This window comes from Salininema proteolyticum (genome assembly GCF_042685645.1).
Taxonomy (GTDB): Bacteria; Actinomycetota; Actinomycetes; order Mycobacteriales; family Micromonosporaceae; genus Salininema; species Salininema proteolyticum.
The window spans coordinates 1,926,485-1,980,607 of record NZ_JBHUNX010000001.1 but is presented as its reverse complement, the minus strand read 5'-3'; the positions used below and the strand labels follow the sequence as shown (position 1 = coordinate 1,980,607).

Below are 54,123 nucleotides of genomic sequence, written 5' to 3'. Positions count from 1 at the left end.
GAGACGCGCAGCGAGGCGATCGGCCGTCCGCCGAGGACGGAGGCGGCGTTGACCGCCTCCCCGGCGGCCGTCCCGGAGAAGCCCCACACGGTGCCGGTGCCGAGGTTGCCCGGGCCCTGGGCGACGATCGCGATGTCGGCCCCGGCGACGGCCTTGGCGGCGATGAGGGCGTTGTGGACGTTGGTCGCCTCCCAGTCCCCGCCGAAGCACTGCCCGGCCGTCACCGTGCCGCACAGGCGGTCGGAGAGCCGGTCCAGGGACTTGGAGAACCAGGCGGGGAGGCTGCCGCCGTCGGTCATGACGTAGGCGACCTTCGCGTCGGGCCGGGTCGCACGGATCCCGGCCAGGATCGGAGCGAGGGCCGAGTGGAGGTCGGCGACGACCACGGGCATGCCCGAGAGCGTGTGCGTGCCTTCGACGACGTCGCGCGAGGGGGAGTCGTCCTCGTCGACGGCCAGCCGCATGACCTGCATGGGCGTGTAGCGGGCCTTGACGATGTGGCCGGCCTGGTCGACGTCCTCGGGGAGCCGGTCGGGGACGGCCACGACCAGGGCGTAGCCGCCGGTGCCGAGGCCCTTGGCGATCGCGTTGCAGTTGAGGAGGACCCTGTCGCCCTCGCGCGGGGCCCCGACGAGCTCGTCGTAGGCCAGCGCCTTCGCCCGATGGGGCGGTTCGCCGTGGCGCGGCTCGATGTCCACGTCCAGCTCGGTGCACCCGCGCCAACCCCCGCGGACGCCGGTGACCGTTCCGTACCGCCATCTGATCGACCCGGTCGCCGAACGGGTGCCCTGCTCGTCGGAAGGTGCCATGTCTTGCTCCTTTAGCTAGGATCGGCCGCGCCGCGACAGCCGGGCGGCGGGCGGGGAGGCCGCCCGTCTCGGCCCGTGGAGGCCCCGATGCGAAGCGGTCGGTGAAGCGGGATCCGGCGGCGTCCGCGCCGACCGGCGCGACCGGTCGGGGTCCCCCGGTCTCGGCCGGGGAGTGGAAGCCGACACGGTTGAACACCTTACCGCAGAAGACGGATCGGAACCGGGGCGGTCGCCTGGGCGGCGGCGTTCGCGGGCGGCTACCCTGGACCAGTGGCGACGGACCGTACAGAACGTTTGATCAACCTGGTCTTCTGCCTGTTGTCGACCAGGAGATTCCAGACCGCCTCGGCAATAGCGAGGATCGTGCCCGGATACGAGCACAACCCCGACGACAAGAAGGAGCGCGAGGCGTTCCAGCGCAAGTTCGAGCGGGACAAGTCGGAGCTTCGGCGGCTCGGATTCCCCGTGCAGACCGGCGCGGACGCCTTCCGCGAGGAGGCCGAGCCCGGCTACCGCATAGCGAAGGACGAGTTCGAGCTCCCCGAGCTCGAGTTCACCCCCGCCGAGTCGGCGGCGGTGGCCACGGCCGTCCGGCTGTGGCACAACCCCGAACTGCGCCAGGCGGGGCACGGCGCGCTGCTCAAGCTCAAGGCGGCGGGCATCCACGTCGGCATGGACTCCATCGACCCCGTCCGGCCGCAGCTTCCCGGCGAGGACAACCTCGTGACGCTCCTGGAGGCGGCCACCGCCCGGCGCGAGGTCGCCTTCGACTACCGCCGCAAAGGCGACGCCGAGCCCGCCCGGCGCCGGTTCCAGCCGTGGGGCTGCGCGGCCTGGAAGGGCCGCTGGTACGTCGCCGGCTGGGACCTCGACCGCGAGGCCGAGCGCTGCTTCAAGGTGGGGCGCATAGTCGGCCGGGTCCGCGCGACCGGGGCCGAGGGAGCCTTCGAGTCCCCCGAGGACGTCGACGTGCTGTCGTTCATCGCCGAGACGGCGGGGGAGCCGACGCCCAAGCAGACGGCCAAGGTGCTCGTCACGCCCGGCACCGCCTGGGCGGTCAGGCGCCGCGCCACGCTCATCGGGCCCCGGACGCCCGAGGGCGACTGGGTCCGTTTCCCCTATACGGACGTGAGGGCCGCCGCGGCCCTGCTGGCCTCCTTCGGACCGGACGTCCACGTGGTGGAGCCCGAGGAGCTGGTCAAGGAGACCGTCTACCGACTCGAGGAACTTGCGGAGGACGACCGGTGAGCACATCGACCGACCGCCTGGCGCGGCTTTTCAACCTGCTGCCCTACCTCTCGGCGCGCCCGGACGGAGTGGAGTTGGAGGCGGCCGCCGCGGACTTCGGCATCACCGTGGAGCAGCTGCGCAGCGACCTGATGCTCCTGTTCCTGTGCGGCCTGCCCGGGTACAGCCCCGGCGACCTCGTCGACATCTCCATCGAGGCCGACCGGGCCCAGGTGCGCTTCGACGCGGGGCTCTCGCGGCCGGTGCGCCTGTCCATGCGCGAGGCGCTCGCCCTGTCGGTGGCGTTGCAGGCGTTGGCCTCGACGCCGGGCGTGGAGCACGCCGAGGCGGTGCGCTCGGCCCTGGACAAGATCGCGGCCGCGGCCGGGGGAGTGCGGCCCAAGGCCGACATCCGGGAGGCCGCCGTCGAGAGCGGCCTGGACGTCTACCGCGACCTGATCGCACAGCGGCGGGCGGCTCGCATCGTGTACTACACCGCCACGCGGGACACGACGACCGAGCGGATCGTCGAGCCGACGGCCGTGCAGCTGTCGGAGGGGCACGCCTACCTGGTGGCCTGGTGCCGTTCGGCCGAGGGGATGCGCCATTTCCGCCTCGACCGGATCGACGCGCTCACGCCGCTGGAGGAGACCTTCGCGCCCCGCGAGGCCCCCGAGACGGCCCCGGGTGAATTCCTGGAGAACTTCGAGGAGGTCGAGCTGCTGGTCGACGAGGACGCGCTGAGCCTGGCGGAGAACTATCCGTGCCGGGAGCTGGGCACCGTGGAGGGCCGGCGGCACATCGCGCTGCGCGTCTACGACCAGGCCTGGGCGGCGCGCCTGGTGGCGGGCTACGGCGGGCACGTGTCGGTCGTCCGGCCCGAGTCGCTCCGTAACCTGGTTCGCTCGCGCGCGGCGGAAGCGCTGGAACGTTACGGGCAGAGGTTAGGATGAACGCATGATCTGGGTTGTATCGGGCATTCTCATCGCGATCGGTCTCATCGTCGTCCTGGCGGCGGTGGTGAAGCTCATGCCCAAACTGCGCGACAACGCACACCGGCGCAAGCGCCTGGAGCGGCGCATGGCCGAGGCACAGGAGCTGCAGGGGCGCGCCATGGCCACCGCCGAGAGGGGACAGTCCCTGGCAGCGTCGGCTACAAAGGCGCTGCCGAAGGGCGAACAGCCCCGGTGAGCGGGGCACAGTTCGATAAATATTCTTTATCGAAACGGTGGTATCGTTGACGTTCGGTCCCGCCCCATGCATTCTTGCAGGGACCGGGCATTAGACTGGATCATGAACCCGAAGTTTTTTCTGGAAGGAATTCGGAATGGGAGCCCTCAAACCTTGGCACATTATCGTGCTGGTCGTAGTACTTCTGCTCCTGCTGGGCTCGAAGAAGCTCCCTCAGATGGCGCGCGGACTCGGCCAGTCCATGCGAATCCTCAAGTCCGAGACTGAGGAGATGAAGAAGAAGGCCGACAAGCCCGAAGAGAAGGGCGACGACCGCGCCGAGCCGAAGCACAGCCGTGAGCCCATCGAGGGCACCATCGAAGGGGAGTCCGTCGCCGACGAGGTCCAAGACCGCAAAAAGACCTCCTAGGCGGGCCCGCCGCAGATGGTGAAACTCTGGCCCCGCAAGGGGAGGAAGTCCCGGTTCCAAAGAGCGTCCGACGGCGACATGTCGCTCATGGAGCACATCCAGGACTTCCGCTCCCGGCTGCTCATGGCCGTGCTGGTGATCCTGGTGGGCACCGCCGTGGGCATGTACTTCGCACAGGACGTCATCGCGTTCCTCGCCAAGCCCTACTGCGAGCTCAAGGGCGGCGACCTGTCCGGAAACGACGAGGTCCTCTGCGACTTCAACGTCGGCTCCCCGATCGACAACATCACGATCTACCTGAAGATCTCGCTGTACCTCGGGCTGATCGGGACCGCCCCGTTCTGGCTCTACCAGCTGTGGGCGTTCATCGCGCCCGGCCTGCACCGCCGGGAGCGCAAGTACGCCTACATGTTCATCTCCATCGCCACCCCGCTGTTCGCGGCCGGAGTGGTGCTGGCCTACTTCGTGGTCCGGCACGGCCTCGAGTTCATCATGATCCTCAACGGGACCTTCGACATCACCGTCGACCTGCAGAAGTACATAGGCTTCTACATCGCGGTGATGCTGGTGTTCGGCATCGGCTTCGAGTTCCCGCTGGTGATGCTGATGCTCAACGTCATCGGAGTCATCTCCGCCAAGCGCATGCTCGGCTGGTGGCGCATCGTCGTGTTCGTGAGCTTCCTGTTCACCGCCGTCTTCACGCCCACCCCGGACCCGTTCGGCATGACGGCCCTGGCCATATGCATGCTGATCCTCTACCTCACCGCCTGCGGCGTGGCGGCGATCAACGACAAGCGCCGGGCGGCGAAGGAGGCCAAGTGGGACGACGACGAGGCCTCCGACATCGGCGAGGCGGAGTCGATCGAACCGGCCTCGGACCTCGAGCCCGTCTCTGAGCCCGCGTCCTCCTCGGTCGCGGTCGACGAGCCGGACGAACCCGAGCCGCCGCGGCGACGCGGAAGGTCCGACTTCGACGACATCACGTAGTCGGTGAAGAACATGGCGCAGAGGGAGGCTTCGGCCTCCCTCTCGTCGTTTGAGGGCGGCGGACGGCCGGCCGCCGGAAGCGTCCGACCGAGTCCCGTACCGATGCGGCACGGCCGCGGGGCCGGGCCGCTAGCCGTCGGCGCGCACGAGCTTGAGCACCGCGCCGAGCCCGACGATCCCGCCCGGATCGGCCTCGCCGAGCAGGTAGGCCCGCGCCCCGATGCGCACCGCCCCGGCGTCGGCGACCGAGTCGCCCACCATGAGCACCCGCTTGGGGTCCACGCCCAGCTGGTGGCAGGCGGCGTAGAAGATCTTCTCGTCGGGCTTGCAGTAGCCGACCTCATAGGACAGCACCCACTCGTCGACGAACCGGTCCAGCCCCAGGCGCGTGGCGATCGGACGCACGTCGAAGCCGACGTTGGAGACCAGCGCGATGGGGAACCCCTGCGCCTTGAGAGTCATGAGCGTCGAGGCGGCGTCGGCGAAGGCGACCCACCCCTCCGGCGAGGCGAGCCTGTCGTATAGCGCCTGTGCCAGGTCCTCGCTCACGCCGTGCGCCTGCCCGGCCAGTTCCGTGTAGGCCATGCGGTGCGAGTCGGCGTCCAAGTCCCTGTCGCTCCACGCCCCGGCGAAATGGGGTCTCACCCGCGGGGGCGAGCCGGATCCCACCCAGCCCTGCGCGCCGATCGCGTCGGCCAGGACCATCGCCCTGAGCGGCTCGATCGCCTCGCCGCAGGACTCCGAGGCCAGCGACACCGCGCGGACCAGCGGCTCGACGGTCGCTAGCGTTCCCTGGAAGTCGAAGAAGACGGCGTCGAAGGCCGCGCCGTCCTTCTGCTGCCGAAAGTGTGGCCAATCCCTATGCACACCATAAAACTTACCGCCCCCTGTAGCGGCAGTCACAAGGGGGTTAGCTGGTGGTCACGCGGCGATCACAGCCCGGCGGGCATGGCTTACCCTTGAACCCATGTCCTCAGACGAGCTCTCTCCCGCCGAACGCTACGCGAAGCACACCGATGGCAGGAGGCACCCCAGGCTGGCCGCGTTCGCCGAGGCGGCGCCCTTCCCCCTGGACGACTTCCAGCTCGACGCCTGCCGCACCCTCGAGGAGGGCCACGGCGTCCTGGTCTGCGCCCCGACCGGCGCCGGCAAGACCATCGTCGGAGAATTCTCCGTCGACCTCGCCCTCGAACAGGGTCGCAAGTGCTTCTACACCACCCCGATCAAGGCGCTGTCCAACCAGAAGTTCAACGACCTCGCCGCCGTCCACGGCTCGGAGAACGTCGGGCTGCTGACCGGCGACACCGTCATCAACGGCGAGGCCCCGGTGGTCGTCATGACCACCGAGGTGCTGCGCAACATGATCTACGCCGGATCGCCCACGCTCAACAACCTCGGCTACGTGGTCATGGACGAAGTCCACTACCTCGCCGACCGGTTCCGCGGCGCGGTCTGGGAGGAGATCATCATCGAGCTGCCGCCCGCGGTGACGGTCGTCAGCCTCTCGGCCACCGTCTCCAACGCCGAGGAGTTCGGCGCCTGGCTCGACTCGGTGCGCCCCACGACGAAGACCATCGTCTCCGAGACCCGACCCGTCCCCCTGTGGCAGCACATGATGGTCGGCAACACCCTCCTCGACCTGTTCGACGCCGAGGACTCCAAGAACCTCAACCCCGCCCTCACCAAGAAGATCGCCCAGCAGAAGGAACGCGAGCAGCGCTACCACCGCAGGCGCCGCCACGTCGACCGCGGCCGCGTGGTGGAGCGACTCGACCGCGCCGCCCTGCTGCCGGCCATCTACTTCATCTTCTCGCGCGCCGGCTGCGACGCCGCCGTCGACGAGTGCGTCCGCTCCGGGATCTCGCTGACCACCCCCCAGGAGTCCGACGCCATCCGCGAGTTCGCCGAGGGCGCCACCTCGCACATCGACCCCGCCGACCTCCACGCCGTGGGCTTCAACCGCTGGATCGACGGCCTCGCGGCCGGGTTCGCCGCCCACCACGCGGGGCTCCTGCCGGTCTTCAAGGAGGTCGTGGAGCAGCTGTTCGAACGCGGCCTGGTGAAGGTCGTCTTCGCCACCGAGACCCTCGCGCTCGGCATCAACATGCCCGCCCGCACCGTCGTGCTGGAGCGGCTGGTCAAGTACGACGGCACCGACCACGTCATGCTCACCCCCGGCCAGTACACACAGCTGACCGGCCGCGCGGGGCGCCGCGGCATCGACATCGAGGGCCACGCGGTCACCCTCTGGAGCCCGGACTTCTCTCCCAAGATCGTCGCCGGACTGGCCACCAAGCGGACCTACCCGCTCGACTCCTCCTTCGCGCCCTCCTACAACATGGCCGTCAACCTCATCTCCACGGCCGGACTGCGACGCGCCGACGAGGTCCTGGCCTCCTCCTTCGCTCAATACCAGTCCGACCAGCACGCCGTGCACATCGCCGAGCAGGCCCGCGCCCTGGCCCGCAAATCGGAACTGGCCTCCCAGGAGGCCTCCTGCGACCGCGGGGACTACCTGGCCTACTACGGACTCACCAAGGAGCTCTCCCGCCTGGAGAAGAGCAACCAGAAGCGCCGCAAGGGCCAGCTGCGCGACGCGATGAAGGCCGACATGTCCGACCTCAAGCGCGGCGACATCGTCTGGCTGGGCGCCGGACGCCGCTCCGGCTGGGCGGTCTACCTCGAGCACACGCGCCCGCGCAAGAACCGCGGCGCCGAGGCCATCTTCCTGACCACCGACTCCCGCGCCGGCGCCGTCCCCATGAAGCGGCTCACCGACGTCCTCGTCGACGGCAAGCTCAAAATGAAGCGCAACTTCCGCCGCCACGACGCCGACCAGCGCCGCGACCTCGCCTCGGCCCTGCGCGAGGCCACCCGCGACCGGCCGCGCCCCACCCGCCGCGGCGGCAGGGCCAACGACCCCAAGATCGACAGCCTGCGCGAGGAGATCCGCTCCCACCCCTGCCACTCCTGCCCGGAGTCCGGCCGCCACGCCGCGCACGCCGCACGCTGGTGGAAGCTCCACTCCGAACAGCAGACCATGCGCAAGAAGGCCCGCAAGAGGGAGAACTCCCTGGCCCGCCAGTTCTCCGATGTCCGGGGCGTCCTCGTCGGACTCGACTACCTCGAACCCGCCGAGGACGGAGAGGTCACCGTCACCGACCGCGGACGGCTGCTGCGCAACCTCTTCAACGAGGCCGACCTCCTCGTCGCCCAGTGCCTCCACGACGGAGTCTGGGAGGGCCTCGACCCCTCCTCGCTGGCCGCCCTGGCCTCCACCGTCATGTACGAGGCGCGGTTCGAAGAGGAGGACTACTACATCGCCACGCCCGGCTCGATCAACGAGGCGCTCGCCGCCACGATGCGCCGCTACGAGGCCATCAACCGCCTGGAGCGGGCTCGCCACATGGAGCTGACCGCGCGCCCTCAGAAGGGCATCGCCTGGCCCATCTACCGGTGGGCGCGCGGCGAGGACCTCGCCGACGCCCTGCGCTCCTTCGAGGGGCCCAAGGCCATGCCCGGCGGCGACTTCGTCCGGTGGACCCGCCGCACCCTCGACCTGCTCCACCAGGTCGGCGACGCCGCCCGCACCATCGACCGTCCCGGGGCCCAGGACCTCGCCAAATGCGCGTTCGACGCCGCCGACGCCATGAAGCGCGGCGTCGTGGCCGATATGTGACGACCCCGCCCCCGCGAGGACATTTCGGCCATTCGGCCGCGCCCTCGGCGGGGGTGGTCTATATCTATTGAGGGGTTCGCCCACGTCGAGGGCTTCCTCCGCCGGTCGGAACGACACGAGGAGGGGGCTGCAGCCGAAATGGGACCTGTGCTGGATAGGCGGACTCTACTGCAGGCCGCCGCGACCACGGCGGCCTTCGCATTTCTCGGGGAGGGGCCCGCTCGTGCGTCCGCGCCCGGACGGCTCGGGCCGGTGCGCGCCTGCGCCCTGCGGCACGGTGAGCCGGTCGCGGCGGACGCGACAGGCCTGTGGCGCCTCCTCCCGCGCCCGGAGCGCCTCGGGCCCTCCTTCGGGCCGGACGTCCATCTCTACGGCCTCGCCGCGGCGGGGGAGGACCTCTACGTCGGAGCCGGGCGCGTCCGCGAGACCCCCGCGGAGGCCGAGGCTCCCGGGGTACCGCCGCACCTGGCCGACCTCGCCGGACCGGACGACACCGAATCGCCCCGCCGCGAGCACCGTCCCGTCCTCTACCGCGTCGGGCCCGACGGCGGCGTCCGGGAGGTCGACGTCCCCTGGCCGGCCGGCCTCGCCCACGGATTCGTCCACGGCGTCGCCGCCCTCGACGACCGGATCACTCTGGCCGTCTCCGGGACCGCCCAACCCGACACTCCCATGGTCACGCGCACCTACCTGGTCTCGTCGGGCGACGGCGGCCGGACCTGGAGCGAGCGCCTGGTGCGCCGCTACGGCGCCGAGGCCCTCTCCCCGCACCTGGCCCACAACGAGAGCGGCGACCTCGCCCTGGTTACCGTGGACGGCGACGGCACCCGCCGGGCGTTCCGGGGCGCGATCGCGAACGGGCCGGCCCGCCCGTCGCCGGTGGAGGGGCGTGGCGCGCCGGAGTGCGTGGTGCTGACCGCGAGCGGCGGACTCCGCTTCGTCTCCGAGGAGTGGCGCCGGGAGCGGTTCGGCGCCGAACCCTCCACCGTGGTCGCCGTGTCCGGCTCCTCGGGCCGCGTTCTGACGGGATCGGGCGGGAAGTGGCGGCTGGAGGAGTTCCGATGACGCACGGGAGGGTCGAGGACGCCTGGGGCTCGGGGGAGTGCGCCGGAGAGGAGATCGAACGCGATCACGTCTCCGACTCGGTGCCGTTGCGCCACAGGCTCGCCTGGGACGGGATGCTCGGAGAGCACGGCGGCCGCCATTCCGAGCGGTTCCACCCCGAGGCGTGGCGCCAGCTCTCGCGCACGGCCCGCGACCTCGACCGGCTCGGCCGCGAGTTCCACCCCAGCGGGGAGGAGCGGCCCTTGGAATGGATCGGCGACATCGGCGTCAAGCATTGCAAGCCCGGCTGGCACCGCTTCGGCCTGGCCTTCGACCTCTCCCGCGTGTCGTGGAAGGGGACCTACTGCGACATGAACGCCCACTGGCGCGACGGGGCCGACCGGTCCGACCGCCTGCGCTATCTTGCCGTGCTGTGCCTGTGCCGCTGCCACTTCGGCGTCGTCCTGCACGGGCGCAACGACCCCGACGGCAGCCACGCCAACCACGTCCACCTCGACCGTTCGCGCCATGCCAACCGACTGAGCGAGGGCCACCTCTCCGACCAGACCCTCGTCCACATGGCCGCCAACGAGTACCTGGGGGCCGACCTGATCGTCGGCGGAGGCTGGGGAGAGGGGACGGAGCGCTCCTACCGGACCATGCTCGACCGCCTCGGCCTGGCCGACCGGGGACTGGAGCCGCGCGAGGGCGGCGACCGGTTCCGCGTCATGCTCAGGCTCCTGGCCCGCACCGCATTTCAGGGGGCCGAGCTGGGCGACCACCGGGTCTGATCCTCAGCCGGCGCTCTCGTCCAGAACGCGGAGCAGGGCCCCGAGGGCCTCGACGACCTTCTCTCGGTCCGCTCCGAGCCCCCTCAGCGCTTCGGCCTCCGCCTCCACCTGCCGGGGGAAGATGTCGTCGACGACCTCCCGGCCTTCGGGGGTGAGCGCCACGATGGCGGCCTGTCCTGTGCGCCGGCCGCGATCGCGCTCGCCTTTTCCCTCAAGGCCTCGACCGCCCGTTGAGATTCCCGGCGGGGACCGCGTTCGAAGCGCCGGTCCCCGCCGCTATGGTGTCTCCATGACAGTTCGCGACGCCGTTGTGGGCGATGCCCCCGCCCTGGTCGGCCTCTTCGACCAGCTCGGCCACCCCGCCACGCTCGATGCGCTGGAGAAGCGCCTGAGGCGCAACGCGATCCCCGAGTACCGCGCCTGGGTCTTCGAGGGGCCCGGGGAGGTCGGCGTCGTCGGGTTCGCCGGAGGCCACCTCATCCTGCCGTTCGAGGACGACCGTCCGGCTGCACAGCTGGTGGCGCTTGTGGTCGATGAGCGCCACCGGGGCCTGGGCGCGGGCTCGTCCCTGGTGGCGGCCTTCGAACGCTGGGCCGAGGCGGAAGGCGCCGGACGGCTCTCCCTCACCTCCCGCCTGAGCCGGGAGCGGGCGCACCTGTTCTATGAGGCACGCGGCTACGAGCGGACGGGATTCCGCTTCGGCAAGCGCCTCTGAGGTCCGCCGTCAACTCTGGAGGGCCTCTTTGAGCCGTCCGACGGCACCCTGCTGCCCCCACACCGCGGCCAGGCGGTCGACCTCGGCCTCGTCCTTGGGGACGGCCGGGACGGCCGCGTGGAGATCCGGCACGTCGACGTCCCGGACGCAGCGGGTGACCTCCGCGGCTCTGGGGAGGTAGTCGGCCGCGGCCAGGACGTTGGCGTTCTGGCGGCCCTTCAGCTCGTCCTTCCCGGCGGCCTCGACGATCGCCTCCAGGGAGGGGTACCGCTCGACCAGTGCCGCGGCGGTCTTGTCGCCGATGCCCTTCACCCCGGGCAGCCCGTCGGAGGAGTCGCCGCGCAGGACGGCGAAGTCGGCGTAGCGGGAGGGGCGGACGCCGAACTTCTCCTCGACGTCGGCGGCGCGGAACCTCTTGGCCTGGGAGATTCCGCGCAGGAGGTAGACGACGGAGGTCTTCCGCCCGTCGTCGACGAGTTGGAAGAGGTCCCTGTCGCCGGTGACGACGGCCGTCTCCTCCTCGGAGCGGGCGGCGAGGGTGGCGATGACGTCGTCGGCCTCGTAGCGGGGGTGGGTCGCGGTGGGCATCCCCCAGGCGGCGAGGATCTGTTCGACGGCCTCGACCTGGTCGTCCAGTCCTTCGGGGGTGTCCTCGGCGCCGCCTTCGGCGGTGCGGTCGGTCTTGTAGGAGTCGACCAGTTCCACGCGCCATTCGGGCCGCCAGTTGCCTTCCAGGCAGCAGACGAGTCGCTCGGGGGAGTACTCGCGCACCAGGGTGGCCAGTGCGTCGAGGAAGCCGCGCACGGCTCCGGCCCGGCGCCCGTCGGGGGCCTTGATGGAGGAGGGCAGGGCGTAATAGGCGCGGTACCAGAGTCCGGCGGAGTCGATGAGCATGAGCATGGACCGATTCTCTCACCGTGCCCCGACACGTGGAGGGATGCGACGCACGGACAGGGTTACTAGATATATATCGAACACGAGGTAGTCATTTTCCTCCTGTTCCCGCCATTTCCCGCCGTTCGGCACCATTCGTCCGCGATGCGGGCCACATTCTAAAGCGGGAGTTTGCATAAAAGGCCCGCCGTTTGCATAATTAAAACCTGTTACGAATAGTTATTAGGAGTGTTCCGATGAGCTTCAAGCGCCTCACCGCCGGTGCGGGAGTGGCCGCCGCGGCCCTGACCGGGCTGACCGCCTGCGGGTCCGACGGGGACGACAACGCCCTGACCGTCTGCACGAACGTGCCCTTCGCCCCCTTCGAGGAGCGCTCCGGTGACGACATCGTGGGCTTCGACGCCGACATGATGCAACTCTTGGCCGACCGAACGGACCGGGAGCTGTCCTGGGTGGAGGTCGACTTCGCCGCCATCGAGTCCGGTTCGGCGTTCCTGGCCGGCACCTGCGACATCGCCGCGGCCGGCATCACCATCACCGACGAGCGCCAGGAGGCGCTGGGGATGTCCGACCCGTACTTCCGCGCCGACCAGGCTCTGGCCACGACGACGGACTCCGACGTCGCGAGCGTCGACGACCTCGAGGGCAAGAGGGTCGGCGTCCAGACGGCGACCACCGGCGAGAGCTACGCCGAGGACCTCGAGGAGGAGAAGGGCCTGGAGGTCGTCAAGTTCGACGACATGGGCTCGGTCGCCAACGCCATGAAGGCCGGCTCGGTCGACGCCTCGATCGCCGACCTGTCGAACTGGAACTCCTTCGCCGAGGGCGAGAGCGACTTCACCGTCGCCGAGGAGCTGCCGACCGAAGAGTACTACGGCTACGCCGTCAAGAAGGACGACGACGAGCTCCTGGGCGAGGTCAATGACATGATCGCCGCGGCCCTGGAGTCCGGCGAGTACGAGAAGATCTACCGGGAGTGGATCGGCGTGGAGTACTCCGGGCAGCTGGAGAGCGCCGAGTAGATGGCCGTCGCGACTCCCGCCTCCTCCATGAGCCCGCGGACCAGGAGGAAACTGGTCCGCGCGATCCAGTACGGCGTCTTCCTCGCCGTGCTGGCCGCCGTCGCCTTGGCGGCCGACTGGGGCCAGATAGCCGACTCGTTCTTCCGCCTGGACATAGCCGGGGACATGTTCCCGCGGGTGTGGGAGGCGTTCGGCAACACCATCGCCTACACCGTCCTGGCCTTCGCCTTCGGCGTGGTCGTGGGCGTTCCGATGGCGTTGATGCGCATCAGCGAGGTCGCGCCCTACCGCTGGTTCGCCACCGCCTACATCGAGCTGTTCCGTGGGCTTCCGGCGCTGCTGGTGCTGTTCATCGTGGCCTTCGGCCTGCCGCAGGCCTTCTCCGGGATGGTGCTGCCCGGCGGCGTCTACGGGCAGGTCGCCCTGGGCCTGGGCCTGACGTCGTCGGCCTATATCGCCGAGACCGTCCGGGCCGGCATCCAGGCCGTTCCCAAGGGGCAGATCGAGGCGGCCCGCTCGCTGGGCATGAGCCACATGCGCACCATGGTGTCGATCGTGCTGCCGCAGGCGGTGCGGATCGTCATCCCGCCGCTGACCAACGAGCTGGTCATGCTGACCAAGGACTCCTCGCTGGTTTTCGTCGTGGGCGTCACCGCCTCGAGCATGGAGCTGGCGACCTTCGCCCGCTCGGAGCTCAACGCCACGGCCAACGCCACGCCGCTGCTGGTGGGCGGACTGCTGTACCTGCTGATCACCGTGCCGCTGTCGATGCTGGCCCGGCGTCTGGAGAACAAGGGGGAGTCGCGGTGAGCGAGCCGATCGTGAAGATCGCGGGCCTGCACAAGGCCTTCGGGGACCTGGAGGTCCTCAAGGGAGTGGACGTCTCGATCCGGGAGGGCGAGGTCGTGTGCCTCATCGGCCCGTCCGGATCGGGCAAGTCGACGCTCCTGCGGTGCGTCAACATGCTGGAGGAGCCCACGCAGGGCACCGTCGAGGCCGCCGGGCACTCGATGACGGACCCGGACGTCGACATCGACGCCGCCCGCCGCGACATCGGCATGGTCTTCCAGCAGTTCAACCTGTTCAGCCACTTGTCGATCCTCGACAACATCGTCCTTCCCCAGCGCCGGGTGCTGGGGCGCGGCAAGGCCGAGGCCGTCGCCAACGCGCGCCGCCAGTTGGAGGCCGTCGGAGTGGAGGGCAAGGAGAAGGCCAAGCCCGCCCAGCTGTCGGGCGGCCAGCAGCAGCGCGTCGCGATCGCGCGGGCGCTGGCCATGGGCCCCCGGCTCATGCTCTTCGACGAGCCGACCTCGGCCCTCGACCCCGAGCTGGTCGGGGAGGTCCTTCACGTGATGCGGCGCCTGGCCGACGAGGGGATGACGATGATCGTCGTGACCCACGAGATGGACTTCGCCAAGGAAGTCGCCGACCGCGTCCTGTTCCTCAGCGACGGGGTCATCTGCGAGCAGGGGCCGCCGGCGGACGTCTTGACCGACCCCAAGACCGAAAGGGCCAAGGGCTTCCTCCACCGGGTCCTCCACCCGGCGGACTGACCGGGGCCGGTCGCGAGCCCGGTGCCGTGCGGCGGACGGACGAGGGTCTGGACGGCAGGAGACCGCACGGCACCCTCCTCCCGGCGGGCCCGGGTGCCCGGTTCTGTGGAATGGGAGTCTCTTTCAGGTGGACTACTCGTCCCCCCGGGGACCATTGCGACAATGGGATTATGACGAAACCCACGATTGTGTGGCGAGCCGGGCATGTGCACTGTCCCACGGCCCCGGACGCCACGGCCATTGCCACCGAAGGGGACACCATCACCTGGATCGGGGAGGCGGGCCTGGCTCCGAAGGCCGACCGGACCGTCGACTTCGGAGACGCCCTGATCACACCCGCGTTCGTCGACTCGCACGCCCACATCGGAGGAACCGGCGCCACCCTGCTGGGCTTCCGTCCCGGCGAGGCCCGCAGCGGCGCCGACCTGCTCGACCGACTGGCATCGCACGCCGGGGAACTCCCGACCGACGCCATCGTCCTGGCCCACGGCTGGGACGAGACGACCTGGCCCGAGCCCGTTCTCCCGACGCCGGACGAGCTCGAGCGCGCGGGAGGGGGACGCCGCGTCTACCTCTCGCGCACCTGCGGCCACACCGGCATCGCCTCGGCGGGATTCCTCGCCGACCACCCCGAACTGGCCGCCTACGACGGCTACGACGCCTCCGGCACCTTGAGCCGCGACGCCCACCGGCAGGCCCGGGCCCGCGCGATGGCCGTCGTTCCGGCCTCCCAGCGGCTCCAGACCTCCGAGGCCGCGCTGCGCCACGCCGCGTCGCTCGGCATCGCCGCCCTGGTGGAGAACTTCATCCCCATCGACTCCGACCCCGCCGCCGAAGAGGAGTTCCGCGGCCTGCTCGACCTGGGGTCGAAGCCCCACCTCCCCGACGTCTACGGCTGGTGGGGCGAGCCCCAGGCCGCCGAGCGCGCCCGCGACCTGGGCGCCTACGGCTGCGGAGGCGACCTCTCGGTCGACGGCTCCATCGGCGCTCGCACCGCCGCCCTCAACGAGGACTACAGCGACGACCCGGGCAACCGGGGCGTGCTCTACTACAGCGCCGAGGAGATCCGCGACCACCTCCTCAACTGCCACCACTACGCGATGCCGGCGGCGTTCCACGCCATCGGGGACGCGGCGATCGACACCGTCGTCGAGGGCTTCTCCCTCGCGGCCGAGACGCTGCCGCTGACCGAGATCCGCTCGGCGCGCCACCGCATCGAGCACGTCGAGATGCTCTCGACCGAGTCCGCTGCCGCCATGGTCCACTTCGGCCTGCACGCCTCCGTACAGCCGGCGTTCGACGCCGCGTGGGGCGGCGAGGAGGCCATGTACGCCACCCGGATCGGTGAAAAGCGGTCCCTGGAGGCCAATCCCTGGTCCCAGATGCACGGCATCGGCATCCCCCTGGCCCTCGGGTCGGACTCGCCGGTGACGGCCCTCGACCCCTGGGGAGGGGTCAAGGCCGCGGCCAACCACCACAACCCGGCCCACTCGCTGAACCCCGAGGCGGCCTTCAGCGCCGCCACCAAGGGCGGCTGGCGGGCCCTGGGCGTACCCGACGCCGGCAAGCTCACGCCCGGTATGAAGGCCTACTTCGCCGCGTGGGACTTGAAAGACGCCACGCCCGAGCAGTGGAGTGACGCACTCGCACCGGCTCCCGAGTGCCTGGCCACCGTCGCGGCCGGAGAAACACTCACAACCGAGCGTCTCACCTCCGAAAACACAACTATGTTATACGTCACACAACTTTTTGGCGGACAAGAGTCCCGACCCGCTTTAAATTGGCTTAGTCTTTTGCCTTACGGTGGGAGGCGTCCTCGTTGTCGAACACCGGACCAGACACCCGGAGACAACGAACGTCGGGGGCGACTCGACTTGCTTTGCTTCCACGCGAACTGGACAAGACGGCGGCGCCGGCCGCACCGCCGTCAGCGGCCAGGTCCAGCGAGCGTGGTTCGGCGGAGCGGGCGAGCGGTCGCCGAAGGTGATAGGCCGCGGAAGGACGGGGCCCCTAGACAACAGTGCGATGCCGGTCATCCAGACGGCAGCGCACTGGTCCGAAGGTCACGGCCCGAAGCCGCCGCTCACCAACACTGGGACTGGGAGAAACCCGTGTGCAAAGGGACGTAGCACGATTCAGACACGCTGCGTCCCTTTCTCCCTGTCCGGACTCGAACGCGAACGGTCCACGCGTGAGAGGCGCCCTTTCCCGCCCCATATCAGCGCATTCTCAAAACCGCGCCGCGCCCGCGCGACCACGCGACGGGTAAAGTAGACCCACGCACGTACCGGCTGCCCAGAAAGACCGCTCATGGCCACGATCCCGGCAGAGAAGCCCGACACCGACGCCACCGAGACCGACACCCCCGCGCCGTCCCGGTGGTTCCGCGAGGGCCCCCTCAGCAAGACCCTCTCCCTCCCCGCGGCCCTCGCGGTCGCCGCACTGGCCGGGCTCATCGCCGTCGCGGCCTTCCCGCCCTACGACCAGTGGTACCTCGCCCCCGTCTCGGTCGCCCTCCTCGCCCTCGCCGTCCACCGCCGCCGCCTCCGCGGCGGCTTCGGCGTCGGCACGGTCTACGGCGCCGCCTTCTTCCTCCCGCTCCTCGCCTGGTCCTCCACCCAGGTCGGCCAGTGGCCCTGGGTCTTCCTCACCCTCCTCCAAGCCGTCTTCATAGGCCTCCTCGGCGCCGCGCTCGCCGCCGGCAGCCGCCTCTTCGACCGCCACCGCGCCCTGTGGCCCCTCGCCATCGCCCTCGCCTGGGTCGGCCAGGAGGCCCTGCGCGACCGCCAGCCCTTCGGCGGCTTCCCCTGGGGACGCCTCGCCTTCAGCCAGGCCGACAGCCCCCTGGTGTCCTTCGCCTGGCTCGGCGGCGCCCCGCTGGTCACCTTCGCCGCCGGCCTCGCCGGAGGCCTCCTCGCGCTCGCCGCCTGGCGGCTGGCGGCCCGCGAAGCCCGCCCCGCCGCCCTCCTCGCCGTCGGTGCCGCCGCCGTCTTCGCGGCCGGCTACGCCGTCCCCACCGGCACCACCGCGCCCTCGGGGGAGGAGACCACCGTCGCCGTCGTCCAGGGCAACGTCCCCCGCATGGGCCTGGACTTCAACGCCCAGCGCCGCGCCGTCCTCGACAACCACGTCCAGGGCACCCTCGACCTCGCCGACCAGGTCGCCGCCGGCGACGCCCCGCAGCCCGACTTCGTCGTCTGGGCCGAGAACTCCAGCGACATCGACCCGTTCGCCAACCCCGACGCCGCCGAGCAGATCCAGCTGGCCGCCGAAGCGGTCGGCGTGCCGATCTACTTCGGCGCCATCGTCACCCAGGAGGACGGAACCCTCTCCAACACCAGCGTCGTCTGGGACCCCGAAGCGGGCGCCGTCGACTTCTACACCAAGCACCACCCCGTGCCCTTCGCCGAGTACGTCCCCTACAAGCCCTTCTTCCGCACCGTCGCCGGCTGGATCGACCCCCGCATGGCCGAGGGCATCGACAACGTCAACGGCTTCGAGGCCGGCACCGGCCCCGCCGTGGTCGACATCGAGGGCACCACCGTCGCCGGGAACATCTGCTTCGAGGTCTCCTACGACGAACTGGTCCGCAACTCCGTCACCGACGGGGCCGAACTGCTCGCCGTGCAGACGAACAACGCCACCTTCGACAACGCCGAGGCCACTCAGCAGCTCGCCCAGATCCGCCTCCGCGCCGTCGAGCACTCCCGCGACTCCCTCATGGCCTCCACCGTGGGCGTCTCCGCCTTCGTCGACTCCGAGGGCCGGGTCTACGACGCCACGGAGTTCAACACCGCCGACGTCATCGTCCGCACCCTCACCAAATCCACCGAGACCACCCCCGCCACCCGCACGGGGGCCCTGCCCGAAATCCTGCTCGTCCTGGTCGGCACCGCCCTGCTGGGATGGGCCGCCGTCCACAACGTCCGCGCCCGCCGCGCCGCCGCGGACGGCCGATAGGGCCCGCACATGAGCAGAGTCGTCGTCATCCCGACCTACAACGAGGCCGACTGCCTCCCGGAGATCCTGCGGCGCACCCGCGCCGCCTCCCCGGGCACCGACATCCTCGTCGTCGACGACGGCTCCCCGGACGGCACCGGCGACCTCGCCGACGCCGCCGCCCGGGCCGACGACGCCGTCCGCGTCCTCCACCGCAAGGAGAAGACCGGACTGGCCGGCGCCTACCTCGACGGATTCGCCTGGGCCCTGGACGCCGGCTACGACGCCGTCGCCCAGATGGACGCCGACGGCTCCCACAACCCCGCCGACCTGGACCGGCTCTTCGCCGCGCTCGCTGGCGCCGACCTCGCCATAGGCTCGCGCTACGTCCCCGGCGGGGGAGTGGTCAACTGGCCCCCTGCACCGCCTCGGGCTCTCCCGGGCCGCCAGCCTCTACACCAGGGCGCTCCTGGGCGTCTCCACCGCCGACGTCACCGCCGGTTTTCGCGCCTGGCGTACAGAAGCGCTCCGAGAGCTGTCACTGGGTACAGTTGAATCGGTCGGGTACTGCTTCCAGATCGACCTGACCTGGCGGGCCCTGCGCAACGGAATGCGCGTGGTGGAACTGCCCATCGTCTTCACCGAACGACGCGTGGGCCGGTCCAAGATGACCGCCCCCATCGCTCTCGAAGCGGTCCGCAACGTCACCCGCTGGGGGGTCGACCGCCGCCTCGGGGGACTGAGACGCGGCAAGGCCGCCCGACCGGCACCGCAGCGCCATCGAGAGGTGTGAGGACATGGACAACACCGCACAGCCCGAACCGGGAGCGGCCCCCGGCCGCCCGCCCCGCGCCCCCTTCGCCGTCCGGTTGACGCTCGCCCTGTGGGGCGCGGCCGAACTGGCGCTCTTCTTCTTCGTCGTCTACCTGCTCGGATTCGGCTGGGCCGTCCTGCTCCTGCTGGGGACCTCCTTCGCCGGGGCCATGGCGCTGGGCTCCTTCGGACGCCGCTCCATGGAGTCGATGCGCAAGCAGTTCGCCGCCGCCCAGGCCGGAGCCGACCCGCGCACGGTCAAACCCGACGAGAACCTCCCCGACGGCACCGCCGTGGCCGGAGCGGTCCTGCTGCTCATACCCGGGTTCGTCACCGACCTGTTCGGCCTCGCCCTCATCGTCCCCGGCACCCGCCACCTGCTGCGGCCGCTGGTCAACCGCTTCGCCAAGACCTCCAACCTCGGCAAGAAGTACAACGCCCGCGGCGAGGTGGTCATCGACGGGGAAGTGGTCTCCGAGACCGAGTCGCCCGTCCGCGACGACACCGGCACCGTCATCGAGGGCGAGATCGAGGGACCGCCCCGCGACGAGCGCTGAGGAACGCCGCAGAGCACGACGAGGGGCCCCGGAGTATGACTCCGGGGCCCCTCGGCCGATTCTCTGGACTACTCGCCGCGGCGGGCGCGCATCTGCTCCAGGCGCTCGTCGAGGATGTCCTCCAGCTCCTCGAGCGACCGGCGCTCCAGGAGCATGTCCCAGTGGGTGCGCGGCGGCTTCGACTTCTTCACCTCGGGCTCGTCGCCGTCGACCAGACGCGCGGTGCTGCCGTCGAGGCGGCACTCCCACGTCGCCGGGATCTCGGCGTCGGCGGCAAAGGGCACCTCAAAGCGGTGACCCTTCGGGCAGACGTAGTCACGGCTCTGACGCGGAGCAAGTTCGGTGTTGCGGTCGGACTCGTAGCTGACCGCGCCGAGACGGGAGCCTCTCAGCATTCTTTCGCTCATGTTCCCCTGCACTTTCCCTTCAGACTCGCTTCACCTGGGGCGGTGCGACCGCCCGGGCGACTCACAGTACAACAAGACCGGGCCCGCAGATGATTCCCTGCGGCGGCGCGCCGACCCGTGGCGTCGGCCACCAACAGGGTACGCGCCGGAACCGTTCCGGCCGCTCAAGTGTGGCCTTGCGCCTCTCCGATTACCAAGTCTATCCCCCAAGTGTGTGTAAGGCCTCCCACCCGCGCCCGTCGCCCCGCCCACACCCCGAACCTGTCTAAAGGCCCCCTTTTCCATGCGCCCGTCGCCCCGCCCACACCCCGAACCTGTCTAAAAGGCTGTTTTCCGTGCACCTGCCGCACCGTCTACACCCCGAACCAGCCCGAGAGCCGTACCTCCGCCGTACACCCGGGACACCCTACTCCGAGCAGGGGACGGTTTCGCCCCGTAAGTCCGAACCAGTATCGTGTATGAAGCAAAGGAGTGGAAACATGCAGCATGTGATAGGTATCGACTTCGGCACCTCCAACAGCGTCGCCGTCCTGCGCGCCCCCGACGGCCGGACGCGCTCGCTGCTGATCGACGGACACCCCATCCTCCCCAGCGCCATCTTCCTCAACTCCGACGGCACCGTGCTCGTCGGACGCTCGGCCGAACGCGCCGCCAACTCCGACCCCGCGCGCTTCGAGCCCAACCCGAAGCGCCGCATCGACGACGGATCGATCTTCCTGGGCACCAACGAGATTTCCGTGACCCAGTCCATCGCCACCGTACTGGGGGAGTTCCGCGCCGAGGCCACCCGCCAAATGGGCCCCACCCCCCTCGAGGTCCGCCTCACCCACCCCGCCCGCTGGGGCAAGAGGCGCCGCGCCATCCTCACCGAGGCCGCCGCGCAGGCCGGGTTCCACAACCCCCAGCTGATCCCCGAGCCGGTCGCCGCCGCCAGCTACTTCACCACCGCTCTGGGCACCGAGATCACCCCCGGCCGCTCGCTGGCCATCTACGACCTCGGCGGCGGCACCTTCGACGCCACCGTCGTGCGCCGCACGCACGCCGGGTTCGAGGTGCTCGCGGAGGAGGGCGTCAGCGATGTCGGCGGACTCGACTTCGACCACGCGATCGTGGAGCACCTCGGCGCCCTCTACGGCTCTCAGCAGAGCGAGGAGTGGGAGCGGCTGATGAACCCGCAGACCCCCGCCTACCGCCGCTACCGGCGCCTGCTCTACGAGGACGTGCGGGCGGCCAAGGAGAACCTGTCGCGTTCGAACAACGCCGAGATCCACCTGCCCGCCCTGGAGATAGACGCCCACATCACGCGCGCCGAGTTCGAGAAGGCCGCCCGCCCGAAGCTGGCCGAGACGGTCGACTGCCTGGGCCGCGCGCTCGCGGCGGCGAACCTGCGCCCCCAGGACCTGGTCAACATCTTCCTGGTGGGCGGCTCGTCGCGCATTCCGATGATCTCGCAGCTGATCCACGAGAAGCTGGGCGTTCCGGCGAAGGCCTTCGAGCAGCCGGAGACGGTCGTGGCCGAGGGCGCGGTGCGCGCGTCGTCCGGTCCGCCGCCTCAGGGCGCCCCTGCGGCCCGTCCGGTGTCCGGTGGTCCCGCGGTGCCGGCCAGCCCGGTCTCGGGCGGCCACGGCGCTCCCGCGCCCGCCACGGTGATGCCTCAGGCCCGTCCCGCTCCCGTTCCGCAGCAGCAGCCGATGGAGGTCGGCCGTCCGGTGCCGGGTCCGGGCCACGTCCCTGCCAAGCGCCCGCTGCACCAGGACCCCGCGGTGCTCGTGACCGCCGCGATCGTGGCGATCCTGATCGTGGTCTTCACCGTCATCGTCATCATCATGAGCCAGTAAGGCCCGCTCTAGCGCTAGCCGCCCGGCAATACGGCGGGCGGTGAGGCGGCCCGGGGCGACCCTCGCCCCGGCGGCCGGAGACTCGGGCACGGCGGCACCCGTGCCGTTCCGCGTCCGGGCGGTCAGTCGCCGCTCTGGTGCGGCACTCCGGGAACGAGTCCGGCGCGCCTCTCCAGTTCCCCGGCCAGCTTGGCCAGCCACTCTCTCTCGACGCCGCCGCCGGCGCGGTGGATCTTGACCAGTCCGGGCCGGAACGGGCCCTCGAGGCGGTCGGAGGTCAGCGGGCGGCCCTCCTGGTCGAAGAAGAGCACGGGCTCGTCGTCCAGGAAGGACAGGCGGCGGCGCAGCACGATGGCCTGTTCGGCGGGGTTCTCCAGGTGGTGGAGGAAGGCCAGCAGGATGTACCACCGGTTGTCGTCGGTGATGAAGACGCCCTCGGGGTCGCGCAGCCAGCGGCGCAGCTGGTCGGTGCCCTCCTGCGTCACCTCCAGCATGTGCCGGGGAGCGGAGACGGAGCCGGGCGCGGTGCGCCTGGTGAGGCAGCCGGCGTCCTCGAGCTTCTTGATGGTGGGGTAGAGGGTGCCGTCGGCGATGGGGCGGACGTGGCCGGCGAGGGCGGCGACGCGCTTCTTGAGGTCGTAGCCGTGCAGGGGATGGTCTCTGAGGAATCCGAGTATGGCGAGCTTGAGCACCCCAACCTCCTTGTACTAGAAGATATCTCGCGCCCGATATAGGGCCATATCCTCTGCCATCCTACACGCTTTGCCCTCCGGACAAGAAAAAAGCGCGCCGAAGGCGCGCAATCTTCCCAATGTGGCCGCCGAGAACGTTCGGCCCGAGCGGATCCGGTCCCTCTCAGGTGGACTCCGGAAGCCCGGTAGAGCGGTCCATCGTCCTCTCCTCGGGCCCGATGACCTCGGCCTCTCCGACCAGGGTGTCGAGCATGGACAGGACGGCGGCGACGGCCGGGCGCTCGCGTGCGCCCCGCAGCGTGACGGCGAGGAAGTGCCGCAGCGGCGTGTACGGCCCGGCGATCGGCACGCGCACCAGCTCCAGGTGGGGAGGGAGGTCGATCAGCCGCGGAATGAGGCCGACGCCCAGCCCGGAGGAGATCATGGTGGCGATGACAGACCATTCGCGCGCCTCGCCGTAGAGGGTGGGGCGGAAGCCGGCGTTGGCGCAGGCGGTCAGGACGTGGCGGCGGTGGGCCGAGCCCGGCACGCCGATGACCCACGGCTCGCGCTCGACCGCGCGCAGGTCGACGGCGTTGGTGTTGGCCAGCCGGTGGGCCGAGGGGACCACGAGGTCGAACGGGTCGTGGAAGATGACCTGCGAGTCGAAGCGGATGTCCTCCGGCGGCGGGTTGTCGGGTGTGGACTCGACCACGGCGATGTCGGCCTTGCCGGCGAAGAGCAGGTCGAAGCTCTCCGGCGCCTCTGCCTCGCGCAGCCTCAGTTCCAGCGACGGGTACTCGGTCTTGGCCCGCTCGACCAGCGGGGCCAGCAGGGTCGCGATGGCGGTGGGGAAGCCGCACAGGCGCAGCAGCCCCGAGGGCTCGCCCGCTGTGGCCTGTATCTCGGCCTCGGCCAGACGCCACATCGCCTCGATCGCGTCGACGTGTGCAATGAGGACCTGGGCGGCCGGCGTGAGCCGGATCCGCCGTCCGCTCGGCTCCAGCAGCGACACGCCGAGGTCCTTGGACAGGAGGCGGATCTGCTGGGAGGCAGCGGAAGCGGACATGTGCAGGGCCTTGGCCGCGGCCGAGACGGTCCCGTGGTGGGCCACCTCCCGCAGCACATGGAGCCGACGCAGGTCTATCATTCTCCGATTCCTCCGATCTTGAAGGTCCAGCTTAACAATTCGGTTCGAAAAATCAGGCTGTGTCCGTCGCCCATTCCGCTTGCCCCGCCACCAGACCCTGATTTACATTCGATTCAGCGGGTCGGACGAACCCGCACATCCTTCCCTTCTCTCATTGAGACCGTCGGTCGCCCCCACGGGACTAACGGGCGACCGACCCCACCCAGACCTGAACACGACCACCCAGTGGAGATTGTCATGCCCGAATTCGACGTGCGCATAGCCCTTCAATTCATCGGCGCTGCCCTCTATATCGCGCAGTACATTCTCGTGCAAAGCCGCCGCATCGAGGCCACCGCGCCGCTCAGCCTGCTCCTGATAGGAATCGGCGCGCTGTTCCTGCTGGTGTCGGCGTCCATGGGCTTCGACTGGGGCCTCATGCTCTTGAACGCCACCTGGATCGTCATGGTCTCCGGTACGTTCATTGTGCGCCGCCGCAAGCGTTCTTGCCAACCGCTACCCGAGCTCGCGCCGGAGGAAGAGGTCCGGGCCGAGGGCGACCTGCTGGAACCCGACCCGGAGATGTTCGCCGAGCCGTCCCTGGCGACCTACCGGCCGGTCCCCACCGGCGCGGTCTACTGAGCCCCGCTCCGCGGAGAGTCACCGGGTCCCGTCCGCCAGGGGCCCGGTCCGCCGCGGAGGGCTAGAATCGTCGCTTGTGTTCACCATCGCCCGGGCCGTAGAGAACGAGACGGTCATCAGCAAGTCCCGGTTCCTCTGCCACCTCCACCGGATCGACGGAGAGGACGAGGCGAGGGCGATCATCGAGGACCACCGCAAGGAGCACTGGAACGCCAACCACAACTGCACCGCCTTCGTCGCCGCCGACGGGCTGACGGCCCGCTCCTCCGACGACGGCGAACCCTCCGGCACGGCCGGGGTCCCCATGCTGGAGGCCCTGCGCGGGCGGGGCCTGACCAACGTCCTCGCCATCGTCACCCGCCACTTCGGCGGCGTCAAGCTCGGCGCCGGAGGACTGGTGCGCGCCTACGGAGGCGCCGTCACCGCCGCCCTCGACCGCGCCGAACTGCTGGAGATCGTCCACTGGCCGCGCCTGCGCGCGACGGTGGACTACGACCACGCCGGCCCCTTGGAGGCCCTGCTGCGCTCGCGCGAGGAGGTCCTCGTAAGCGACGTCGACTATGGATCCCAAGTCGCCCTCACCCTCGCTGCCGAGGACATCGCGGCCCTGCGAGACCTGGTCAACCAGAGCACCGCCGGAGCGGCCAACCTGGAGGAGGCCGACCCCGTCCGGCTGGAGCGCCCGGTCTCCTAGAGGCCCGGCCGCCCCGGTGCGGTCCGGCGGCAGACAACCGAAAGGCGAGGAGGCTATGCCTCCTCGCCTTTGTCGTTCGCGTTCTCAGAGCTCGTCGTTGAAGCTCTGAACCTCGGCGACGACCTCTCCGGCCTCGTCCGAGGCGTCCAGGTCGACCGTCAGGACGATCGCCCAGTCGCGGTCGCCCTCGGGGTCGGCGACCACCTGGCGGACCGTCCAGGTCCGCTCCTCCTCGGCGACGGTGAAGAACTCCTTGGACCGGGCCTCGGCGTCGATGCCGATGTCGTCGTGCGCCTTGTAGTAGGCCTCCAGGGCGCCGTCCCACTGGTGCTCGCGCCATCCGGTGCCCAGTTCGGCCAGCGCGGCGGGCCGGTCGGAGGCGGCCAGCTCGACGTGGCGCCAGGCGAGGTTGCGCACCGCGATGGTGAAGGCCCGCTTGTTGTCGGTGAAGGCGCGGGAGGGCCGTCCGGGGTCGAGGTCCTCGTCGCCCTCCACGGGATTGGCCAGCTGCTCCCACTCGTTGATGAGCGAGGAGTCGGTCTGGCGGATCGTCTCGCCGAGCCAGTCGACGATGTCGTCGACCTCGTCGGTGTAGGCCTCGTCGGGCAGCGTCTGGGAGAGGAACTTGTAGGCGCTGGTGAGGTAGCGCAGCAGCAGTCCTTCGGAGCGGCCGATGCGGTAGGTGGAGACGAACTCGCCGAAGGTCATCCGGTTGGCCCAGATGTCGCGGAGGATCGACTTGGGCTCCAGGCGGTAGTCGCCGACCCAGGGGTTGGTCTCCTGGTAGGCCTCGTAGGCCGGTTCGAGCTTCTCGGCCAGCGGGCGGGCGTAGGTGATGTCCTCCACGGCGTTCATGCGGTCGTAGTAGTCCACCCCTTCGGCCTTCATCGAGTCGATGGCCTCTCCCTTGGCCTTGTCTTTCTGCGCCATGAGGATCTGCCCCGGGCCCTCCAGGGTGGACTCGACGATGCTGAGCAGGTCCAGCGCGTAGTCGGCATCTTCTTTGTCGAGGATCTCCAGTGCCGCCAGCGCGAAGGGCGCCAAGGGCTCGTTGAGCGCGAAGTTGTCCGGCACGTCCGTGCCCAGTCGCACGCCCTCCTCGCCGGTGGTGATGATGCCCGTGTCCCGCATGGACCGGCCGATGCGCAGCGCGGTCCTCTCGAGGCGCAGCTGTTCGCGGCGGGTCTCGTGGGACTGCTCGATCAGCTCCCTGACGTGGCCGAAGGCGTCGCCGCCGCGTTCCAGGACGTTGAGCAGGATCGCGTGGTTGACCTTCATCCGCGACTGGAGCGTCTCGGGCGGGGAGTCGATGAGCTTGGTGAACGTCTCCTCGCTCCAGGACACGAAGCCGTCCGGCGGGCGCTTGGGCTTGAGCTTCTTGAGTTTCTTCGGGTCGCCGGCGGCCTTGAGCTTGGCCTTCTCGTTCTCGATGACGTGCTCGGGGGCCTGGCAGAGAACGTAGCCGACCGTGTCGTAACCGGCCCGTCCGGCCCGTCCGGCGATCTGGTGGAACTCGCGGGCGCGCAGGCGCCGCTGCCTGCGGCCGTCGTACTTCGTGAGTCCGGTGAAGAGGACGGTGCGGATGGGGACGTTGATGCCGACGCCGAGCGTGTCGGTGCCGCAGATGACCTTGAGCAGGCCCTTCTGGGTGAGCCGCTCGACCATGCGACGGTATTTGGGGAGCATGCCCGCGTGGTGCACTCCGATGCCGTGGCGGACGAGCCGGGCGAGGGTCTGGCCGAACTTCGTGGTGAACCGGAAGCCGCCGAGGGCCTCGGAGATGGCGGCCTTCTCCTCCTTGGAGACCAGCCCGAGGCTCGCGAGGCTGGTGGCGGTCTCCAGGGCGGCGGCCTGCGCGAAGTGGACGATGTAGGCGGGCGCCTGCTCGTGCTTGACGAGGTTCTGGACGGTCTCGTGCAGCGGGGTGGTCTGCCACTCGTAGTCGAGCGGGACGGGCCGGTGGGCGCCGGTGACGGTGAGGGTGTCGCGCCCGGTCAGGTCCGTGAGGCCCTCCTCGAACTTCTCAGTGTCGCCCAGGGTCGCCGACAGCAGCGTGAACTGGGTCTGCGGGAGCAGCAGCAGCGGCACCTGCCAGGCCCAGCCGCGGTCGGGCTCGGCGTAGAAGTGGAACTCGTCGGCGACCAGGGAGGCGCAGTCGAGCTTGTCGGCCTCGCGGAGGGCGAGGTTCGCGACGATCTCGGCGGTGGCGCAGATCAGCGGCGCGTCGGGGTTGACCGAGGCGTCGCCGGTGAGCATGCCGACGTTGTCGGAGCCGAACTGCTCGCACAGCTCGAAGAACTTCTCGGAGACGAGGGCCTTGATGGGGGCGGTGTAGAAGGAGACGCCGTTGGTGGCCAGCGCGTTGAAGTGCGCGGCGGCGGCGATGAGGGACTTGCCCGATCCGGTGGGGGTGGAGACGATCGAGTTGTTGCCGGTGACGATGTTGAGGAGGGCTTCCTCCTGGTGGGGGTAGAGGGTGATGCCGTTCTCCTCGGCCCATTCGGTGAAGGCCGTGAAGACGTTGTCGGGCGTCGGATCGTCGGGCAGGTGGTTTTGGAGGCTCACCGGTTCCATGATGCCAGTGAGCCTCCGCTTCGGCAAAGTGGGACGCGCTCAGATGTCGTAGGCGATGACGACGGGCGCGTGGTCGGACCAGCGCGTGTCGTAGGACTCGGCGCGGTCGACGCGGGCCGAGAGCGCCTTGGCGCCGAGGCCGGGAGTGGCCAGCTGGTAGTCGATGCGCCAGCCGGCGTCGTTGTCGAACGCCTTGCCGCGGTAGGACCACCAGCTGTAGGGGCCGTCCTGGTCGGGGTGGAGCTCGCGGAACGGGTCGGTGAAGCCGGCCTCGGTCTTGAGCGCCTCCACCCAGGCGCGCTCCTCGGGGAGGAAGCCGGAGGTTTTCTTGTTGTTCTTCCAGTTCTTGAGGTCGGCCTCCTTCGGGGCGATGTTCCAGTCGCCGCCGACGACGAAGTGGCGTCCCTCGGCCTCGACCTCCTTCTTCTTGGCGCGGAGGTAGGCGCCGAACTCGTCGAGGAACCGGTACTTCTCTTCCTGGCGGGGAGTGCCGGTCTCGCCGGAGGGGAGGTAGAGGCTGCCGACGGTCACCGGGCCGTGGTCGATTTCGATGTAGCGCCCTGCGGTGTCGAACTCGTCGGACTGGAAGCCCACGCGCGCCTCGACGTCGTCCTCGCGCGTCAGCAGGGCCACGCCGGCGCGGCCCTTGGCCACCCGGCTGGGCGCGGTGTGCCAGTGCCATCCGCCGGATTCCAGCGCCGCGGCGGGAATCTGGTCCCGCTCGGCGCGCACCTCCTGGAGGAGGACGAGGTCGGCGTCGGTGTCCGCGAGCCACTCGACGATGCCCTTCTTGCTCGCGGCGCGGACGCCGTTGACGTTGGCGGTGGCGATGGTGGTGGTCATAGTGTTCCTCTCCGGTCCGGTCGTTCCAACGTACCAAGTGTCCGGGCGCCCGCCAGAGTTCGTGGCGCGGGTCGCGGATTCGGGTGGTGCCGATCGTGAATTGCGTCGGTCGGCGCGGTGCGGGCCCCGGCCCCGGCGCGCGGGACCTTAGACTGTCGGTATGTTCGCGGGATTGTCGCCGGTTTGGCGCGGAATTCGTCGTCTGGTGCTCTTCGCCGCCTTGTCGGCCATCGCTGTGCTGGCGGCGGCGCCGGCGAACGCCGAGGAGGCCGGGTCGGCCGACGGCGTGGTGTTGGTCGGTGTCCCCGGACTGTCCTGGGGCGACATCGACGAAGAGCGGACGCCTCACCTCTGGAGCCTGGTCGGCGGAGGCGCTTCCGGGGCGATGAGCGTGCGCACGATCGGGTCGTGGACCTGCCCCGAGGCCGGCTGGGTCTCGGTGGGCGCCGGTGCGCGCGCCGGCGGGCTCAACGCCCGCGACGCCGCCTGCGAGGCCCAGACGCGTATCCCCGCGCCCGTGCGCGGGGACGACGGGACATGGACCCTGCCCTGGTACGCCGAACTCGCGGAGGCCAACGCGGCCTACAATTACGGCGCCCGGCTGGGGTCGCTGGCCGACGCCGCCCGTGAACAGGGCTCGTGCGTGGCGGCCATCGGCCGTGGCGGAGCGCTCGCGGCGGCCGACACCGAGGGCCGCATCGACTATTACAGTCCCGACCTCTCCGACGTGCGCGACGCCGTCGAGACCTGCCGGATCGTGGTGGTCGACCCCGGCGTGGTGGTGTCCAACGCCCGCCCCGACACGATCGCCGACCCCGACGTCAACTTCGACGACCCCGGACGCGACGACACCGACCCCGGCAAGGGCGAGGCCCCCGACGAGGACGTCCCCGACTCGGTGCGCCAAGAGCGCGTCCGGTCGGCCGACGAGGCCGTCGGGACCGTTCTGGAGGCCATACCCTCCACCTGGCGCAGCGTCGTGGCCGGCATCTCCGACACCGGCTACCCCTCCCGGCTCCACCCCGTCCTCTACCACGGCCGAGGCGTCGAGACCGGGTCGCTGACCTCGCCGACGACCGGACGCGACGGCTACGTCCAGCTGGTCGACCTCGCCCCCACCCTCCTGGAGTCCGTCGGCATGGAGTCGCCGTCGGTCATGTCCGGTCGTGCGGTGGAAGTCCGCGCCGACGAGCACCAGACGGCCGCAGCGGCGCGGGAGCGCGGTTGGGACGAGACTCGCGCCGCCGCCGAGGTCGCTCGGGTCATGCCCGGGTTCTTCACCACTCTGGCCGTGGTCGGTACGTTCGCTGTCGCTGCGGGGGCGTGGATGGTTCTGCGACGTGCCCGCCATCGTGGCGCGGAGGCTCTCTGCACAGCCGCTGCCGCCATGCCGCTGGGGGCGCTGGCCGCGTCGGTTCCCGCTTGGTGGCGTACCGAGCATCCGCAACTGTCGCTGTGGGCCGTCATCACCGGAGTCGTCGCCGTACTCGTCGCGCTCGCCCAGTGGGGCCCGCTGCGCCGTCGTGCTCACCCGGCCCTCCTGGTGTCGGTGCCGATCATTCTGTACGTCGTCGTCGACCAGGTCTCCGGGTCGACCTGGCCGCTGCACACCCCCATGGGCTACACGGCTCAGGCCGGTGCCCGGTTCGCGGGCCTGGGCAACTATGCCTTTGCCGCCTTCACCGCGGCCGTCGTGCTCACCATCGCCCTCACTCCTTGGGACAGGAGTCCTTGGCGTCCGGACCTCGCACGGTTCGTCGGACCCGTCGCGCTGTCCTTGGCAGCGGTCGCCATCACCGGTGCGCCCACCATGGGCCGCAACGTCGGTGGAACGATCACCCTCGTGGCCGCGCTCATCGTCACCTGCTGGGTCCTGTGGGGGCGGCGCTTCTCCCTCGGGCTTCTGCTCGGTGCGGGAGCGATCGGCGTCGTGGTCATAGCCCTGGCCGGTATCGCGGACTATATGCGTCCGGCTGATAGCCAGACCCACTTGGGCCGGTTCGTCGGCTCCGTTCTCTCCGGCGACGCCGGCGACGTTCTGGCGCGCAAGATCACCGCCGCGGTCTCCACACTCTGGCATACTCCGCTGGTCGCGGTGGTGGCGGTGGCCGCCGTCGCGTCCCTCCTGATCTGGCGGCGCCTGGGACGCCCCCGCCACGATGCGGTCTATGCCGCCATGACCGGGCTCCTGATCGCCTCGGCGGCGGGGTTCGCCCTCAACGATTCGGGAATCACCATTCCCGCCTTCATCGCCGGCACGGGGTTCACACTATTGGCGGTGGCCGCCACGCCTGTCGCGCCCGACCGGTCCGGGCGGCCCCTCGCAGCGTCCGACGAGCCCGAAGGTTAAGGTGAGACCCATGCGGATCGCGACGTGGAACGTCAACTCCATCAAAGCGCGCCTGCCCCGGGTCGAGGCCTGGCTGGACAGCGCGGATGTCGACGTGCTCTGCCTGCAGGAACTCAAGTGCGACGGGGACGCGTTCCCCTACGGCCCGTTCACCGACCGCGGCTACGAGGTGGCCGCCCTCGGGACGGGACGCTGGAACGGGGTCGCCATCGCCTCCCGCGTCGGACTGGACGACGTGGAACGCGGACTGCCGGGCCAGCCGGAGTTCAACGGCGAGGCCGAGCCGCGTGCGATCGCCGCCACCTGCGGCGGTATCCGCCTGTGGTCGCTGTACGTGCCCAACGGCCGCGACGCGGAGGACCCCCACTACACCTATAAGCTGGAGTTCCTCTCGGCTCTGGCCGATGCCGTGCCCGTCGGCGACGCCGCGCCGTTCGCGCTGCTGGGCGACATGAACATCTGCCCCACCGACGAGGACCTCTGGAGCATCGCCGACTGGGCCGGGACGACCCACGTCACCGCGCCCGAACGCGACGCGCTCGCCGCCGTGGAGTCCCGCGGCCTCGCCGACGTCTTCCCCAGGGCCTTGAAGCACGACCGGCCTTTCACGTTCTGGGACTACCGCAACCTCGACTTCCCCAAGAACCGGGGTATGCGCATCGACCTCGTGCTCGCCAACCCCGCCGCCCGCGAAGCGGTCGACGACGCTTACGTCGACCGCAACGAGCGCAAGGGCAAAGGAGCCAGCGACCACGCCCCGGTGGTCGTCGACCTCACCCTCTAGCCCGCCACCTGTACGAACACCGAACATCCCCCTCGGGAAGAGAGAACACCGTGAACAAGACCGCTGCGGCGATCTTCGCTGCTCTGGCGATGGCGTTCGCCCTCACCTCCTCGGCTCCCGCGGCCGCGCAGGAGGAGGAGATCGAGGAAGTCAAGTCTGAGCTGGCCGACGCGGCCGACAAGGTCGCCGAGGCCGAGCAGGCCCTGGAAGAGGCCGAGGAGAAGGCGAAACAGCTCGAGAAGGACATCGCCGAGACCGAGGAGGGTCTCGAGGGGATGGAGGAGGAGCTGTCGGACTTCGCCTTCCAGATGCACGTGGAAGGCGAGTTGAGCAACACCTCGGCGATCCTCGCCTCGGGCGACCCCGACTCCGCGCTCGACGCCCTGTCCTACACCTCCTTCCTCGGTGAACAGCGCGCGGGGCTTCTCAACGAGGCCGAGACGCTGCTGACGGACCTCAAGAACCAGAAAGAGGCCCACGCCGACCAGATAGAGAAGGCCGAGAAGGCGCTCAAGAAGGCCGAGAAGGCCCGTGGCGAGCTCAAGGACACCCTCGAACAGCTGGAGTACGAAGCGGCCGCCGGCCCCACGGGCACCGGCAACGCCGGGGCGCCCTCCGGCACCGGCACGAGCGGCCCGGAGTCGTGCTCGGAGGCCGACCCCACCACGTCGGGCTGCCTGACCCCGCGCACGCTCAACGTCTACAACCAGTCCGTCGACGCCGGCTTCACCCGCTATACCGCCTGCTACCGGCCCGAGGAGGGCAGCGACCACGGCACCGGCCAGGCCTGCGACTTCTCCGCCGACGAGAACACCTTCCAGAACTACCCGGCGACCGGTTCCGACAAGGAGTACGGCGACAACCTCGCCGCCTGGTACGTCAACTACTACGACGTCCTCAGCGTCAAGTACGTTATCTGGTACAAGCAGTTCTGGTCGCCCTCCACCGGCTGGCAGGCCTACAACGGGGGCACCGGAGCGGCCAACACCGACCACACCAACCACGTCCACGTCTCGGTCAACTAGACGGGACCGGAAGGAACCACCCCGTGAACGAGAAGCGAGATCTCTTCCTCTCCACCGCCGAGGTCTATCTCGACTACCTGGAGCGCCCGGCCGTCGCCGCGAAGTGGACCGAACCGTCCGCACTGGACGAGTTCACCGTCGCCGGCCTGGCCGGGCACACCTCCAGCCAGATCACCAGCGCCGCGGCCGCCCTCGCCGCCGAGGGCGACGAGCGGCCCGGCAAGGACCTGTTCGACCACTACGCGCAGGCGGCCTGGGCGACCACCGGCATCGACTCGGAGGCCAACACCGGCATCCGCGACTCCGGCGAGAACCTGGCCGCGGCCGGCCACAAAGAACTGTGCGCGACGACCCGCGAGGCGTTGGAGCAGGTGCGCACCGCGCTGCCGTCGGCCCCGGCCGACTCCCGCGGAGCGACCTCGACCTGGGACTACACGCTGCCCCTCGACGACTACCTCGTCACGCGCACCGTGGAGCTCGTCGTCCACGGCGACGACCTCGCCCATTCGCTGCCGGCCGACCCGCCCGCCTACCCGCAGGCGGCCTACGACCTGACCTTCCACGTCCTGACGCGCTTGGCCGCCGCCCGCCACGGCAACTCGGCGCTCATCGGCGCGCTCGCGCGCTCCGAGCGCGCGCCGGGGACGGTCGCGGCGTTCTGATGACACGGAGCAACCGGTCGCGCGCGGTCCAGATCGTCGTCGCCGTCGTGCTGTGCGCGGCGGTGCTCGTCGGCGGAGTCTGGGCGGCGGTGGCCGTTCTCAGCGACGACGTCCCCTCGCACTCGACCGTCGAGACGACTCTGGGCATCGCGCTGCCGGAGTCGGCCGTGGTCCTCTCGGCCGACATCGCGGAGCTGTCCCCGCGCGACAGCGGCGACAGAGGCGAGGTCGACTTCGAAATGCCGGCCTCCGAACTGGAGGGTTTCCTCGGGGCCAACGGCCTGGAGACCCCCACGCCGGTCGGCGATGTCCCCTCGGGGCACTCCCAGGCGTCCATTCCCCGCTCCTGCGGCGAGATCGCCTGCTACAGCGGCGACATCCTCATCAAGGACGGCACCGCCCGTGTCGTGGTGCGCGGCGTGGTCCGGTGACCTAGCCTTCGGGGAGGCTGAGGCGGTCGACCGCCTCGCGGCTGCGCCGCGCGGGGCGCCGGTCGTAGCGCGCCGTCGTCGCCGGAGAGGCGTGCCCCACCAGCGACTGGGTGATGGCCAGGTCCACGCCCGCGTCCAGGAGGTCGCCGATGAACGTGCGGCGGAAGTCGTGCGGGGTGTAGCGGCCGGCTCCGGCCTCCACGAGGCGTTTGATCAGAAGGTCCGCGATGGCCTGGCCGGAGAGGCGCGAGAGCCGGTTTCCTTCGCGGCGCAGCCGTCCGGCCTTGTTGATCGCGCAGAACAGCCCCCCGGCGCTCTCGCCGCGCAGTGTCACCCACCGGTCCACCCGCCCGGCGGCGCCCTCGGTGACGTAGACGTGCCGTTCCTTGTTGCCCTTGCCGATGATGCGGATGGACCGCTCGGCGGCGTCGTAGTCCTCCCACCGCATCGCCGCCACCTCGGCGCGGCGGGCCCCGGTGGAGTAGAGCACGGCGAGCACGGCGCCGTCCCTGGCCCCCGCGGGGGAGTCGTCGCGGTCGCAGGCCTGGAGCGCGGCGGCGAGAGCCTCCTTGTCGATGGCCTTCCCCTTGGGGAGGCGGTGTTCGCGGACCGGTTGGATGTCGCAGGCGCGGTGGTAGTCGGCGGCGTCCATCTGCCCGAGCCGCCAGGCCTCCTTGAGGATGCGGCGCAGCGCGGCGAGATGCTTGTTGATATAGGCGCCGGACCATCCTTTGTCGAGCATGACGGCGCGGATCCTGGACGTGTGCTCGTAGCGCAGGAGATGCCAGGGCTGGCCGGCGCCGGTGATGTCGTCCTGTCCGGCCAGCAGTGCGGCGAGGCGGTCGAGGCATCCGCGCATGGTGCGGCGGGATTCGGCGGACCCCAGGGAGTCGAGGTAGGCGCTGTAGGGGTCGGTGGCCGCCTTGGCGGCCGGTGCGTCGGAGCCGAAGACGGCGATCTCTTGGGAGGCCATGTGTTCCATTACAGCACAGGGAGTCGGCGCCGCCGACGGTTTCGCCTTGGGGGTGTGCGCCGCGGCCGGGTAGCTTTTAGGGGAGAGCCGTTCGTTGTGAAGGAGTGGGCGATCGATGAGTGAGACGAAGCCGCGGCCGGGCCTGTGGAAGCGCGCGGCGGTCGTGTGGGCCGGCGTGCTGGCGTTCCTGTGGCTGGTGCTGGTCCTGGACTGGATCGTGCCGGCGAACTTCGTGGCCTGGGGGATCGAGCCGCGCTCGGTCGAGGGCCTGACCGGCATCGCGACGGCCCCCGTCCTGCACGCCGACGCCGCGCACCTGGCGGCCAACTCCCTGCCCCTGTTCGTGCTGGGACTGGTGTCGGTGCTGCGGTCGGTGCCGGACTTCGTCTTCGCCACGGTCGTCGTCGTGCTCGTCTCCGGAATCGGCGTGTGGCTGACGGCGCCGCCCCACACGGTGACCGTCGGGGCCTCGGGCCTGATCTTCGGATACTTCGGCTACCTGCTGGGGCGGGGCGTATTCCTGCGCTCCGGTGTGGACATAGCCGTCGCGGTGGGCGTGTTCGTCGTCTACGGGTCGATGATCTGGGGCGTGTTGCCCTCGGCGGGCCCGGTGTCGTGGCAGGGGCACCTGTTCGGGTTCGCGGGCGGCGCGCTGGCGGCCTTCCTCGTGTCGCGGCGTGAGAAAAGGCGGCCGCAGGACTCGCCTGCGACCGCCTGACGACGCCGAAGCGCCCTATTCGACGGTGATGCGGTCGGCGGCCGGAGCGTCGGCCTTGTCGCCGGCGTCGGTGTTCTCGGCGAACCAGTTGAGGACCGCGTCGATGTCGACCTCCCCGACCAGGCGCTCGGTGCCGTCGGCGAACGCGGCGAAGTCGTCGCCCCCGTCGGCGAGGAACGAGTTGGTCGTCACACGGTAGGACCGGTCGTCCTCGATCGGCTCGCCGTCGAGTTCGACCGTGTCGGCCTTGAGTTTGTCGGCTCCCTCGGCGGAGTCGTCGACGGTGTAGGTGAAGCCCTCGGACCACTGCAGGATCAAAGGCCCGTCCTCGCGCTCGACCCACTGGTCGCGGAGAACGTCCTTGATCTGGGCTCCGGTGAGGTCCATGGTGACCAGATAGTTGCCGAACGGCTGCACGGAGAACGCGGCCTCGTACGTCACTTCGCCGTCGTCGCCGGCGAGAAGGTCGTCGCGGACGCCGCCGGGGTTCATGACCGCGATCTCGGCGCCGCCGACGTCCTCGCCGCTGGTGCGGTCGAGTTGCACGTCGGCGAGGAAGTTCCCCAGCGGGAACTCCTCAGCGCGAGTCTCACCGCGCGTGATGTCCTCGCTGATGTGCCCGATGACCTCGGAGCCGATCTCGTCGGCCTGCGGCTCGTACTGGGCGAGGATGTCGCTCTGGGCGGCGTCGGCCTCGACGTCGCGGGTGACGACGAGGTTGGAGCCCTCGACGCTGGTGCGGACGAAGTCGCCGGCCTCGGTGTCGTACTCGGCCTGAATGTCGGTGAACACGCGCCCGTAGGACTCCGCGGAGGTGACCAGCCGGTCGTTGCCGTCGGGGTCGGGGATGTTGCACACGTAGTTCTGGTGGGTGTGGCCGGTGATCATCAGGTCGATGGCCGGGTCGAGGTTCTCGGCGATGTCGATGACGGGACCGGAGACGCCCGTGGAGCCGGCCACGGAGTCGCAGTCGTAGTCTCCCTCCTCCTCGACGGGGAACCCGCCCTCGTGCAACAGGACCGTGATCGCGTCGACACCCTGCCCGGAGAGCTCCTCGGCGTACTTGTTGGCCGTCTCGACCTCTTCTTTGAACTCGACGCCCCGGATGCCCTCCTGGGAGACGATCTTGTCGGTTCCCTCGAGGGTCATACCGATGAAGCCGACCTTGACGCCGTCGCCGAAGTCCTTGACCCACGTCGGATCGAGGACCGGGTCGCCGGTCTCCTCGTCGACGACGTTGGCGCCGAGGTACTCGAAGCCGGTTCCGGCCCATTCCTCTTGGCCCTCGGCGCAGCCCTCCTCGGGGCAGCCGCCGTCGATGAGGCGCTTGAGCTCGTCCACCCCGCCGTCGAACTCGTGGTTGCCGACGCTGGAGACGTCGAGCCCGAGCTCGTCGAGGGCCTTGAGGGAGGGCTCGTCGTTGAAGGCCGCCGACAGGAACGGGGAGGCGCCGACGAGGTCGCCGGCGGCGGCGGTGACGGTGTTGTCCTGGCCCTCGCGGGCCTGGGCGAGGTGGGTGGCGAGGTACTCGGCCCCGCCGGCGGGGACCTCGTCACCGTCGGAGTCGGCCATGGTCATGGACTCGTCGGCCCCGACACGGCCGTGGAAGTCGTTGAAGGCCAGCAGTTGCACGTCGACGGTGTCGAAGTCGGGCTCCTCGGTGGAGCAGGCCGCGGTGGCGGTCAACAGCGCTGCGGCGACGAGGCCGGCGGCGTAGCGACCGCGTCTTTGCGATCTTTTCTCGGGCATGGGTTTTCTCCCTGGGATAACGGGTCACCACTCAAATGTGGACTTTTCTCTATCCGATGATAGGACGAATAGGGTCCGCCGGATAGGGCAGGGCGCCATCGTTCTCCAGCCGTTACGGCACCTTTCCCCACCCGTTACCGAAATGCTCACCGTGCGGCGGAGGTCAACCCGTCCGCGAGCGCGCCGGTGATGCCGATGAGGCGCCACTGGTCGTCTTCGTCGAGTGTGTTCCAGAGGGTCATGTCGCGTTGGTCGGTGAGGGCTTCGACGCGGTCTCTGGTGGGGCCGTCGGTGACTTCGAGGGCGTCGTCGACGTTCCAGCCTTGTTCTCTCCATGCGGAGCGGTAGGCGTCGGCGCGGTGGTGGCGGAGGATTCCCAGTCCGGTGGCGAGGCGGTGTTCGCGGTCGTGTTGTTGGGTGAATTTTCTGGGGGTGAGGGCGTTCCAGACGGTGCCGGGTGAGCGGTGGCCGCCGGCGAGGAGTCGTTCGATGATGGCGGTGAGGTCGTCGAGGTCTTGGTCGTCGGGCATGGTGGGGATGGGTCGGCGTGTCCAGAGTCGTCGTCCGGCGGTGGCGAGGGCTTTTTCTATGGCGGTGGCGATGTGGGTGCCTTGGGCGTTGAGTCCGGCTTGGCCGTTGTCGATGACGAGGTGTCCGGTGGTGATGTGTTCGTTGAGGTCGGGTTTTTGGTAGATGAAGGCGTCGTGGAGTGCTTGGAGGGGTATGGGGCCGGTGGTGAAGGCGAAGGGCATGGCGTGTTCGGGGCCGGGTTTGGTGTCGTGTTCTTGGTAGAGGGCTTTGATCTGGGGTGCGGCGGTGAGGCGGAGGCCTACGTAGGCGCGGTCGAGGATGGGGCGGTAGGCGCGTGCGAAGTTCATGGTGTGCTTTCAGGTGTTGAGGTCGGTGGGGTCGGTGTTGGCGCCGCAGAGTACGACGGCGGTGTTCTCGTGTTCTTGGGGTTGGTAGGCGCCGGTGGTGAGGGCGGCCCAGGCGGTGGCGGCGCCGTGTTCGACGACGATGCGGTGTTGTTGCCAGAGTTGGTGTCGGGCGTTGGTGATGGCTTCGTCGGTGACGGTGATGGTTTGGACGTTGTGTTCGCGGGCGGTGTGGTAGGCGATGTCGCCGATGCGGCTGGCGCCGAGGGAGTCGGCGGCGATTCCGGTGGGGGTGATGGTGGTGGGTTGCCCGTTGGCGAGGGCGGTGGTGAGGGTGGCGGCGTTTTCGGGTTCGGCGGCGATGGTGGTGATGCCGTGTTGGGCGGCGGCGGTGGCGACGCCGGCCATGAGGCCTCCGCCGCCGCAGGCGACGATGATGGTGTCGAGGTGGGGTTGGGCGGTGATGGTTTCGAGGGCGAGGGTTCCGGCGCCGGCGCAGATTTCTTTCTGGTCGTAGGCGTGGTTGAAGAGGGCGCCGGTTGTTTTGTGGTGGTCGATGGCGGCTTCGTAGGCGTCGGCGTAGATGTCGCCGACTTGTTGGACTCGGGCTCCGAGTGCGGCGAGTTTGGTGAGTTTGACGGTGGGGGCGGTGGTGGGGACGAAGACGGTGGCGGGGACGTTGTGGGTGCGTGCGGCCCAGGCGGTGGCGAGTCCGGCGTTTCCTCCGGAGGCGGTGACGACGCCGGTGTGGGGGTCGAGGTGGCCTTGTCGGGCGGCTGCGGCGAGTCGGTTGGCGGCGCCGCGGGCTTTGAAGGTTCCGGTGTGTTGGAGGTATTCGTGTTTGAGCCAGAGGTGGTGGTCTATTTGTGTGAGGGGTGTGGTGCGTAGGTGGCGGGTGGTGCGGTGGGCGGCGGTGGTGATGTCGGCGTAGGTGATCACGGTGTCATCCTATGTCGTTGTGGTCGATTCCGGCTATGGCCGTGGGGAGGATGGTGAATCCGCGGGTGCCTTCGGGGTGGGTTTGGCGGGTTTCGATGGTGGTGACTTCGGCGGCGGGTGGGCCGGTGGCGGCCCAGGCGGTGAGGGCGTCGACGGCTTCGGGGTGGCCTTCGCAGGCGATTTGGACGGTGCCGTCGGTGCGGTTGCGGACCCATCCGGTGAGGCCGCGGCGTGTGGCTTCGCGTTGTGTTTCGGCGCGGAAGCAGACGCCTTGGACTCGGCCGGTGACGGTGATCAGCACGCGTTTCATGGGTTCTAGGATAGGTGGGTTCGCCGGGTGGCGGGGGTGGTGTGGGCGGTGTGGTCTTATGCTGGTGGCGGTGAAAGGAGTTGTTGATGGGTATTGTCGGGCCGGGAACGCTTGTGGAGGATTTCTCTCTTCCTGATCAGTCGGGTGGGGTGCGGTCGCTGTCGGAGTTTTTGGCGGAGGGGCCGGTGGTGTTGTTCTTCTATCCGCGGGCGATGACGTCGGGGTGTACGGCCGAGTCGTGTCATTTCCGTGATCTGGCGGGGGAGTTCGCCGAGGCCGGTGCGCGGGTGGTGGGGGTGAGTGCCGATCCGCCGGCGCGGCAGCGGGAGTTCGATGAGGCGTATTCGCTGGGGTATCCGTTGTTGTCGGATGTGGATCATGTGGTGGCGGAGGCGTTGGGGGTGCGGCGGTGGGTCAAGTTGGGGCCTCTGTCGCGTAAGCGGGTGACGTTCGTGATCGGTTCGGATTGGCGGATCGGGCGGGTGGTCCATTCGGAGACGTCGATGCGGGAGCACGCGGACGAGGCTTTGGCGTTTGTGCGGGGGACGCATGGCGGTTAGGGGCGCGGTGTGGCCGTGGCTGGTGGCGGCGGTCTATCTGGTGGTGTGCGCTGCGGCGTTCGCGGTGGCGTTGTGGCCGGTGGAGGACGCGAATCTGGGCGGGGTGTGGGTGTTGTTGGTGACCGCGCCGTTGGGGCCGCTGGCGGTGGCCCTGCCGTTGCCCGATTCGTGGGGCGTGGGCCTGCTGGTGGTGGCGGCTGTGGTGCAGGCGCTGGTGTTGTGGTTGGTGTTGCGTGTGGTGGCGGTGGGCCGGGCGCGGCGGTTATTTGGGTTCGACGAGGCAGTCGGGGCCGGGGACGACGATCGCCTCGTGGCCGTCTTCGTGGCGGACGCGGTAGGGCGGTTCGCCGTCGGTGCCGAGTATTTCGATGACTTCGGCGGTGTGCTCTTTCATGCCTACGACGCGGCCTTGGAAGCGGAGTCGGTCGCCTACTTTGACGTGCATGTGTCCTCCTCGTGGTGGTTCTTCTTCGATGGTAGGAGGTTGACTCGCCGGTAGGCGGGGTGATCGCGACACTGGTCGTCGGCTAAGGGGCGCCGGTGGTCCCGGCGCCCCTTTTTTTTCGGGTGTTATTTGACGCCGACGACGTCGATGACGAAGACGAGCGTCTCGTTGGGCGGGATGACGCCGGCGGCGCCGGCGGGGCCGTAGCCCTTTTCGGGCGGGATGACCAGGAGGCGGCGCTCGCCGACCTTGGCTCCGATCATGCCTTCGTTCCAGCCGTCGATGACGCCGGCGCGGCCGATGGGGGCGACGGTGAAGGGCTGTCCGCGGTCCCATGAGGCGTCGAAGGGGGTCTTGTTGGACCAGTTCCAGCCGGCGTAGTGGACGGTGACGGCGTCTCCGGCTTTGACGAGGGCGCCGTCGCCTTCGACGACGGTGGTCACGCCGAGTCCGGGCTGCGGTGCGCCGTCGGGGATGGTGACCTCTGGTTTGGCGGTGGTGTCGGTGGTGGTGGTGACTTTTGAGTCGCTCATGGTCGGTTCCTTCCTTGTGCGGCCTTTCGGGGCCTTCGTTGGTACTCAGAGAACCTAGCAGTCCGGTGCGGGCGGGGTGGGCGCCTCCTGGAGCGCCGGTCGTCCACATCGCCTCGGAGGGGGCGTGGTTAGATGGGCCGGTGAGTCGACGTATCGAAGAGTTGGGGTGGCGCTGGACCCCGATGGGTGAGATCAGTCTGCGCCGCCGGTTCGAGCCGGTGGCGGGGGTCGAGGTGTACGAGGTGAAGCTGGACGAGGAGTTTCTGATGTCCAGCCTGTTCCCCGTCGCCGAGATCGCCTTGGCCGACCTGGCGCTGGCCCGTGTGCGGGGTGAGGATTTGTCGGTGGTGGTCGGGGGCTTGGGCCTGGGCTACACGGCGGCGGCGGCGCTGAAGGACCCCCGGGTGGGGGAGTTGACGGTCGTGGAGTACACGAAGGCGGTCATCGACTGGCACCGCGAGGGCCTCATTCCCGACACGGCGGGGCTGGCGGAGGACGAGCGTGTCGACTTGGTCTGCGATGACTTCTTCGCCCGCATCGGCGACTCGGGGACCGACCCGGTCGACGTGGTCCTGCTGGACATCGACCACTCGCCCCGCCACGTGCTCCACCGGCCGCACACGGCGTTCTACACCGTCGAGGGGCTGCGGGCCTTGTCGCGGCAGTTGAGCGAGGGCGGCGTGTTCGCGATGTGGTCGGACGACCCGCCGGAGGAGGAGTTCTCGGCTCTGCTGCGGGAGGTGTTCTGCGATGTGGAGGCGCAGCGGGTGTGGTTCGACAACCCGTTCACCGGCGGACGGTCGTCGAACACCGTCTACCTGGCCTCCCGCCGGTAGCCGACCGGCCCCGGCCTGCCCGGGGCGGTCACCGGGCGGCCATCGCGGCCAGCTTTTCGACGGTGCGCAGGTTGCGCGTGGTCATCGCCGAGCCTTTCAGCGGTTTCCAGAACGCCGACCGGTCCAGGCGGCTCTTGCCCATGCCCTCGGGGTAGTACACCCACACCTCGCGTCCCCGCGCGATCGCCTCCTCCCGGTGGCCCTGCGGCACGGTCAAGTCCTCCGGTGCGTGGGCCTCGAGGAACGTCACGGCCACCTTCGCGGAGTCCAGTTCACGGCCGGCGAACGGGCAGTCGGAGACGATCGCGGCGATCTGCCCGCTCGTGCGCACCAGCACCGGGGTCGTGATCGCGAAGCGCTCCTCCAAGGCCGCCTTCACGCGCTCGGAGACGGCCTGCGGCTCCAGGTCGGCGTCGAACACCGCGTTGCCCGACTGGATGTACGTCGCCGGCCGGCGAAACCCCAGTTCTTCCAGCAGGCCCCGGAACCGGTCCATGGGGAGCTTATTGCGTCCGCCGACGTTCACCGCCCGCAGCAGGGCCACCATTGTCGTCATGGTGCCGATCCTAACCCACCCCGCCGACGGCCCCGGCCCACCATAATACTATCCTCCATAGTAATATTTCGGGTGCACCGCCGACCACAAGGGAGACCACATGACCATCCGTCCCCGACACCGCGCGCTCGCCGCCTCCGGCGTCGCCGTCCTCGCCCTCACTGCCTGCACCGACGGCGGCGACGACGCCCAACCGGGAGAGGCCGTCGACCAGTTCACGCACCTCCACGGCGTCGAAGCCCCCGCCTGGGCCGAAGGAACGGTCTACCTCGCCACCCACCAAGGACTCCTCGCGCTCGAGGACGACGAATGGACCCGCGTCAGCGAGAAACCCCACGACTTCATGGGCTTCAGCGCCAACCCCGACACGCCTGAGACCCTCTACAGCTCCGGCCACCCCGCCCCCGACTCCGACCTGCCCAACCCGCTGGGATTCATGACCTCCACCGACGGCGGCGCCACCTGGCAGGAGACCTCACTGCTGGGCGAAGTCGACTTCCACGCCATGGACGTGGGAGCCGGCGGCGACAGCGCCTACGGATACAACTCCAGCGGCAAGGCCGGCCTCTACGCCAGCTTCGACCAAGGCACCACCTGGGAGGTCACCGACACCTTCACCGACACCGGCGGCGCCTACTCCCTCGCCGCCCACCCGACCGACCCCGACACCGTCTGGGCCGGCACCCCCGAGGGCCTCCACATGAGCACCGACCAAGGCACCACCTGGACCCAGACCTACACCGGCGCCCCCGTCACCGCCGTCGCACTCGACCCCGCCGGCGAGCGCCTCTGGGCCTACGCCGCCGGAGAGGCCGGACTGATCACCAGCACCGACCAAGGCGCCACCTGGGAAGAAACCGGCTGGGCCCTCGACGACGACGAAGACGCCGTCGGATACCTGGCCGTCGACCCCACCGACGCCGACGTCCTCTGGGCCGGCACCCGCAAAGCCGACGTCTACCGCTCCGGCGACGCCGGGACCACCTGGGAGACCAAAGCCAGCGCCGGCACCGTCAACAACTGACCGCCCGCAGAAGGCCGCCCCGCCCGGGGCGGCCCCATCACGCGATTTCGACCTCCACAGTCGCCATATGGTGCTCGAACTCGCCCACCCGCACATGGAACACCAACTCCCACACCCCGGCCAACGGCAGATCCGCCCGCGCGGTGTACGAACCCGCATCGAGCGCCTCGACCCCCAGGTCGACCGGACCGAACCCCTCCTCCGGCAGCGACGCCCGCACCACCGGATCGGACACCGGCACCAGCGGATCGCCCTGCGCGTCGACCAAGTCGAACACCACCGAGTTCACCCCGCGCGAAGCCGGCTCCACCACCACCTCCACGGCCCCCGAACCCAACTCGACCCGCTCGACGACCACCGACTCACCCGCCCCACCGCCGGCCGGACTGACATGCACCAGCACACCCGTCACCCCGACGGCCGCCAACACCACGACCAGCTCACCGGCCATGACCCGCCGCAAACGCGCGAGCCCGCCCCGACCGCCCCCGGCGACCACCGGCACCAGAACGAAACGATTCCACGCCGCCACCCCCACCGCCACGGCCACCACCGCCAGCTTGGCCGCCAACACCCGGCCATGGTCCGAGGCCGCGAACGACCCCCAGTCGCGGTGCATCACCACCGCCATCACCACGCCGCTGACACCCAGCGCCGCCACCGTCGCCCCCGCCCACACCGAGAACCGCGCCACCACCGCCGCCGCACCGACCGAACCCGCACCGCTGCCCCGGCGCGCCAGACGCAACAACACGCCCACACCCACCAGGCCGCCGACCCACGTCGCCGCCGCGGCCACATGCACCACGTCCGCCGCGACCATCAACCACGCCGGCTCGAACACCCGCGAATGGCCCGCCAACACCGGAGAAACCACCGCCACCCCCGCCGCAGTGAGCGCCACCGGCGCTCGCAGCCGGCCTGTGAGACGCGTATGCGCCCCGTAGGCGAGGGCCACGCCGACGAACGTCGCCACCGCCACGGCGAGAGCGGCCCCGTCGAACGCCGAGACCCACGCGGAGACGTCGCCCGAACCCGAGGTCTCCCACGCACCGACGGCCACCGCCGCCACAGCGGCGGCGACGGCCACGACCCCCGCCAGACGCAGGAGGCGATGACGCTCGCGGCCCGGCCACAGGCCCCGGGCGATCGCGTTCTTGAACAGCACCAGACCCGCGAACACCAACAGCGACGCGTAATGGACCGCCCCCACCGCCGCGGAGGCGACCCGAGCGCTCCGGGACGTCTCCTCACCGCTCGCCGGGTCGGGAGCCGCACGGCCGACGCCGAAACCGACCACACCGGAGATGACATGCGAGTCGGCCGAGACCACCCGCCAGGTCAGCGCGTAACCGCCCTCGCCGAGATCCGGCGGCAGGACGACCACGACCACATCGGCGGCGGACTCCACCTCCACGGCGACCTCGTCACCGTCCTGGTCGACCAAGCCGACCGCCCCGTCGACCGGACTCACCGGCTCGGTGAACCGCAACGTCACCTCACCCGGCGCCCGATCGAGAACGGCACCGTCCTCCGGATCGCTCGCCACCAGCGAGGCGTGCGCCCACGCCGCCGACGAGACCCCCACCGACACCGCCACCGCGAAGGCGACCAGCACCCCGGCGGCCAGGACCGCCCGCCCTCGCGGCGCGACAAGCGACGCCATCACGACTCCCGGCGTCCCCGCACCAGACCGACACCGGCCAGCACGAGGCCGGCCGTGCCCACGGCGAGCGCGGTGTAGGTCCACGCGCCGGTCGAGGAGTCCTCTTCGGCGGTGTTGTCGCTCGTTGCGGTCTCGTCGTGTGCGGTGTCGTCGCCGGGGGCGGTGACGTCGATGGAGGGTGCCGGTTCGTCGAGGTCGTGGGGGTCTTGGCCGTCTTCGGCGATTTGGATCCAGGCGTGTTCGCCGTCGGTGCAGGTTTGGACGAGTGGGAAGTGGAGGGTTTGTCCGGCGGTCTGTTCGGGGATTTTGAGGGAGAGTTCGAAGGTGTCGCGGTGGCCGTCGGGGAGGGGTGTGTCGGTGGTGTAGCGGATTTCGCCGGTGCGCGGGGTGGTTTCGTCGTCGTTGTCGGTGGGGATTTCTTCGATGTTCCAGCCGGGGTTGACGGTGGGGGAGACGGATTGGACGGGTTGGGGGATGTGGATGGTGATTTCGTTGGTGGGTTGGCCTTCGCAGCCGTGGGCGATGCTGAAGGTGAGGACGGTGTAGGTGCCGGCTTCGGTGTTGTCGGTGGTGACGGTGGCGTGGGCGTGTGCGGGGGCGGTGTGGGCGGCGAGTGCGGCGGTGGTGGTGAGGGCGATGATGGCGGTGCGGGTGAGGAGGGTTTTGGTCGTGTGGTTCATGGTCGTGTCCTGTCTGGGTCGTCGACCACCGCAATGGTGGCCATGGAGTGACATGTATGGATTGACTTGGGCGTGGTGGCCCGCCCCGCGTCATGGTCGCGGGGTCGTGGTGTGGTTTCAGGCCGTCTTGTCGGGGCGGCTCAGGAATGGTCGATACATGTCGGTGGCCCGCGTTGTGGGCGGGCGTCGGCCAGCAGGGTCGAGCGGGGGCGTGAGTTCGGTCGTGAGTCGGGGTGTGCGGGGCGCTGTCGCGGCGGGGTGGTCGGGGCGGTTTCGGGTAGGCGGGTCAGGGTGGCGAACAGGGCTCTGATCAGGTCGCAGAACAGGGCGAGGGCCGTTTCGCCGCGGTGGAGCCAGGCGGCGGTGATGGTGAGGGCGGCGGTGTGGGCGAGGATCATTCCGGCCGACGGGGCGAGGTGGCCGGGGTGTGGTGCGGGGGAGTGGAGGTTGAACAGGATGTGGAGCAGCGTTTGGGCGCCCGCGCAGCTGGCGAGGATGGCCGCGGGGCCTCTCTGGCGGCCGGCGGCGGCGAAGGCGAGCGCGGCGACCAGGGCGGCGGCGGTGATCGTTACGGGTGTGGCGCTGAGGTGTCCGCCGGCGGCGACGTGGAAGGCGGCCGATACGGTCGTGCAGGCGGCGGTGAAGACTCCTGCTCGCAGCAGTCGGATCGGCGCGAAACCCACATACACAATTAAATGTTCTCATACTTTACTGTTTGTGCCTCATGCAGCCCCGCAGCGCGCTTAGAATCCTCATAAACGCCTACCCGCCGCTTCCGCGGACTACCGGCCACCCCAGGCCTCCGGGTAGCCTCGATCCCGCCCCACAGGCACCACATAGAAGGTCCGACGCCATGCGCCAATGGAAGACCCGCCAATGGGCCGTGGCCCTCGGCGCCACGGCACTGTCCGCCCTCCTCCTCGGAGCGGCAACCGCGCTGATCCCCAATCCCGTGTTCGACCGCATGATCGCTCCCGAATGGTGGAACTATCCCGTCTGGATCGCCACCGCCGTCCTCGCCGGGCTCCTCACGGCCACCTACGTCGACCCCGCCATGCCCCGAGGCGGCGCCGCCGGCGCCGGGGGCGGGTTCCTCGCCTGGTTCGCCATCGGCTGCCCGGTGTGCAATAAGCTCGTCGTGCTCGCTTTGGGAACGTCCGGGGCGCTCACTTGGTTCGCGCCCCTGCAACCGGTCCTCGCCGTCGCCGGGATGGGGTTCCTGGCCTGGGCCTTGCGAGCGCGGTTGCGCAACGCCCGCTCCTGCCCGGTCCCGGCTTCCGCTCCGGGGGGAGGCGACCCGGCCGAGGCCCGCGACTGAGCGGCACGGCCACCAGCCGGCGCGTTCGTTCGGTTCTGTCGTTGCGCCTACCACCACCCGCCGTAAGGGGCCTCTAGATTTCGGCCGCGCCGGGGCCGTGGGAACCGTCCGGAGGATGGGCCTGCCACGCGTAGGCTCCCGGGGCGGCCACCGTCGGTGCCGGGAGCGGTTCGGCGTCATCGAACCACGCCGGCGTACCGTCGGCGTCGCGGTGTACGCCCAGGGTGGTGACGGTGGGGCCGGAGAGGGAGCAGAGGGACTCTTCGGCGAAGACCCCGACCATGCCCACCGCGTCGTCCATGCCTTCGCATATATCGGCGTCGGCGGCCAGGTTCCGGAGGAACTCAGCGAGGACGCCGGCCGGCAGCACCAGGCGGGGACGGCGTGTGAGAGCCCGGCCGTCCACGGCGGTCACGGTGAACTCTGCGGGCCTGTCGGTCTCCTCAATGACGAACTGGCGCCGCAGCGCGGCGACGACCGTCGGTGTCCAGTCCATCGTTCCCTCCCCCGTTCGTGGCCTAAGACGCGTACGTCGAGCGCTCGCGGCCCGTCTCGTACGCCCACCCCGGCCGGTCTCTTATCGGGCCTCCAACAGGCCTCGCACATAGGCCGCCTGGCCGACGTGCTGGTGGTCGTCGCCGATCACGCTCACCAACCGCACTCCCAACGTCACCGGCGGATCCCAGGCCGTGTCGACGACACGGTCGAGGTCGTCGGGAGCCAGAGTCCGCACGTAGTCCACCGTCCGGGCGTGCACGGCGTCGTAGTATCCGGTCAACTGCTCGCCCGACAGTCCGCTCACGCGGGCGACCTCGGCCGACGTGTGCCCGAAACCGGTGTCCTCGGCCGGCAGCGGCAGGGCGAACCGCTCGTGCCATCCCTCTGCCGTCCACACCTGTCGCCTGCCGGCCACGTCGGCGACATGGTCGTCCTGCACGCGCGTCAGATGCCACACCAGCCAGGCGATCGAGTTGGCGCCGGGTCCCGGCCGGGCCTCCAGCCGTTCTATCGACAGGCCCTCCACCACCGCGTGGACCTCTTCGGCCACACGGGAGAACGCGTCCTCGAATACTTCGCCCACGTCCATTACACCTGTTCCTCTCCCTCGTCCCCTCGCTTCTCACGCAACGCCTCCCACCGGCGCAGCCGCCGCCCGACCCGGTCCTCCTCGCCGTTGGCGGTCGGCCGGTAGTACCGTTCACGGTCCATGCCGTCGGGAAAGTAGTCGGCGCCGGAGAACCCCTCGGCGGTGTCGGGATCGTACACGTAGCCCTCACCGTAACCCAGATCCCTCATCAGCCGCGTCGGAGCGTTGAGGATGTTCGCCGGCGGTGTGAGCGAACCGGTCTCCCGCGCTCGCCGGCGGGCCTCGCCCAGCCCCCGGTAGACGGAGGTGGACTTCGGTGCCGTCGCCAGGAACACGACCGCCTGTGCGATGGCCAGTTCGCCTTCGGGTGAGCCCAGGCGCTCGTAGGCCGCCCAGGCGGCGAGCGCCTGCTCCAGGGCGCGCGGGTCGGCCAGGCCGACGTCCTCGGTGGCGAAGCGGACGAGCCGGCGGGCCATGTACAAGGGGTCCTCGCCGCCTTCGAGCATCCTCGACAGCCAGTAGAGGGCCGCGTCGGGGTCGGATCCGCGCATGGACTTGTGCACCGCGGAGATGAGGTTGTAGTGGCCTTCGCGGTCCTTGTCGTAGGCCGGCGGGCGTCGGTGGACTTGCCGGGCCAGGCCGGCGGTGTCGAGTCGGCCGGTGTCGGCCGGCAGTGCCTGGAGCTGCTCGGCCATGTTGATCAGGTAGCGTCCGTCTCCGTCGGCCATGGCCGTCAGGGCGGTGCGGGCGGTGTCCTCGAGCGGCAGAGGGCGTCCTTCCGCCTCTTCGGCCCGGGCGGCGAGGGTCTCCAGGGCCGCCTGGTCGAGTCGTTTGAGGACGAACACCCGGCAGCGCGACAGGAGCGCGCCGTTGAGCTCGAAACTGGGGTTCTCGGTGGTCGCCCCGACCAGGACGACCGTGCCGTCCTCCACATAGGGCAGGAAACTGTCCTGTTGGGAGCGGTTGAAGCGGTGGATCTCGTCGACGAACAGCATCGTGCCCCGGCCCGTGTGGTGGCGTTCGGCGGCGGCGCGGAAGACCTTCCGCAGGTCGGCGACTCCGGAGAACGTCGCCGAGAGCGGTTCGAAATACAGGTCGGTGCGCTGGGCCAGGAGTCGGGCGATGGTGGTCTTGCCGCATCCGGGCGGGCCCCACAGGATCATCGAGGCCAGGTCTCGGCGCTCGACCATCCGCCCGATCGGCGCGTCGGGGCCCAGCAGGTGGTCTTGGCCGACGACCTCGTCGAGCGATCGCGGCCGCAGGCGGTCGGCCAGCGGTCGCCGCGGCCGGTCTCCGAACAGCGGCAAGGCCGGGTCGGTCGGTCTCATCAGGCGGTCCTCACATCGATCGCGGCTCCCTCACTGCGAGGAGGCGGCTGTGAGGCCCATAGTGCCGACAGGCACCGACACCGTCCTCGGCGCCGAGATCTCCGCGCGCTGTCAGGTCTACTCCGCGGCGCGGGCGCGCAGCTGTTCCTCGGTGACGTCTTCGACGTGCGTGGCGACGCTCCACCGGTGCCCCCACGGGTCTTCGAAACTGCCGGTCCGGTCGCCGTAGAACTCGTCGCGGACCTCGCGCAGGGCCGTGGCCCCCTCGGCGAGCGCCCGGGCGAAGACGGCGTCGACGTCGGCGACGTAGACGTGCACGATCACGGCGGTGCCGCCGATGGTCTTCGGCCCCAGGATGTCCATGTCGGGGAACTGGTCGGCGAGCATGATCACCGCCTCGCCCAGGCGCAGTTCGGCATGGCCGACCCTGCCGTCCGGTTCGGTGATGCGCAGGCTCTCCTCGGCGTCGAAGACCCCGGCGTAGAACTCGATGGCCGCGGCGGCGCCGTCGACGATCAGATAGGGCGTGACCCGGGGAACGCCCTCCGGGACGGGTTGCGCGTGGCTCATGCGGCGATCCTCCTCGGCTGCGGTGCCGGCGCCCCTGGGCCGGCCTGGCGGGACCAGTCAAACACAGCCCGGCGCGCTCCTCGCCCCGTTCGCCGATTTCCCCGCCCGGCCCCACCGAGGACCACAATGGTGACCGGCGGCATAATAGTGTTGTACTCAGTGCACCGGTGCACATAACGTCGCCTCCATGGAAGCGACACCCCGGCCCGAAGACCGCCGCTCGAGCGTGAGGACCAGAAGCCGCGAGGCGATCCTCACCGCCGCCGCCGAGCTCATGGAACAGCGCCGCCGCACCGACTTCTCCGTCGACGACCTCGCCCGAACCGCCGACATCTCCCGCCGCACGATCTTCAACCACTTCACCTCCCTCGACGACGTGGTCACCACCGTGGCCGGACGCATGCTCACCACCGTCGTCGACGACATGCGGGCACAGGCGATGAACCCCGCGCGTGAGAAGAGCACCATCCTCGACGACCTCGCCGCCACCGCCTCGGGCGACAACCTCGTCCCCACCATCGCCTACCTCATCGAAGTGTTCGACGGCGACGACGACCGCGCCGAAGTCCGCGGAGCGGTCCTCATGCGAGACTCCCTGACCCTGTTCACCCAACGCATGTCCGCCGCCATCGCCCACCGCCACCCCGACACCGACCCGCTCACCGTGAACCTCCTGGTAGCGGCCTTCAGCGGCGGACTGATCGGCATAGTGGAACCCTGGGCCGAAACCGGCGGCGCCACCGACACCCCCGACTCCCGCCGCGCCTGGGACCGCTACATCACCCGCCTGACCGACGTCCTGCGCGAACCGGCCCCCTGAACCCCCGGCCACGACACAGCAGCAAAGCCCCCGCCCCGAGCGCGAGCACCCCCGCCACCCGCAGATAGAACCCGGGACCGGCCGGAACCGCGAAACCGTCACCGGCACGAAGGAACCACTCCGAGCGCGCCACCAACACCGACCCGACGAGCGACCCGACACCCACCACCGAAGCGAGCACAGCGGCCAAACCCGCCGCACGCGCCACCCCGGGACTCGGAAACGACGCCGCGGCCACCGCCACCAGCAGAACCGGCAACAACACCACCGAACCCGACCCTTCCCCACTGGCCGCGACCAAATCCAGATAATCCCCGTACGACAACCGCTCCCCGGCCTCACGCCCATAGGCGAAGAACGGCAACTGCAAACCGGCCGCGTACACAAACGCCCCCGCCACAGCCACGCTAACGCCAAGAACAGAAACAGATCTCTCAGCCATAAAGCGAACATACCTACGCCCACCACCGCGACCCGACACGGGCACCGAACCCATCGACGCGAACAGTTGACCCTGACACGGTGACAAGGTGTTAACTGAAACCCGGAGGTGGTTCCCATCAACACGACACACACGAACCCGCAACACCCGGCACACGCCGCCCTGGCCGCCGACAACCCCTCGACCCGACTCAACGCCGCGCTCGCCGCCGGCACCGACGCCGACCCCGCCCTGACCGAGACCCTCATAACCCGATGCGCGATCGAACCGGACCTCTTCGTACGCGACATGCTCACCTGGGCGCTCACCCGACTCCCCGCTCAGGCCACCCTCCCGGCCCTGTGCGAGGAACTGCGATCCGAACACCCCCAGGCCCGCAGCCAAGCACTGCACACCCTCTCCAAAATCGCCGACACCAGCGCATGGCCGGCCATCACACCGTCCCTACTGCACGACGCCGACGACGAAGTCGCCCGCAGCGCATGGCGCGCCGCCGTCGCCCTCGTACCCGACGACCAGAAGGAACACCTGGCCGCGCAACTGGCCCGACAACTCGGCCGCGGCGGGCGCGAGACGCAACTGAGCCTCAGCCGTGCCCTCGCCGCACTCGGCGAGGCGGCCCTGCCGGCCCTCCACGCCGCCGAGACGACCGACGACCCGGTCCTCTACGCACACGCCACCGCCACCGAACGGCTCCTCGACGACCCCGAGGCCGGCTTCGAATTGGCCATCGCCGAAGCCAAACGCGTCGTCGCCCTCGGAGGCCGACACGACGCCGGAACCGCATGCTGATCGGCGACGTCGCCCGCCGCTCGGGCGTGAGCACCCGCATGCTCCGACACTACGACAAGCTCGGACTGGTGCGGCCCACCGGCCGCACCACCGGCGGCTACCGCGAATACTCCCCCAGAGGACATCCAACGGATCTTCCACGTCGAAAGCCTACGCACCCTCGGACTGTCCCTGCGTCAGATAGGAAACGTCCTCGACGACCCCGGATTCACCCCGACCGAGCTCATCGGCGACCTCATACACCAAAGCGAAGAACGACTGAACCGCGAACGAGAACTACTCGAACGACTCCGCGCCGTCGACGAGACCGACCCCGACCGATGGGACGACGTCCTCGCCATCACCGCGCTGCTGCGCGGCCTCGCCTCCCCCGACGCCGCACGCCGCCAACAGACCGCACTATCGGTGAAGGAACAACCCGCCCCGCTACTGGCCGAAGCGCTCCTGACCGAAACCGACCCCCACGTCGCCGGCGCCCTCACCTGGGCACTGGCACGAGCCCAACCCGACGTCACCGAAACCCTCACCACCGGCCTCAACGCCAAAGACCCCGACGTCCGACGCCGGGCCGTGCAGGCACTCACCCGCCTCCCCACCGACGAGACCACCCCGCTCCTGGCAGCCGCACTCGACGACCCCGACGCGACCGTGCGCCGCCACGCCGCCATGGCACTGGGCGCGCGGGGGAGAAGCGACGCCATACCGGTACTGGTCACCATGATCGTCGAAGGCCTCAACGACGTCGAAGCCGCCGAGACCCTCGGAAGACTGGCCCGACACCCCGACCGGGCCGCCGCGATCACGACACTGCTGACCGACCGGTCCACCGCACCGGACACCGACGGGCCCGCACGCCTGCGCCTGGTCCAGGCATTCACCGAAATGCCCACCGCCACCGCCATAGACGCCCTGCACCGCATGGCCGACGACCCCGACACGACCGTGGCCCGCACCGCGACGGCCCTGGCGAGGGCACTCGAACAACGAACAAGCGACACACCCCGAGACGACACCGAACCCTAATACGCACCGGTCGGTCTCCACGAGAAGACGTGCCGCCCGCCTATTCGCCCTCGGACTGGTCTTCGGCGGCCTTGCCGCCCTCGTCCTCCGGCGTCACATCCTCGGAGGGAGGTTCGGGCATCGGGGACGCGGCCGTGGTGTTCACACCGCCCGAACAGGTCGCGTTGGGTTCCATGGAGTTGTCCTCGGCCTGGGCGAACCTGTCGATGAACTGGAGGATGCGATCATCGCCGGACTCCTCAGCGGTCAGGCGCAGCCCCCACGCCTGCAACGAGATCGGCCGCTCCATGCCCGGGTACTGACTCATGAAGGTGTAGTCGCGGCCCTGGACGTAGGACGCGAGCTTATTGACCTCGTCCTGATCGAGCCGCTCGGGGTCGTAGGCTATCCACACCGCGCCGTGCTCGAGCGAGTGGATGGCATTGCGGGTGTCCACCGCACCGTCGTAGACCCGGCCCTGACAGTTCTGCCACTGGCCGTAATGGTCGCCGCCGACGGCCGGCTCGCTGCCGTAATCGACGTAGGTTCCCTCCTGGACGTGGGTGCGTTGCGCGACCTGCGGGTACTCGAGGTCGTCTACCTCCACCTCACCCGATTCCACGGCCAAGCGCAGCTCGGTGGAGTACTCATATCCCCCCAGGAAACTCTCCAACCCCTCGGGCGGCTTCTTGGCGTCGCCGACCAGCCAGACCGCACCGCCGACGATACCCAGGGCGAAGACGCCGATCACCGAGAAGGTGACGATCAGCCCCCAAGGCCGGGATCGGTGGACGGTGGATCTCGATCGGCGCGCTCGTTTGGATGCGGACATACTGGGGTGGACACCTCAATCATCGTCGGTCATGGCCGGTCGGCGAACGGGACGGTGCGCGCGCTCGCCGAGCAGGTCGGTGCCCCCTCGCACCGACCTCCACGCCTCACCTCTCCGTCCGGACAGCGGCCCGTCCGAAGCAGAAGGCGTCGAACCACCGGGCCGGCCGACGGGAAACGGCCGAACACCAATGTACTAGAATGCATAGTACTATATGAGGTCGTATTATCGGCAAGGCCGGGCACCGAGACCCCGACGGGAACGGCGACTCCTGCCCCAAGATTGAAATCCGCCGAACCGCGCGCCTCAACCACCGGCGAAGACTGCCCCTGCCGCCCACGCGAAGGCCAACCCTAAGACCCGAACAAGCCGGTCCGGCCCCCAACGC

General features: G+C 69.8%; 57 protein-coding genes and 3 pseudogenes (1 of these 60 running past the window's edge). 34 read left to right on the top strand and 26 right to left on the bottom strand.

Going from position 1 to position 54,123, the window contains the following annotated elements; translation table 11 throughout:
- On the bottom strand, positions 1–809 hold the 5' portion of the coding sequence (locus ACFTE1_RS09260) for a DUF3866 family protein (protein WP_380624611.1). Its footprint begins 331 nt before the window's first position; only the first 809 of its 1,140 coding nucleotides appear in the window; the start codon lies at positions 807–809; the stop codon falls past the left edge of the window.
- A 270-nt stretch (positions 810–1,079) separates the two neighbouring features.
- On the opposite strand from ACFTE1_RS09260, the gene ACFTE1_RS09255 reads away from it, so the two are divergent.
- The 5 genes from ACFTE1_RS09255 to tatC all read left to right on the top strand — a co-directional run bounded on the left by ACFTE1_RS09255 (position 1,080) and on the right by tatC (position 4,623).
- Entirely contained in the window at positions 1,080–2,057 is a 978-nt protein-coding gene (locus ACFTE1_RS09255; protein WP_380624609.1) for a helix-turn-helix transcriptional regulator, read from the top strand.
- Entirely contained in the window at positions 2,054–2,989 is a 936-nt protein-coding gene (locus ACFTE1_RS09250; protein WP_380624607.1) for a helix-turn-helix transcriptional regulator, read from the top strand. Before ACFTE1_RS09255 ends, ACFTE1_RS09250 begins: the two co-directional genes overlap by 4 nt.
- A gap of 4 nt (positions 2,990–2,993) precedes the next feature.
- Positions 2,994–3,227 carry a hypothetical protein gene (locus tag ACFTE1_RS09245; RefSeq protein ID WP_380624605.1) on the top strand — a complete coding sequence of 78 codons (234 nt, stop codon included), beginning with the start codon at positions 2,994–2,996 and terminating at the stop codon, positions 3,225–3,227.
- Positions 3,228–3,363: 136 nt separating this feature from the next.
- Positions 3,364–3,636 (top strand): Sec-independent protein translocase subunit TatA, encoded by a 273-nt coding sequence (gene tatA / locus ACFTE1_RS09240; RefSeq protein ID WP_380624603.1) that lies wholly within the window; start codon positions 3,364–3,366, stop codon positions 3,634–3,636.
- Positions 3,637–3,651: 15 nt separating this feature from the next.
- Entirely contained in the window at positions 3,652–4,623 is a 972-nt protein-coding gene (tatC, locus tag ACFTE1_RS09235) for a twin-arginine translocase subunit TatC (protein ID WP_380624601.1), read from the top strand.
- 129 nt (positions 4,624–4,752) lie between these two features.
- Here the strand turns inward: tatC and ACFTE1_RS09230 are convergent, their stop codons facing one another.
- The gene (locus tag ACFTE1_RS09230; RefSeq protein WP_380624599.1) at positions 4,753–5,490 is read right to left on the bottom strand and encodes an HAD family hydrolase; all 738 of its coding nucleotides are present in this window, start codon (positions 5,488–5,490) and stop codon (positions 4,753–4,755) included.
- A 100-nt stretch (positions 5,491–5,590) separates the two neighbouring features.
- Here ACFTE1_RS09230 and ACFTE1_RS09225 point away from each other — a divergent pair, with 100 nt between their 5' ends.
- The 3 genes from ACFTE1_RS09225 to ACFTE1_RS09215 all read left to right on the top strand — a co-directional run bounded on the left by ACFTE1_RS09225 (position 5,591) and on the right by ACFTE1_RS09215 (position 10,137).
- The gene (locus ACFTE1_RS09225; RefSeq protein ID WP_380624597.1) at positions 5,591–8,302 is read left to right on the top strand and encodes a DEAD/DEAH box helicase; all 2,712 of its coding nucleotides are present in this window, start codon (positions 5,591–5,593) and stop codon (positions 8,300–8,302) included.
- 138 nt (positions 8,303–8,440) lie between these two features.
- On the top strand, positions 8,441–9,367 hold the full coding sequence (locus ACFTE1_RS09220) for a hypothetical protein (protein ID WP_380624595.1): 927 nt from the start codon (positions 8,441–8,443) through the stop codon (positions 9,365–9,367).
- Positions 9,364–10,137 (top strand): hypothetical protein, encoded by a 774-nt coding sequence (locus ACFTE1_RS09215; protein ID WP_380624593.1) that lies wholly within the window; start codon positions 9,364–9,366, stop codon positions 10,135–10,137. Before ACFTE1_RS09220 ends, ACFTE1_RS09215 begins: the two co-directional genes overlap by 4 nt.
- A 3-nt stretch (positions 10,138–10,140) precedes the next feature.
- Here ACFTE1_RS09215 and ACFTE1_RS09210 read toward each other — a convergent pair whose 3' ends face one another.
- A complete protein-coding gene (locus tag ACFTE1_RS09210; protein WP_380624591.1) occupies positions 10,141–10,299 on the bottom strand; it encodes a hypothetical protein in 159 nt (52 codons plus the stop codon).
- Positions 10,300–10,426: 127 nt separating this feature from the next.
- On the opposite strand from ACFTE1_RS09210, the gene ACFTE1_RS09205 reads away from it, so the two are divergent.
- Positions 10,427–10,852, top strand: coding sequence for a GNAT family N-acetyltransferase (locus tag ACFTE1_RS09205; RefSeq protein ID WP_380624589.1), 426 nt, complete (start codon positions 10,427–10,429; stop codon positions 10,850–10,852).
- A 9-nt stretch (positions 10,853–10,861) separates the two neighbouring features.
- Here ACFTE1_RS09205 and ACFTE1_RS09200 read toward each other — a convergent pair whose 3' ends face one another.
- Positions 10,862–11,752, bottom strand: coding sequence for a 5'-3' exonuclease (locus ACFTE1_RS09200; protein ID WP_380624587.1), 891 nt, complete (start codon positions 11,750–11,752; stop codon positions 10,862–10,864).
- Positions 11,753–11,982: 230 nt separating this feature from the next.
- On the opposite strand from ACFTE1_RS09200, the gene ACFTE1_RS09195 reads away from it, so the two are divergent.
- From ACFTE1_RS09195 to ACFTE1_RS09165, 7 genes and pseudogenes are all read left to right on the top strand, one after another.
- A complete protein-coding gene (locus ACFTE1_RS09195; RefSeq protein ID WP_380624585.1) occupies positions 11,983–12,768 on the top strand; it encodes a transporter substrate-binding domain-containing protein in 786 nt (261 codons plus the stop codon).
- Positions 12,769–13,578: an amino acid ABC transporter permease gene (locus ACFTE1_RS09190; RefSeq protein WP_380624583.1), complete on the top strand. Its 810-nt coding sequence runs from the start codon at positions 12,769–12,771 to the stop codon at positions 13,576–13,578. It begins immediately after the preceding gene.
- Complete coding sequence (locus tag ACFTE1_RS09185; RefSeq protein ID WP_380624581.1) at positions 13,575–14,321, top strand: amino acid ABC transporter ATP-binding protein; 747 nt, start codon at positions 13,575–13,577, stop codon at positions 14,319–14,321. The genes ACFTE1_RS09190 and ACFTE1_RS09185 overlap by 4 nt, the downstream gene beginning before the upstream one ends.
- A 170-nt stretch (positions 14,322–14,491) precedes the next feature.
- A complete protein-coding gene (locus tag ACFTE1_RS09180; RefSeq protein WP_380624579.1) occupies positions 14,492–16,450 on the top strand; it encodes an amidohydrolase in 1,959 nt (652 codons plus the stop codon).
- Between the two features lie 181 nt (positions 16,451–16,631).
- Positions 16,632–18,281 (top strand): apolipoprotein N-acyltransferase, encoded by a 1,650-nt coding sequence (lnt, locus tag ACFTE1_RS09175; protein ID WP_380624577.1) that lies wholly within the window; start codon positions 16,632–16,634, stop codon positions 18,279–18,281.
- A gap of 9 nt (positions 18,282–18,290) precedes the next feature.
- Positions 18,291–19,053, top strand: a pseudogene (locus tag ACFTE1_RS09170) (polyprenol monophosphomannose synthase).
- Positions 19,054–19,057: 4 nt separating this feature from the next.
- Complete coding sequence (locus ACFTE1_RS09165) at positions 19,058–19,630, top strand: FxsA family protein (RefSeq protein WP_380624573.1); 573 nt, start codon at positions 19,058–19,060, stop codon at positions 19,628–19,630.
- A 68-nt stretch (positions 19,631–19,698) separates the two neighbouring features.
- Here the strand turns inward: ACFTE1_RS09165 and ACFTE1_RS09160 are convergent, their stop codons facing one another.
- Positions 19,699–20,037 carry an RNA polymerase-binding protein RbpA gene (locus tag ACFTE1_RS09160; RefSeq protein ID WP_380624571.1) on the bottom strand — a complete coding sequence of 113 codons (339 nt, stop codon included), beginning with the start codon at positions 20,035–20,037 and terminating at the stop codon, positions 19,699–19,701.
- Between the two features lie 479 nt (positions 20,038–20,516).
- Between ACFTE1_RS09160 and ACFTE1_RS09155 the strand changes: the two genes are divergently transcribed.
- Positions 20,517–21,875 (top strand): Hsp70 family protein, encoded by a 1,359-nt coding sequence (locus tag ACFTE1_RS09155; RefSeq protein WP_380624569.1) that lies wholly within the window; start codon positions 20,517–20,519, stop codon positions 21,873–21,875.
- Between the two features lie 122 nt (positions 21,876–21,997).
- Here ACFTE1_RS09155 and ACFTE1_RS09150 read toward each other — a convergent pair whose 3' ends face one another.
- Together ACFTE1_RS09150 and ACFTE1_RS09145 are read right to left on the bottom strand one after the other, a co-directional pair.
- Positions 21,998–22,567 carry a PadR family transcriptional regulator gene (locus tag ACFTE1_RS09150; protein WP_380624567.1) on the bottom strand — a complete coding sequence of 190 codons (570 nt, stop codon included), beginning with the start codon at positions 22,565–22,567 and terminating at the stop codon, positions 21,998–22,000.
- 163 nt (positions 22,568–22,730) lie between these two features.
- On the bottom strand, positions 22,731–23,696 hold the full coding sequence (locus tag ACFTE1_RS09145) for a LysR family transcriptional regulator (RefSeq protein ID WP_380624565.1): 966 nt from the start codon (positions 23,694–23,696) through the stop codon (positions 22,731–22,733).
- Positions 23,697–23,933: 237 nt separating this feature from the next.
- Here ACFTE1_RS09145 and ACFTE1_RS09140 point away from each other — a divergent pair, with 237 nt between their 5' ends.
- Both ACFTE1_RS09140 and ACFTE1_RS09135 read left to right on the top strand, forming a co-directional pair.
- Positions 23,934–24,317: a CBU_0592 family membrane protein gene (locus tag ACFTE1_RS09140; RefSeq protein WP_380624563.1), complete on the top strand. Its 384-nt coding sequence runs from the start codon at positions 23,934–23,936 to the stop codon at positions 24,315–24,317.
- Positions 24,318–24,393: 76 nt separating this feature from the next.
- Complete coding sequence (locus ACFTE1_RS09135; RefSeq protein WP_380624561.1) at positions 24,394–25,011, top strand: YigZ family protein; 618 nt, start codon at positions 24,394–24,396, stop codon at positions 25,009–25,011.
- An 84-nt stretch (positions 25,012–25,095) separates the two neighbouring features.
- Here ACFTE1_RS09135 and ACFTE1_RS09130 read toward each other — a convergent pair whose 3' ends face one another.
- Positions 25,096–27,585, bottom strand: coding sequence for a DEAD/DEAH box helicase (locus ACFTE1_RS09130; RefSeq protein ID WP_380624559.1), 2,490 nt, complete (start codon positions 27,583–27,585; stop codon positions 25,096–25,098).
- Positions 27,586–27,624: 39 nt separating this feature from the next.
- Positions 27,625–28,428 carry an exodeoxyribonuclease III gene (locus ACFTE1_RS09125; protein WP_380624557.1) on the bottom strand — a complete coding sequence of 268 codons (804 nt, stop codon included), beginning with the start codon at positions 28,426–28,428 and terminating at the stop codon, positions 27,625–27,627.
- A gap of 160 nt (positions 28,429–28,588) precedes the next feature.
- Between ACFTE1_RS09125 and ACFTE1_RS09120 the strand changes: the two genes are divergently transcribed.
- From ACFTE1_RS09120 to ACFTE1_RS09100, 5 genes are read left to right on the top strand one after another with little or no spacing between them, the layout of a single operon-like run.
- Positions 28,589–30,778, top strand: a complete 2,190-nt coding sequence (locus ACFTE1_RS09120; protein ID WP_380624555.1) for a hypothetical protein — start codon at positions 28,589–28,591, stop codon at positions 30,776–30,778.
- Between the two features lie 10 nt (positions 30,779–30,788).
- Complete coding sequence (locus tag ACFTE1_RS09115) at positions 30,789–31,562, top strand: exodeoxyribonuclease III (protein WP_380624553.1); 774 nt, start codon at positions 30,789–30,791, stop codon at positions 31,560–31,562.
- 50 nt (positions 31,563–31,612) lie between these two features.
- Positions 31,613–32,587 carry a coiled-coil domain-containing protein gene (locus tag ACFTE1_RS09110; RefSeq protein ID WP_380624551.1) on the top strand — a complete coding sequence of 325 codons (975 nt, stop codon included), beginning with the start codon at positions 31,613–31,615 and terminating at the stop codon, positions 32,585–32,587.
- 23 nt (positions 32,588–32,610) lie between these two features.
- Positions 32,611–33,249, top strand: a complete 639-nt coding sequence (locus ACFTE1_RS09105) for a maleylpyruvate isomerase N-terminal domain-containing protein (protein ID WP_380624549.1) — start codon at positions 32,611–32,613, stop codon at positions 33,247–33,249.
- The gene (locus ACFTE1_RS09100; RefSeq protein WP_380624547.1) at positions 33,249–33,680 is read left to right on the top strand and encodes a hypothetical protein; all 432 of its coding nucleotides are present in this window, start codon (positions 33,249–33,251) and stop codon (positions 33,678–33,680) included. Before ACFTE1_RS09105 ends, ACFTE1_RS09100 begins: the two co-directional genes overlap by 1 nt.
- 1 nt (position 33,681) lies before the next feature.
- Here ACFTE1_RS09100 and ACFTE1_RS09095 read toward each other — a convergent pair whose 3' ends face one another.
- Positions 33,682–34,653: a tyrosine-type recombinase/integrase gene (locus tag ACFTE1_RS09095; protein WP_380624545.1), complete on the bottom strand. Its 972-nt coding sequence runs from the start codon at positions 34,651–34,653 to the stop codon at positions 33,682–33,684.
- A gap of 115 nt (positions 34,654–34,768) precedes the next feature.
- On the opposite strand from ACFTE1_RS09095, the gene ACFTE1_RS09090 reads away from it, so the two are divergent.
- Positions 34,769–35,371: a rhomboid family intramembrane serine protease gene (locus ACFTE1_RS09090; RefSeq protein ID WP_380624543.1), complete on the top strand. Its 603-nt coding sequence runs from the start codon at positions 34,769–34,771 to the stop codon at positions 35,369–35,371.
- A gap of 15 nt (positions 35,372–35,386) precedes the next feature.
- Here the strand turns inward: ACFTE1_RS09090 and ACFTE1_RS09085 are convergent, their stop codons facing one another.
- The 4 genes from ACFTE1_RS09085 to ACFTE1_RS09070 all read right to left on the bottom strand — a co-directional run bounded on the left by ACFTE1_RS09085 (position 35,387) and on the right by ACFTE1_RS09070 (position 39,244).
- On the bottom strand, positions 35,387–37,120 hold the full coding sequence (locus tag ACFTE1_RS09085; RefSeq protein ID WP_380624541.1) for a bifunctional metallophosphatase/5'-nucleotidase: 1,734 nt from the start codon (positions 37,118–37,120) through the stop codon (positions 35,387–35,389).
- A 146-nt stretch (positions 37,121–37,266) separates the two neighbouring features.
- Positions 37,267–37,998, bottom strand: coding sequence for a hypothetical protein (locus ACFTE1_RS09080; RefSeq protein WP_380624539.1), 732 nt, complete (start codon positions 37,996–37,998; stop codon positions 37,267–37,269).
- A gap of 9 nt (positions 37,999–38,007) precedes the next feature.
- On the bottom strand, positions 38,008–38,934 hold the full coding sequence (locus ACFTE1_RS09075; RefSeq protein WP_380624537.1) for a threonine/serine dehydratase: 927 nt from the start codon (positions 38,932–38,934) through the stop codon (positions 38,008–38,010).
- A 4-nt stretch (positions 38,935–38,938) separates the two neighbouring features.
- Entirely contained in the window at positions 38,939–39,244 is a 306-nt protein-coding gene (locus tag ACFTE1_RS09070; protein ID WP_380624535.1) for an acylphosphatase, read from the bottom strand.
- Positions 39,245–39,330: 86 nt separating this feature from the next.
- Between ACFTE1_RS09070 and ACFTE1_RS09065 the strand changes: the two genes are divergently transcribed.
- Both ACFTE1_RS09065 and ACFTE1_RS09060 read left to right on the top strand, forming a co-directional pair.
- Positions 39,331–39,804, top strand: a complete 474-nt coding sequence (locus ACFTE1_RS09065) for a peroxiredoxin (RefSeq protein WP_380624533.1) — start codon at positions 39,331–39,333, stop codon at positions 39,802–39,804.
- Positions 39,794–40,039 (top strand): annotated as a pseudogene (locus ACFTE1_RS09060) (SCO4225 family membrane protein); the annotation flags it as partial. The gene ACFTE1_RS09065 and the pseudogene ACFTE1_RS09060, both read left to right, overlap by 11 nt.
- A gap of 27 nt (positions 40,040–40,066) precedes the next feature.
- Here the strand turns inward: ACFTE1_RS09060 and ACFTE1_RS09055 are convergent.
- Together ACFTE1_RS09055 and ACFTE1_RS09050 are read right to left on the bottom strand one after the other, a co-directional pair.
- Complete coding sequence (locus tag ACFTE1_RS09055; protein ID WP_380624655.1) at positions 40,067–40,249, bottom strand: DUF1918 domain-containing protein; 183 nt, start codon at positions 40,247–40,249, stop codon at positions 40,067–40,069.
- A gap of 125 nt (positions 40,250–40,374) precedes the next feature.
- A complete protein-coding gene (locus tag ACFTE1_RS09050; RefSeq protein ID WP_380624531.1) occupies positions 40,375–40,782 on the bottom strand; it encodes an FKBP-type peptidyl-prolyl cis-trans isomerase in 408 nt (135 codons plus the stop codon).
- Between the two features lie 140 nt (positions 40,783–40,922).
- Here ACFTE1_RS09050 and ACFTE1_RS09045 point away from each other — a divergent pair, with 140 nt between their 5' ends.
- Positions 40,923–41,618 (top strand): spermidine synthase, encoded by a 696-nt coding sequence (locus ACFTE1_RS09045; RefSeq protein WP_380624529.1) that lies wholly within the window; start codon positions 40,923–40,925, stop codon positions 41,616–41,618.
- Positions 41,619–41,646: 28 nt separating this feature from the next.
- On the opposite strand, the gene ACFTE1_RS09040 is transcribed toward ACFTE1_RS09045, so the two are convergent.
- Positions 41,647–42,174, bottom strand: a complete 528-nt coding sequence (locus ACFTE1_RS09040) for a DUF1697 domain-containing protein (RefSeq protein ID WP_380624527.1) — start codon at positions 42,172–42,174, stop codon at positions 41,647–41,649.
- Positions 42,175–42,274: 100 nt separating this feature from the next.
- Between ACFTE1_RS09040 and ACFTE1_RS09035 the strand changes: the two genes are divergently transcribed.
- Positions 42,275–43,198, top strand: coding sequence for a F510_1955 family glycosylhydrolase (locus ACFTE1_RS09035; RefSeq protein ID WP_380624525.1), 924 nt, complete (start codon positions 42,275–42,277; stop codon positions 43,196–43,198).
- Between the two features lie 37 nt (positions 43,199–43,235).
- Here ACFTE1_RS09035 and ACFTE1_RS09030 read toward each other — a convergent pair whose 3' ends face one another.
- The 3 genes from ACFTE1_RS09030 to ACFTE1_RS09020 form a co-directional block, all read right to left on the bottom strand.
- Complete coding sequence (locus ACFTE1_RS09030; RefSeq protein ID WP_380624523.1) at positions 43,236–44,864, bottom strand: copper resistance CopC/CopD family protein; 1,629 nt, start codon at positions 44,862–44,864, stop codon at positions 43,236–43,238.
- The gene (locus ACFTE1_RS09025; RefSeq protein ID WP_380624521.1) at positions 44,864–45,544 is read right to left on the bottom strand and encodes a YcnI family copper-binding membrane protein; all 681 of its coding nucleotides are present in this window, start codon (positions 45,542–45,544) and stop codon (positions 44,864–44,866) included. Before ACFTE1_RS09025 ends, ACFTE1_RS09030 begins: the two co-directional genes overlap by 1 nt.
- A gap of 140 nt (positions 45,545–45,684) precedes the next feature.
- Entirely contained in the window at positions 45,685–46,227 is a 543-nt protein-coding gene (locus tag ACFTE1_RS09020; protein ID WP_380624519.1) for a hypothetical protein, read from the bottom strand.
- Between the two features lie 170 nt (positions 46,228–46,397).
- Between ACFTE1_RS09020 and ACFTE1_RS09015 the strand changes: the two genes are divergently transcribed.
- Positions 46,398–46,862: a hypothetical protein gene (locus ACFTE1_RS09015; protein WP_380624517.1), complete on the top strand. Its 465-nt coding sequence runs from the start codon at positions 46,398–46,400 to the stop codon at positions 46,860–46,862.
- A 73-nt stretch (positions 46,863–46,935) separates the two neighbouring features.
- Here the strand turns inward: ACFTE1_RS09015 and ACFTE1_RS09010 are convergent, their stop codons facing one another.
- From ACFTE1_RS09010 to ACFTE1_RS08995, 4 genes are all read right to left on the bottom strand, one after another.
- Positions 46,936–47,358: a hypothetical protein gene (locus ACFTE1_RS09010; RefSeq protein ID WP_380624515.1), complete on the bottom strand. Its 423-nt coding sequence runs from the start codon at positions 47,356–47,358 to the stop codon at positions 46,936–46,938.
- An 81-nt stretch (positions 47,359–47,439) separates the two neighbouring features.
- The gene (locus ACFTE1_RS09005) at positions 47,440–47,949 is read right to left on the bottom strand and encodes a mycothiol transferase (protein WP_380624514.1); all 510 of its coding nucleotides are present in this window, start codon (positions 47,947–47,949) and stop codon (positions 47,440–47,442) included.
- The gene (locus tag ACFTE1_RS09000; RefSeq protein WP_380624513.1) at positions 47,949–49,277 is read right to left on the bottom strand and encodes a replication-associated recombination protein A; all 1,329 of its coding nucleotides are present in this window, start codon (positions 49,275–49,277) and stop codon (positions 47,949–47,951) included. Before ACFTE1_RS09000 ends, ACFTE1_RS09005 begins: the two co-directional genes overlap by 1 nt.
- Before the next feature lie 117 nt (positions 49,278–49,394).
- A complete protein-coding gene (locus ACFTE1_RS08995) occupies positions 49,395–49,847 on the bottom strand; it encodes a VOC family protein (protein WP_380624511.1) in 453 nt (150 codons plus the stop codon).
- A 187-nt stretch (positions 49,848–50,034) separates the two neighbouring features.
- Between ACFTE1_RS08995 and ACFTE1_RS08990 the strand changes: the two genes are divergently transcribed.
- Complete coding sequence (locus ACFTE1_RS08990) at positions 50,035–50,667, top strand: TetR/AcrR family transcriptional regulator (RefSeq protein ID WP_380624509.1); 633 nt, start codon at positions 50,035–50,037, stop codon at positions 50,665–50,667.
- Here ACFTE1_RS08990 and ACFTE1_RS08985 read toward each other — a convergent pair.
- Positions 50,627–51,109, bottom strand: coding sequence for a hypothetical protein (locus ACFTE1_RS08985; RefSeq protein WP_380624507.1), 483 nt, complete (start codon positions 51,107–51,109; stop codon positions 50,627–50,629). The two genes, ACFTE1_RS08990 and ACFTE1_RS08985, sit on opposite strands and share 41 nt — an antisense overlap.
- Before the next feature lie 108 nt (positions 51,110–51,217).
- Between ACFTE1_RS08985 and ACFTE1_RS08980 the strand changes: the two genes are divergently transcribed.
- The 3 genes and pseudogenes from ACFTE1_RS08980 (at position 51,218) to ACFTE1_RS08970 (ending at position 52,924) form a co-directional block, all read left to right on the top strand.
- Entirely contained in the window at positions 51,218–51,901 is a 684-nt protein-coding gene (locus ACFTE1_RS08980; protein ID WP_380624505.1) for a HEAT repeat domain-containing protein, read from the top strand.
- Positions 51,895–51,963, top strand: a pseudogene (locus tag ACFTE1_RS08975) (MerR family DNA-binding transcriptional regulator); the annotation flags it as partial. The gene ACFTE1_RS08980 and the pseudogene ACFTE1_RS08975, both read left to right, overlap by 7 nt.
- A 343-nt stretch (positions 51,964–52,306) precedes the next feature.
- Positions 52,307–52,924, top strand: coding sequence for a HEAT repeat domain-containing protein (locus ACFTE1_RS08970; protein ID WP_380624503.1), 618 nt, complete (start codon positions 52,307–52,309; stop codon positions 52,922–52,924).
- Positions 52,925–52,964: 40 nt separating this feature from the next.
- Here ACFTE1_RS08970 and ACFTE1_RS08965 read toward each other — a convergent pair whose 3' ends face one another.
- Positions 52,965–53,735: a DUF3105 domain-containing protein gene (locus tag ACFTE1_RS08965; RefSeq protein WP_380624501.1), complete on the bottom strand. Its 771-nt coding sequence runs from the start codon at positions 53,733–53,735 to the stop codon at positions 52,965–52,967.
- Between the last annotated feature and the right edge of the window lie 388 nt (positions 53,736–54,123).

What these genes read in the sequence shown, in the direction of transcription:
- ACFTE1_RS09200 (WP_380624587.1), bottom strand. Translation starts at nt 11,752, where the DNA reads ATGCTCATGCTCATCGACTCCGCCGGACTCTGGTACCGCGCCTATTAC.
- ACFTE1_RS09225 (WP_380624597.1), top strand. Translation starts at nt 5,591, where the DNA reads ATGTCCTCAGACGAGCTCTCTCCCGCCGAACGCTACGCGAAGCACACC.
- ACFTE1_RS09010 (WP_380624515.1), bottom strand. Translation starts at nt 47,358, where the DNA reads ATGGACTGGACACCGACGGTCGTCGCCGCGCTGCGGCGCCAGTTCGTC.
- tatC (WP_380624601.1), top strand. Translation starts at nt 3,652, where the DNA reads ATGGTGAAACTCTGGCCCCGCAAGGGGAGGAAGTCCCGGTTCCAAAGA.
- ACFTE1_RS09130 (WP_380624559.1), bottom strand. Translation starts at nt 27,585, where the DNA reads ATGGAACCGGTGAGCCTCCAAAACCACCTGCCCGACGATCCGACGCCC.
- ACFTE1_RS09035 (WP_380624525.1), top strand. Translation starts at nt 42,275, where the DNA reads ATGACCATCCGTCCCCGACACCGCGCGCTCGCCGCCTCCGGCGTCGCC.
- ACFTE1_RS09115 (WP_380624553.1), top strand. Translation starts at nt 30,789, where the DNA reads ATGCGGATCGCGACGTGGAACGTCAACTCCATCAAAGCGCGCCTGCCC.
- ACFTE1_RS09000 (WP_380624513.1), bottom strand. Translation starts at nt 49,277, where the DNA reads ATGAGACCGACCGACCCGGCCTTGCCGCTGTTCGGAGACCGGCCGCGG.
- ACFTE1_RS09245 (WP_380624605.1), top strand. Translation starts at nt 2,994, where the DNA reads ATGATCTGGGTTGTATCGGGCATTCTCATCGCGATCGGTCTCATCGTC.
- ACFTE1_RS09005 (WP_380624514.1), bottom strand. Translation starts at nt 47,949, where the DNA reads ATGGACGTGGGCGAAGTATTCGAGGACGCGTTCTCCCGTGTGGCCGAA.
- ACFTE1_RS09065 (WP_380624533.1), top strand. Translation starts at nt 39,331, where the DNA reads ATGGGTATTGTCGGGCCGGGAACGCTTGTGGAGGATTTCTCTCTTCCT.
- ACFTE1_RS08995 (WP_380624511.1), bottom strand. Translation starts at nt 49,847, where the DNA reads ATGAGCCACGCGCAACCCGTCCCGGAGGGCGTTCCCCGGGTCACGCCC.
- ACFTE1_RS08985 (WP_380624507.1), bottom strand. Translation starts at nt 51,109, where the DNA reads ATGGCTGAGAGATCTGTTTCTGTTCTTGGCGTTAGCGTGGCTGTGGCG.
- lnt (WP_380624577.1), top strand. Translation starts at nt 16,632, where the DNA reads ATGGCCACGATCCCGGCAGAGAAGCCCGACACCGACGCCACCGAGACC.
- ACFTE1_RS09095 (WP_380624545.1), bottom strand. Translation starts at nt 34,653, where the DNA reads ATGGCCTCCCAAGAGATCGCCGTCTTCGGCTCCGACGCACCGGCCGCC.
- ACFTE1_RS09125 (WP_380624557.1), bottom strand. Translation starts at nt 28,428, where the DNA reads ATGACCACCACCATCGCCACCGCCAACGTCAACGGCGTCCGCGCCGCG.
- ACFTE1_RS09180 (WP_380624579.1), top strand. Translation starts at nt 14,492, where the DNA reads ATGACGAAACCCACGATTGTGTGGCGAGCCGGGCATGTGCACTGTCCC.
- ACFTE1_RS09085 (WP_380624541.1), bottom strand. Translation starts at nt 37,120, where the DNA reads ATGCCCGAGAAAAGATCGCAAAGACGCGGTCGCTACGCCGCCGGCCTC.
- ACFTE1_RS09080 (WP_380624539.1), bottom strand. Translation starts at nt 37,998, where the DNA reads ATGAACTTCGCACGCGCCTACCGCCCCATCCTCGACCGCGCCTACGTA.
- ACFTE1_RS09215 (WP_380624593.1), top strand. Translation starts at nt 9,364, where the DNA reads ATGACGCACGGGAGGGTCGAGGACGCCTGGGGCTCGGGGGAGTGCGCC.
- ACFTE1_RS09015 (WP_380624517.1), top strand. Translation starts at nt 46,398, where the DNA reads ATGCGCCAATGGAAGACCCGCCAATGGGCCGTGGCCCTCGGCGCCACG.
- ACFTE1_RS09205 (WP_380624589.1), top strand. Translation starts at nt 10,427, where the DNA reads ATGACAGTTCGCGACGCCGTTGTGGGCGATGCCCCCGCCCTGGTCGGC.
- ACFTE1_RS09120 (WP_380624555.1), top strand. Translation starts at nt 28,589, where the DNA reads ATGTTCGCGGGATTGTCGCCGGTTTGGCGCGGAATTCGTCGTCTGGTG.
- ACFTE1_RS09140 (WP_380624563.1), top strand. Translation starts at nt 23,934, where the DNA reads ATGCCCGAATTCGACGTGCGCATAGCCCTTCAATTCATCGGCGCTGCC.
- ACFTE1_RS09220 (WP_380624595.1), top strand. Translation starts at nt 8,441, where the DNA reads ATGGGACCTGTGCTGGATAGGCGGACTCTACTGCAGGCCGCCGCGACC.
- tatA (WP_380624603.1), top strand. Translation starts at nt 3,364, where the DNA reads ATGGGAGCCCTCAAACCTTGGCACATTATCGTGCTGGTCGTAGTACTT.
- ACFTE1_RS09050 (WP_380624531.1), bottom strand. Translation starts at nt 40,782, where the DNA reads ATGAGCGACTCAAAAGTCACCACCACCACCGACACCACCGCCAAACCA.
- ACFTE1_RS09070 (WP_380624535.1), bottom strand. Translation starts at nt 39,244, where the DNA reads ATGAAACGCGTGCTGATCACCGTCACCGGCCGAGTCCAAGGCGTCTGC.
- ACFTE1_RS09160 (WP_380624571.1), bottom strand. Translation starts at nt 20,037, where the DNA reads ATGAGCGAAAGAATGCTGAGAGGCTCCCGTCTCGGCGCGGTCAGCTAC.
- ACFTE1_RS09145 (WP_380624565.1), bottom strand. Translation starts at nt 23,696, where the DNA reads ATGATAGACCTGCGTCGGCTCCATGTGCTGCGGGAGGTGGCCCACCAC.
- ACFTE1_RS09040 (WP_380624527.1), bottom strand. Translation starts at nt 42,174, where the DNA reads ATGACGACAATGGTGGCCCTGCTGCGGGCGGTGAACGTCGGCGGACGC.
- ACFTE1_RS08990 (WP_380624509.1), top strand. Translation starts at nt 50,035, where the DNA reads ATGGAAGCGACACCCCGGCCCGAAGACCGCCGCTCGAGCGTGAGGACC.
- ACFTE1_RS09195 (WP_380624585.1), top strand. Translation starts at nt 11,983, where the DNA reads ATGAGCTTCAAGCGCCTCACCGCCGGTGCGGGAGTGGCCGCCGCGGCC.
- ACFTE1_RS09155 (WP_380624569.1), top strand. Translation starts at nt 20,517, where the DNA reads ATGCAGCATGTGATAGGTATCGACTTCGGCACCTCCAACAGCGTCGCC.
- ACFTE1_RS09100 (WP_380624547.1), top strand. Translation starts at nt 33,249, where the DNA reads ATGACACGGAGCAACCGGTCGCGCGCGGTCCAGATCGTCGTCGCCGTC.
- ACFTE1_RS08965 (WP_380624501.1), bottom strand. Translation starts at nt 53,735, where the DNA reads ATGTCCGCATCCAAACGAGCGCGCCGATCGAGATCCACCGTCCACCGA.
- ACFTE1_RS09030 (WP_380624523.1), bottom strand. Translation starts at nt 44,864, where the DNA reads ATGGCGTCGCTTGTCGCGCCGCGAGGGCGGGCGGTCCTGGCCGCCGGG.
- ACFTE1_RS09025 (WP_380624521.1), bottom strand. Translation starts at nt 45,544, where the DNA reads ATGAACCACACGACCAAAACCCTCCTCACCCGCACCGCCATCATCGCC.
- ACFTE1_RS09090 (WP_380624543.1), top strand. Translation starts at nt 34,769, where the DNA reads ATGAGTGAGACGAAGCCGCGGCCGGGCCTGTGGAAGCGCGCGGCGGTC.
- ACFTE1_RS09190 (WP_380624583.1), top strand. Translation starts at nt 12,769, where the DNA reads ATGGCCGTCGCGACTCCCGCCTCCTCCATGAGCCCGCGGACCAGGAGG.
- ACFTE1_RS09165 (WP_380624573.1), top strand. Translation starts at nt 19,058, where the DNA reads ATGGACAACACCGCACAGCCCGAACCGGGAGCGGCCCCCGGCCGCCCG.
- ACFTE1_RS09055 (WP_380624655.1), bottom strand. Translation starts at nt 40,249, where the DNA reads ATGCACGTCAAAGTAGGCGACCGACTCCGCTTCCAAGGCCGCGTCGTA.